The following is a 57,671-nucleotide window of genomic DNA, read 5'->3' on the forward strand; positions in this document are numbered from 1 at the left end:
AGTCATATTTTAATCACTCCTCAGTTAATATTTTATAAAAAAAGATCTTACATAGATAGACACGCTTTTTCTCGTGTCCACTATATAGGATCCATTTTATAGATGGTTACACTTTTTTTATTTTATATTTTGTAATATCTAAATATATTGAAAATATAGAATGTTTCTATTTGAATATATATTAATATAGAAATATTCTATATTTGTTGAAAATTGTCGATTGGTTTAGTAATATTATAAAAATAAATTCTAACAATTTTATAAATTAGCTAATACTATTTATTATAAATATAAATTTTATGTAATTACTAAAACATAGGAGGGCAATATGATATACAATAATATTTTAGAACTTATAGGAAAAACTCCATTACTTAAATTAAACAATATAGAAAATAATATATATTTAAAACTTGAAAAATACAATATAGGTGGAAGTATAAAAGATAGAGCAGTTTTAGGTATGATTGAAGACCTTATGGAAAAAGGAAAAATTAAAAAAGGAGATACAATAGTAGAAGCAACTAGTGGGAATACAGGAATTGCTTTATCTATGATTGGAAAAATAAAAGGGCTTAATATAATAATAGTTATGCCAAGTTCTATGAGTAAAGAGCGTAGAGATTTAATGAAAGCTTATGGAGCAGATATAGTACTTACAGGTGAAGGTGGAATGCAGGCATCAATAGATAAAGCATTAGAACTTGTAAATTCAAATGAGAATTATAAATCATTAAAACAATTTGAAAATGAAAGTAATCCTAATAAACACTACAAAACAACAGCTGTAGAAATATATGAAGATGTTAAGGATATAGATATATTTGTATGTGGTATAGGAACAGGTGGAACTATAAGTGGTGTTGCTAGATATTTAAAAGAAATGAATAAAAATATAAAAGTTATTGGTGTGGAGCCAGAAAGTTCTCCTTTAATATCAAAAGGTTATAGTGGAGCCCATAAAATACAAGGTATAGGAGCTAATTTTATACCTAAAAACTTAGATATGAGTGTTATAGATGAGATAGTAACTGTAAGTGATGAAGATGCAATAAACACTGTTAAATTAATAGGTGAAAAAGAAGGCGTGTTAGTAGGTATATCATCTGGAGCAAATGTATTTGCAAGTATTAAAATAGCAAAAGAAAATAAAGGTAAAAAAATAGTAACTATAGCTCCTGATGGAATAGAAAAGTATTTATCTATGAACATATTTTAGTTGAACTTTAAATATAAACTAAAAATTGGAGGATAATATGTTTAAACAGATAAATGATGACATTGAATATATACTTGAAAATGATCCAGCTGCAAGGTCTAAGATAGAAGTTTTTTTTCTTTATCCATCAGTTCATGCATTAATATCACATAGAATAGCACACTTTTTTTACAAACATAAAATGTTTTTTATAGCTAGATTAATATCACAAATAAATAGATTTATAACAGGTATAGAAATTCATCCAGGAGCAAAAATTGGTAGTGCGATATTAATAGACCATGGAATGGGTGTTGTTATAGGTGAAACTGCAGTTATTGGAAATCGAGTAACTATATATCATGGAACAACTTTAGGTGGAACAGGAAAAGAAACTGGGAAAAGACATCCAACAGTTGGTAATGACGTTATAATTGGTGCTGGAGCTAAGGTATTAGGCCCAATAACAATAGGTGATAATTCAAAGATTGGTGCAAATTCTGTAGTTTTAAAAAATGTACCTAAAAATAGTACAGTAGTTGGAATACCAGGTAAGATAATAAATAATAAATAAATTAAAAAGGATGATTCTAAATTTAAAATCATCCTTTTATCAATTTTTAAACTTAAAAAATAATGTACGTCGTAATATAAGTTTATAAACTAAAATCTAATATATTCTAGTTCATTAGAAATACTTATGTTGAAAATATATGAAAGAGAAATTTCATTTAAGAATTTTTCTTTTTCTTCATCATTTAATTTTATTAAATCAAGTCTTTGATGATATTCCATTACGAATGCTTTTAAATCAGGTATTTTATCAAACATATAATAGTTAAGACCATCATCTTCTATATTATATTTACCTTTTATTATTTCAAAGATTGTTCTACCACCAAATAAATCAGCTAAATATCTAGTATAAGCATGAGCAACTAATAAGTTTGGATCTATATTAGATATTTCATTTAATCTAGCAACAAAAACTTTTGTTGAATCACAAAGTTCTATAGAATCAAGGTTGTCACCCAATAGAAATTTTGAATCTTTTAATAAAGACTCTGCTCTAAAAATTTCAGGAATTATAAATTCTTTTAAAACTTCATTATCCTTGTGTTTTTCTAGATTTTCCTCTATTGCCTTGTAAACAAAATAAAGATTGTAGATATACTCTCCATAAGTTTGTGTAGTAGCATCTCCACTAACTAATCTTTTTATGAATCCTGTATTCTCAGCCATACTATGTAATTTTTTTGTGCTTTTTTGAATAGCTTTTAGGAAATTCATGTCCATAAAATCATCTTCTTTCTTTTAAATTTGTGATTATCTATTTAGTTAATTACCCCTTGAGCTTTAATTCTAAACTAAAAATTTAATTTTTGTATATATTTTTAATATATTTAAATAATAAATTCATAAGATTTAAGTGTATAATAAATTATATTAAAATTTAAAGATTAACTTTGATAATTAAAGATAGGTGATAAAATGAATGACTATAACCATATAAAATTAAAAGAATTAGAAACATGGAAAGAAAAAATGAGAAAAAAACCATCTATTATAAATAAAGTATCTAAAGAAACTCAAAATAAAATAAATTCCATATTACCTGAGAAATATCACAACATAATAACAACAGCTATAAAAAATATGACTAAAGTAGTTTTATTTGGATCTAAATATACTACAAAACCTCCAATAAAAAATCTTTCATTAGAAGAAAGAGATGAACTTGCTTATGAAAAAATTAGATTATATAAAAAAACAGCTATGTTAGAAGGAGCAGGAACTGGTGCTGGAGGAATTTTAATAGGGCTTGCTGATTTTCCATTGCTTCTTAGCATAAAGATAAAACTTCTTTATGAAATTGCTAGTATATATGGATTTGATACAAAAGATTATAAAGAAAGATTATATATATTAAACATTTTTCAATTAGCTTTTTCAAGTCAAAATCATGTAAATACTATATTTAAAAAAATGGAGAATTTTGATGAATTTAAAGATACTTTATCAGATAATATAAATGAATTTGATTGGAGAAGTTTTCAACAAGAATATAGAGATTACATAGATTTAGCAAAACTTCTCCAACAAGTTCCAGGTATAGGAGCTTTTGTGGGAGCTTATGTAAATCATAAGTTGGTAGATAAATTAGGTGAATATGCTATATATTCTTATCATATGAGATTATTAAATACAGGAAATTGTATAATAGAAAAAGAAAGTTGGATATCTAAAAAATATAAGCACATTATGAGTAAAAGAAATTTTAAATAAATTATATATTTACAATAAGTTTTAATTTATAACAGTAAATATCAAAAATATTGTAAATTTTAAGAAATTATGATACTGTGTATATACAAATAATTAATTTTGGAGGAGATTTAAAATATGGCTTTTTTTAATAAGTTAGCAGGATATGGATCAATAGACAATTCAGCAGGGGATAAAATAAAAGATTACTTAATTGATGGGGAAGAAATAATACAAGCATTTACATTTATAAGAGATTCCATAATATTAAGTAACTATGGTATATATTTAGTAGATGTTCAAGGTATTAGTGGAAAAAAAGTAGAAGTAAAATTTTTCCCTTCTAAGAATGTAAAAAGTATATCTTTTGAATCTGCATCTACATTTGATTTAGACGTAGATATAAAAATTGGTGTAGATGGGAATACAACTATAGGACAAAATGGGATACCATATAATGCACCTATTTCATTTAAAGTTCCAAGGGCTCAAGCTCAAGAAGCTAAAGAAATAGTTAAGCTTGTTAAAAAGCATTATTTATTTAAATAAAGTATTTATATATAAAGTATAAAAAGCACTTAATAAATTTATTAAGTGCTTTTTTGTTTATTTTACTCCAAATAAATCGTATTTCATTCCATATTCTATATTTATAAATTTATTTATGATAAGATGTTAATTAATAAAGGAAAATAATGTATTAATGTAAAAGTTATATTTATAAATTAATGTCAATAAGTATATAGTTGATATAAAATTTATTAAACTTTTTTATATGAATACAAGGGGAGGAAGTTTATGATAGAAGTAAACAACTTGTGTAAAGTCTTTACAAGAGTCGTAAAAGATGAGTCTTCAAAGAAAAAGAAAAGACTGACAAAGCTAAAAACTAAAAAAGAAGATTTTTTAGCAGTAAACAATGTTACTTTCAAAGCAAAAGAAGGAGAAATATTAGGTATATTGGGTCCAAATGGAGCAGGTAAAACTACATTACTTAGAATGCTTGGTGGAATTTTAACCCCCACATCAGGAAGCATAAATGTAGATGGATATGACTATTCACTTGATAAAAATGCAGCTAAAAAAGAAATTGGATATTTATCAGGAAATACAAAGCTTTATAATCGCCTTTCACCAAGAGAATTATTAACTACTTTTGCAAATTTATATGAAATGCCTAAAGAAGAAATTGAAAAATCTATAAAACAAGTAATAGATATAATGGATATGGAAAGTTTTATAGACAACAGAATAGAAAATTTATCTACAGGTCAAACTCAAAGAACTTCAATAGCAAGATGTTTGATTCATTCACCTAAAGTATACATATTTGATGAGCCAACACTGGGGCTAGATGTAATAAGTAGTAAATCTATAATAGATTTCATGAAAAATGAAAAAGAAAAAGGAAAAACTGTTTTATACTCAACTCACTATATGGAAGAAGCCGAAACTTTATGTGATAGAATAATGATGATTCACAAAGGTGAGGTAATAGCAATGGGAACTCCTAAAGAATTAAAAGAAAAAACTAATACTAACAATTTAAGAGATGTATTTATAACTCTTGCAAGTGAAAGAGGTGATTTATTTGAGGACTAAAATAGTAAAGCAGATATTTAAAAAGGAAATATTAGATATATTAAGAGATAAAAAGACTATATTTATGATGATAGTACTGCCTATACTTTTATACCCAATACTTATGGTAGGTATGACTCAAGTTATGATGATGTCGATGAATAGTATGGAAAAAGAAAATATAAATATAGCTTTTAATAAATTACCAGACAAAATACTTTCAAAAATTATAGATGATAGTAATAAATCTAGAAAAAAAGATAATAGTGAAGCTGGAGATTTTAAAATCGTAAAAACTACAGATTATAAAAAGGATTTAAATGATGGTAAAATAGCTGCATATATTGATATGACTGAAAAAAATGGAATTAAGGAGTTTAAAGTATATATAGACTCATCTGAAGAGTCAGCATCTATGGCACAAGATAAAATAGATGATGTATTAAAAGAATATAAAGAAGAATTAGTTAAAGAAAAAGTATCTGAAAGTGGATTAGATGTTAAAACTACTCTAGAACCTATTAGGTATAAAACTGTAGATGTAGCTAAAAATGAAGAATTAGCAGGTCATTTATTAGGGCAAATACTTCCTTTTGTATTAATAATAGGATTACTTATGGGTGCTATATATCCAGCAATAGATGTTATGGCAGGAGAAAAAGAAAGAGGTACATTAGAAACATTATTTACTCTTCCTATAACAAATCTAGAGTTAGTTATGGGTAAATATATGGCAGTATCTCTTTGTGCAGTAGCTTCGGCTATACTAAATATTTTATCTATATTTATAACTATAGCATTTTTATTAACTAGCCAAGGTATGGCAACTGAAATGGGAATGATTAATATAGATATATCTCAAATGATAATTCCAGGTATAATAACTTTAATATGTGTATGCTTATTTGCAATGGTAGTTTCAGCTGTAAGCATGTGTGTATGTTCACTTGCTAAAAGTTTTAAAGATGCTCAAAACTATATAACACCAGTAACTTTATTAGTTATGATACCTTCTTATGTATCTATGATACCTAATATAACATTAAATAGTTTTACAGCTACTATACCAGTAGTTAATATATCATTACTTATTAAAAGTGTTTTAACATTTAATAGTAATATAAGTTTAATAGCTTTGGTTTTAATATCAAATCTTGTATTTGTTATAATATCAGTTTTAATACTTTCTAAGATGTTTAATTCTGAAGAAATATTATTTGGAAGTAGTAAGAGTTTTTCATTACTAGAAAAAAGAAGTAATATCAAAAAAGGTACAATGCCTGGAATAGGGGATGGAATTACTTTATACGCTTTGGGTGTAGTGTTATTAATATATGTAGGAACTCTAATTCAAATTAAGTTTGGAATGACTGGATTAATGCTTACTCAAGTTATGATTATAGCACTACCTTTAATATTTGGATGGTATATTAAATGTGACTTTAAAAGAGTACTTAATATAAAAGCACCTAATATATCACAAGTACTAGGTGGCATAATTCTTTGGGTTGGAACTTTTATAATAGTTAACCTTGTAACACAATTAATACTTTATTTATTCCCACAAAATATGCAAATTGTTGAAAATTTAAATGATATTTTAAAAATAGATAATGGCTTCTTAAACCTATTAGCTATAGCAGTAATGCCAGCTATATGTGAGGAAATATTCTTTAGAGGATTTTTATTTACATCACTTAGCCATGATAAAGAAAAGAAAGCTCAAATATGGGCAGTAATATTTAGTGGTGTGATGTTTGGATTTATGCATATAGATTTTATAAGAGTTATACCTACAAGTATACTTGGTATTGCACTTGGATATTCAGTTTATAAGAGTAGATGTATATTTATACCTATGATAATGCACTTTTTAAATAATGCTATGGCAGTATTCTCACTTCATACTACAAAGCATGATGGTATAATGGTTAAAATATCTAATTTATTAACTGTAAACTTTAAAAATTTAGATATATTAAAACTAGGTTTATTAATAGTTATAAGTATAGTTTTAATATTAATAGGTTCGAAATTATTAGGAAAGAAAAAAACAGCATAAACATAATTTAAATAAAACCAGCTATAAACTATAAAGTTTAGGCTGGTTTTTTTACGCTTAAGGAAATTACACTCACTAAAAAATTGTGGATAATCTATGAAAATTAGTTATACCAATGCACTATGTTTTAAGCGTAAAAAAGATTTTGAGCAACGGACGAAGTCGTTGGCGACATGAGTGAAGCGAATTTTTATTATTAAAAATATTAATTGATATTATTGAAATTATAAATTTTACTTATGATTATTCAAGGAGTATAATGAATACATAAATAAAAAGAAAAAATTAACAATTTATTATAGATAAGCTCTTTACAAAAGGAGGAATTAATATGAAAGACATTACTGTAATAGGAGCAGGAGTAGTAGGATGTGCTATAGCTAGAGAATTATCAAGATATGATTTAGATATAGCTGTAATTGACAAAAATGAAGATGTAGCAGAAGGAATATCAAAAGCAAATAGTGGTATTATACATGGTGGATATAACGAAAAAAAAGGAACTTTAAAAGCTAAACTTAACTTAGAAGGAAATGAAATGATGGATGAGTTAGCTAGTAAGTTACAATTTCCTTTTAAAAGAAATGGTGCTTTAGTTTTAGCTTTTAGTGAAGATGAATTAAAAAGAGTAAAAGAACTTAAAACCAATGGAGAAGAAATTGGAGTTAAAGGTCTAGAAATTTTAAATAAAGAAGAAGTATTAAACTTAGAAAAAAATATAAACAAAGATGTAGTAGGAGCTTTATACGTAAAAAGTTCTGGTATAGTAAGTCCTTATGAAATGACTTTGGCATTTGGTGAAAATGCAGTTGAAAATGGTGTTGAATTTATATTAGGACAAGGTGTTATAGATATAAAAAAAGAAAATGAAATATATGAATTAAGCCTAGAAGGTGGAACTACTTTAAAAAGTAAAATGGTTATAAATGCAGCTGGTCTAGGTGGAGGATTTTTAAATAATTTAGTAAGTAAAGTAAAATACGAGATAAATCCTGTAAAAGGAGAGTATTGCTTATTTGATAAAGTAGCAGGTACATTATGCGAAAAAACTTTATTTCAAGTTCCAAGTGAACTAAGTAAAGGTGTTTTAGTTACACCAACAGTAGATGGAAATCTTTTAGTGGGTCCAAATGCAAAATCTAGTAAAAGTATAGAAACTTCAAGAGAAGGTATAGATGAAATATTAGATAAAAGTAAAAAAACTATAAAAGATATACCTGTAGATAGAGTTTTAAATACTTTTAGTGGATTAAGACCTAAAGTTAGTGGAGGAGATTTTATAATAGAAGAAGCTAAAGATGCTAAAAACTTTATAAATGTAATAGGAATAGACTCACCAGGATTAACAGCAGCACCTGCTATTGCTAAATATGTAGTTAATTTAGTTTCTACTAGTATTAATTTAAATGAAAAAGAAAACTTTAAAGAAACTAGAACTAAAATGATTAGAATGAGTGAATTAAGTATAGAAGAAAAAAATAAGTTAATAGCTAAAAAACCATCTTACGGAAAAATGGTATGTAAGTGTGAGTTTGTAACAGAAGGTGAGATTATAGATTCTATAAAAAGACCATTAGGAGCAACTACAATAGATGGTGTTAAAAGAAGAACTCGTGCTATGATGGGTGGATGCCAAGGTGGTGGATGTATTATACCTATAAGTATGATATTAAGTAAAGAACTAGGAATAGATATAAGTGAAGTAAATAAAAATTCTAAATCTTCTACAGTTGTTGGATTTAAGGAGGATTAATGACATGAGAGATTATGATTTAATTATAGTTGGTGGTGGAGCAGCAGGGATTTTATGTTCTATAGATGCTTATAAAAAAGGAATAGAAAATATTTTATTAATAGAAAAGGATCCTGTATTAGGTGGAGCTTTAAATCTAGGAAATTATAACATAGGAAAAGAAAAGAATATAACAGGAAAAGAGTACAAAATAACTTTATTAAAAGAACTAGATAAATGTAATATAGATATAAAATTAAATACTATGGTATTAAAAATAGAAGAAAATAATGAAGTACTTTGTACAAGTCCTACAAATGGAATAGAAAAGATAAAAGGTAAAAATATAATATTAGCAAATGGTGGTAAAGAAGGAGCAAGAAAAGCTGTAAATATGGTAGGAGATAGATGCTCTGGAATACTTACTGTTGGAATGACTAAGAAGATATTTAGCATGGATAATATGATACCAGGTAAAAATATTTTAATAGCTGGAAATTCAACTTTATATATGATAAAAGATGAATTAAAAAATAAAAATATAAATGTAGTAGGTATAATAGCTAAAGATAAAGATATTAATACTTATGGTCTAACTGATAAAATATATGATAACTACAGTATAGAAGCTATATATGGAGAGGGAAGAATAAGTAGTGTTAAGTTAGCTAAAGATGATAAAGAAGAAATAGTTAAGTGTGATACTTTAATATTTGCAAATCCTATGCTTTCAGATGGATTGGTAGCTATGAGAAGTGGTATTAAACTAAATCCAAAGACTACAGGACCAGAAGTTGATGATAAATTTATGACTTCAAGAAATAATATATACGCTTGTGGAAATGGAATATATATACATGAGTATATAGAAGATATAGAAAAAGAATGTAGTCAATTAATAGAAAATATATATTAAAATTTAATATAAATAATTAAGTTTTAAAGCCAATTTTAAGTTATCCACTTTTAGTTGGCTTTTTTAATTTGTTATAAAAAAATGATTATGGTATTATATATTAAATATATTTTTAAAGGAGATACATAAATGAAAATAAGAGGATTTGAATTAGTAAGCAAAGAAGAATTTGAAAAAGCAAATGCACATATAGCATATGAAGAGTTAACACTACCTAAAAGAGCAACTAAGTTTGCTGCTGGGTATGATATAAAAAGTACATTAAACTTTACATTACAACCAGGTGAAGATATAGTTATACCAACAGGATTTAAAGCTTATATGCAAGTTGGAGAAATGTTAGCATTATATCCAAGAAGTGGTATGGGATTTAAATACCAAATACAATTAGCAAATACAGTAGGTATAGGTGATGGAGATTACTATAACTGTGAATCTAATGAAGGGCATTACTTTATAAAATTAGTTAATAGAGGCAAAAAAGCTTGGGAAGTTAAAGTAGGAGATGGTATAGGACAAGCTATATTTATGCCAATACTTTTAGCTGATGGAGATGATTTTGAAACTGGCGAAGTAAGAAAAGGTGGATTTGGAAGTACTGATAAAAAATAATAAATTAAATGTCTCTAGGAAATTAAATATTTCTTAGGGACATTTTTTTGATTAAAAATAATTAATATTGATAATTATTTTCAAAAAGTGTTGACAATGTTAAAGTAATATAATAAAATTCTTATTGAAATTAATTATCAACACATAATGATAATTAATAAAAATTAAAAAAGGAGAATTTATATGCGATTAGTTTATTCATTAATATTTATAGTGGCTTTGTCACTAATTTTTACATCAAGCATAAAGAAACACTCTAAGATTTTTTATACAGTTGCTTCAATAATTGGAGGAGGAACAATAATCTATGAAATATATAGATTATTAACAAATGCAAAGTTACACGGATTTATAGGTGAATTTGAAAAAGCGTCTATGAAAGGGAACTTTTCAATAGCATTTTTCATATTAGTTATGTTTGCAGGAGCATTAAATCCTAAATGGAAGATAACTAAAAAGTTATTAAGTATAAGAGCAGAATCTGCAATATTAGGTTCTATACTTATATTCCCACATGTAATAATGTATTTAGTTCGTTTTATGGTGAAATTATTAAATCATAAACCTATAACAACACTTTACGTGGTTTATTTAATAGTTGGGTTAATAGCATTTATAATAATGATACCACTATTTAAAACATCACTTAAAAAGTATAGAAGTAAAATGAAATTTACAAAGTGGAAGAAATTGCAAAGATGGGCATATCCATTTTATTTATTAGTTTATATACATATAGTACTTTCGATTTTAAATAAAAAAGAAATTGATACATTAAGATTAAGTTTATATACAATACTATTTGGTAGTTATTTTATATTAAAGTCAATAAAAACTTTAAAAACAAATAAAAAGAAGTCTATAAGTAATATGTAAAAATTTATAAAAATAAAAAGATGTAATTTTGTAGATTTACAAGATTACATCTTTTTATTTTTATACAAAAGGATATTTAGAGATATAAGTCGAATTTTACAGAAAATAAATTAACATAAATTTGAGGAGGAGAAATTTTGAAGAAGCTTTTTATAATATTTGCCATGATAGGGACATTAGGGCTAGGGGGGTGTACAAATAAACAAGAAATCACTATAAATAAGGATATTGCAAACCCAAAAGAACAAATAAAAGAACGACTAACAGGAAACTCAATAGGAATTTATGATGTAAATAATTTAGAAAAAGGAAAATATGAAGTTAGTATTACTTCAGAAGTATATAATGATGGTAAGTTGAAAGAATCTAGTAATATATTAAGTAGTGAAATGGAGATAAAAAATAATAAAGATAATTTAAATATTGGTATTAATAAGACTGATAAAGATATTTTAACATTTGATATTAGCCAAAATAATAAAGATGAATTTATGGCTTCAACATCACAAGGACTAAATTTTTCTAAATTCAATAGAGAAAATATTGGAGTTACATGGAATATGCTTGAAAATGCTTCTGAAGGAGCGCATAAAATAGAGCTTGGAAAGAATTTGGCAATAGCATCTTTTAGTACAGGAAAAGATAGAGTTACACATGGAATAGCTTTAGGAAATGATTTTGTAAAACCAAGTGAAGCTAGTGGTGATATTTCAAATAATATGGTTGATGTTATTATATATTTAAAAATAAGTAAAATTTAAAATTTCAGATTAAAGAGGAAATAAAAGTAGTAGATAGTATCAGTAATTGATGTTATCTACTATTTTTGTATTGATTAAAATTATTAATTGTTATGTCAATATTATTTAATGAATATATATTTAATAAAAGAATTTTTAAAATATTGAAAAAATAATTAAGGGGGGATAGTTTGGATACTACGAAAAAATTAGAAGGCAAACTATGGAATAAAAACTTTTTTCTACTTTGGCAAGGTCAACTAGTATCAGTGCTAGGAGATGTTTTATACATTATGGCACTAGATTTTTGGATTTTAGAAATGACAGGTTCTAAATCACTTATGGGACTTTTAAGTGCAATAACAATGATGCCAAGGATAATTTTAGGACCTTTTGCAGGTGTATTTATAGATAAGTGGGATAGAAAAAAAGTAATTGTTTTAACTGATTTAATAAGAGGTATTGTTGTAACCTTTGTAGGAATAGCTGGGGTAATGGGATTTATTCAAGTTTGGATGGTTTTTGTTGTAGGAATTATTAATGGATTATGTTCAGCATTTTTCAATCCTGCAATAAATTCTAGTAAACCAGATATAGTACCAGAAGATAAGCTTATAAAAGCTAATTCTGTAACGAGTTTAGCACAAGCTGGAATAGATATGATAGGATATGCAGCAGGAGGAGTACTTTACGTATTAATAGGAGCTCCTTACATGTTTTTATTTAATGGGCTTTCATATTTATTTTCAGCTTTTACTGAAATGTTTATAACTATTCCAAAATTAAAAAGAGAAGAAAAAGAAATAACTTTTAAAGAAGATTTTAAGATAGGGCTTAATTTTATAAAAGATTTTAAAGTATATAAGAAAATGTTTATATGTTCTTCTATGATAAATTTTTTTGCAAATGCAGGTATGATACTATTAATTCCATATTTTAAAGAAACTGAATTTTTAGGAACAGAGAGATATGGCTTTGCTATGATGTTTTTATCTATGGGTATGGTTAGTGGAAGTATATTATTATCAATTAAAAATATAAAAAGAGAACAAAAATTTATGGTGTTTGTTTTTTCACTTTTAGGATGTACTTCATTATTTTTATTAAGTATGATTACTAATAGTTATATAGTTTTGGTTATGTGTTTATTTTTTAGTTTTTTCTTCAATGTAATTATGAATACTATTTTTTCAACTACTAGTACGATTATTGTACCAGCAAATATAAGAGGTAAGGTTATAGCTATAACTTCAACTATAAGTATGGGATTAGCACCAATTGGTCAATTGATAGCAGGAATTTTAGGAGATTTAATGCCAGTTAGGGTTGTATTAATTATGACTTTTTCTGCTTGTTTTATTGTAAGTTTATTTTATGTTAAGATAAAAAATTTAAAAAGATTTATAGAATATGATAGTGAACATGATAAATTAGAAGAACTTATGAAAATGTAGAAGTAGCTATGGGGGATATTATGGATAAGGTAAATATTAGAGAATGTAAATATGAAGATTTAATAAAAATTGAAAAGTTACAAAGAAAATGGGCAAATGAAGATATAACTTACGGTTTTGTTCCAGCAAAACTAAGTTACTTAGAATCAAAATTAGGTAAATATTTTTTAGTTGCTGAATTAGATAATAATATTATAGGGTTTGTTTATGGAACAATTCATGAAGCTAAAAATATGTCTATAATACCTAATGGGCAATTTTACATTGAAATAGATGATATTTACATCTTGGAAGAAAGTAGAAAAAAAGGGGTAGGAAGTATTTTACTAGATAAAATTTTAGAAGTTGCTAAGGAAAATGGGATTGAAAAATCTTTAATTTATTCAGCTACAAAAGATATGGATAATATAATTGGGTTTTATAAAAAACATAATTATAAAACATGGTACATTCAAATGTTTAAAGATTAAAAAATAGAGGATATAATCCTCTATTTTTCGTATATAAATTTAATTTAGTGATGTTATAAATTTTCATATAATAAAGGGGTAGATATTATGATTAAACTTATAGTGTATATTATTATATCAATAATTATTTTAAGTATGGCGTACTCAATTGGAATTAAAAAAAGATTAAACTTAATTTCACTATTAGATGAAAATAAACTAAAAAATAAAACTTATTCATTTGTCCATTTTCTATTAAATTTTCCAATATTATGATATATTATTATAGATAAATTAAAATATGTCTAAATAAATTCAACTAGGGGGGAATAGATTGAAGGACAAATTAAAAAGAATAATTAGGGAATTTATAACTAATCCGATAATATTAATTGTATATTGGGTTTTCTGTTATGAATTAACTACTTTGTGCATGTATGGAAGATTTAATAATAATATTTATATTATAATGGCATGTGTAGTATTTTTTATAACTATGATTATTTTTTATACAATAAGAGTGAGAAAAAGTAAAGAATGTAAATTTAAATTACTAAATTTGAAAATGTGGAAATATATTTCGCTTATAATCATTATTATAATAACTTCATTTTATGGAGTAAAAATCTATAAAAGTGCAACTAACTATGAGGGAAAACTTGCATGGGTTATAAAAAGATTACAAAGTGAAAGAAGTGTTAAATTTGAAAAAAATAATATCTATAAAGATGGAGTAAAGGGTATTTTTGAAGATATAAATAAAAAATATGAATTACCTAAAAAATTATATATATCAGATGATTTAAGCGTCAAATTTAAAAAAGATGGAACAATTACATACTTTGAAACCTTTATTTACGGTAAAGATAAGTATGGAAAAGAAGTAAATTATTTAATATATTATGATAAAGATAAATCAAAAGATATAAAACTTATATTAAATGGTGTTGTAAATGCTACTTATAGTAATGATAAATTGCTTGATCCTTTATTTGAAACAGTTGAGTGTATTTCTATAAAAAACACAGTTAGCAAATGGGATGCAAGTGAATTTGGATTACTTTATAAGGGTAAAAGAAACTGGGAAGGTAATAGAGAAGGAATTGTTTTAATTAATAAAAATGGAAATGAAGTACCTATAGAGTTAGCCGGAGATAAATTAGTTGGATATACAGTTTCAATATATGTCCCAGGAAAAGAGGATGAAATAACTCCTGTTAGATATAATTTATTAACTGATTCATATTGGTTTAAGTTTCAAAATACTAAAAAAGAAGATGAGTTAAAGGAAAATAAGAAGGAGTGGGATATTGTAACTGGAAATTCAAATATTAATGATGAATTTTATTTACATGATGGAGTTAGATATAAATTAAATGTAGAAGATAAGGCAACGGGTAGCTTTTTTTATTCATTACAACAAACTACTGATGGAGGTAGCAACTGGTTTGTTTTAAATGATGATCCGTTTAATGGACCTGTTGGAGAGGCTTCAGGAATATATTTTGTTGATGAAAATATAGGCTTTATAGGAGCATCTAGAAATGGTGGTTGTGAAGGAGAACTATATCGAACAGAAGATGGAGGAAAGTCTTTTAATAAGATAGAGTTTGAAAATAAATCAGTTAAGCTAGATAATAAAGATTCATTTAATCCCTTTGATTTTCCAAAGGTTCCTTATGAAAAAGATAAAGTGTTATATGTAAATGTAGAACAAGGAGCTGATGGAGACTATAATGGGAATAGTAGTTTACTTTATAAATCTAAGGATAAGGGTAAAACATGGGAATATGTAAAAGAAGTTAAAAGTAGTAATTAAAAATATTTTTATAAAAAAGGATTAAATTTATTATATAAATTATAAAAATTTTAATTAGATTTTTTAAAAAAATATATGTTAAATTGTCGATTTCAATTGCTTTTTGACAAAATATATTAATAGAAAAAATAAATACAAAAGTCAAAAAAGTATTTATTATATATAATAAAAAATTAATATAAATAACCCTATATGGTAGGTATAATGAAAAGCCGTATCTCAAGTAATTGATACGGTTTTTATTATATAGTTAAAATTAATATTGTACATTTTAAGTACTAAAATTATTATAGATTATATCTATACTAATTTTAGTACTTAAAATATTTACTTATGGAAAAAGTTGACAATCTAACTATCTACCTATACCATCTATATTGTAGAAACAAACATAATTATGTTTTAAGCAACAAAATAAAATTTTGTATACAAAATCTTTTTTAAATCTGAAACAAATCTTTAATTTTCAAATTTTTACCAGTAAGATAAATAAAAATTTACAATTTAAAAAGTATTAATTTGTTGGTTATACAATTAATATAAAAAAATTTACATTAAATTTTAATTTGGATTGTGAAATATTTATCTTGATTTTCATAATAAGAATTAAAAAAATATCAATCTGAAGTCTTAATTAATATTTATCTATGAATAAAGCTGATATTACTTAAGCACAAGGTTGATATCATAAAATGACTAAACAAAAACTTAACAAGGGAGATGGATTCAAATGATTAAAAAAAATATAGCAGCTTTAACAGTAGCAGGATTAACTCTTAGTTTTTTAGTACCTTCAGTAAGTTATGCAGATAGTCAAACAAAAGAAGATTTGCCACAAGCATATAATGTCAAATCAGATAAAGATTTAAAAGATGTTTTAAAGAATGTATCAGATGAATATAGTATAAAAAACAACTCTGATCAATACCAATTAGTAGATACACAAAAAGATGAATTAGGCTTTACTCACTATACTTTAAAGCCTAAAGCTAATGGATATTTTGCCGACGCAGCAGAAGTTAAAATACATACTGATAAGTCAGGTAAAGTTGTTTTTGTAAATGGGGATTTAGATCAAGGTAAATTGGAAGTTAAAAACCAAACTAAAATAGATAAAGATAAAGCTATTGAATTAGCTTTTAAAGCAATAGGAAAATCACGTGATGAAGTTAAAAATTTATCAGGAAAAGATGTTGTGCAAGAAGCTAAAATTGCTGTTGATGAACAAAGCAATAGAGCAATTTATAGTTTAGATATAGCATATACTGTACCAGAACCAGCTCATTGGAATATTAAAGTAGATGCAGAAAATGGAAATATAGTTGAAAAACAAAATATCATAGAAAATGCAACTCAAACAACAGGAACTGGAGTAGGTGCAAATGGACAAGTTAGATCACCTTTAAATATGACAGAAGATGGAGGTAAGTACTATTTAATAGATACTACTCATAAAGGTAAAATAGCTACTGCAGCGTTTGAAGGCTTTAAGGACGATGGTATAGCAGGAAGTGTTATCTCTAGTATAAAAAATCATTTTGATGCTGAAAAAGATAAAGCAGCTGTAGATGCTCACTACTTTGCAGATAAAGTTTATAAATATTATAAAGATGTTCATAATAGAGAAAGTTATGATGATAAAGGATCAGATATATACTCTTATGTGCATGTACCAAATCCAGATACAGGTGAAAGTTGGAGTAATGCTGCTTGGATTGGAACAGAGATGATTTATGGAGATGGTAACCAAGCTGATGAAAATTATTTCTCAGCAGCAGATGATGTTGTTGCTCATGAAATTACACATGGGGTTACATCAGCAACAGCTAATTTAGTTTATAAGTATCAACCAGGAGCTTTAAATGAGTCTTTCTCAGATGTATTTGGATATTTTGTAGATAGTGATGACTGGACAATGGGTGAAGATTTATACAAAACACCTAATAAAGCTATAAGAGATTTAAAAGATCCTAAAAAATATAATCAACCAGAACATATGAATGAATATAGAAATTATGGTATGGGATATGATAATGGAGGAGTTCACATAAATAGTGGTATTCCTAACAAAGCAGCATATAATACTATAACTAAATTAGGAAAAGAAAAAGCTGAAAAAATTTATTATAGAGCTCTTACTAAATACTTAACAAGACAATCAAATTTCTCAGATGCTAGCCATGCTTTAATTCAATCAGCAAAAGACCTTTATGGAGATAAAGAAGCCAATGATGTTCAAGCTGCATGGAATGAAGTCGGAGTAAAATAATTTAAAAGTTTAAAAATAAGTATTAGATAATTTAACCACAATAATTATAATTATATAATTATTGTGGTTAAATTTTATTTGTAATAAATTTATATATTCTTGTAAATATATTTTAATTATAATAAAATCTATCCTAAAGTAAAGTTTAAATTAAAGAAAAATAAAAAGGTAGTGAGTATAATGAAAAATTTATTTTCTATTGGGGAAGTTTCTAAAATAAAAGGGGTTACGATAAAAGCATTAAGATATTATCATAAAATGGGAATTTTAATTCCAAGATATATTGATAATGCAACAGGTTATAGATATTATTCTATAGACCAATTTATTCATATAGATATTATAAAAGGGTGTAGAGCATTAGGAACTAGCATAATGGAACTTCAAGAGATTTTTAAAAAATATAATACAGATGAATTACTACAATTTTTACAGAAAAAAAGATGTGAAGCACAAGATAAGATAATTAAAATGAATGAAATTATTAAACATATAGATAATTTAAATATGAGTGTTGAGAAGTCTAAAAGTATATTAAATAATAAAGAAATAACTATAAGTTTTTTTGAAAAAAGATATATAATTACAACACCATGTAAAGAGTCTGGAAGTTTAAATGAACTTATTTATTACTCTGATTTGGATAAAATTATAGAAAATGAAAATGTCGAAACTTTAATAGAAAGAGGAATTTTATATAATGTTGATTCTAAGGGAAATATAGAACCTAAATATGTGTTTAATGTGCTTAAAGATAATAGTATCAAATCAAAAGAATGTATAAAAGTATTACCAGAAGGTAATTATTTAACTCTAGCTTATACTAAGGAAAATGAACTAGAATGTAAAAGAAAGATATCTAATTACATAAAAGAAAATAATTTAAATGTTAAAAATTTTATTGAAATAGATTTATTAAATGATTTTTTCAATACAGAGTCTTATAGTTGTCAAATTCAAATGATGTTAAATTATGATGAATTAATTTAAGAATAAATAAGTTATAAATACCTTAAGTCTTTAATTAAAAACAAAGAAGAAGGCTATGTAGGTATTTTTTTTTACATATAGAAATAAAATAGTATATATATTATTTTTAGAAAATTAAAAACATACAAATAACTTATTTCATTAAGAGAGGAGGATATACATGAAAGAAAATAAAAGTAAATTAAAAATGATAATAGAATCTACAAATGGACTTAAAAAGTATTTTGTTGTAGCAGTAATAACCACTATATTAGGAATAATATTTAACTACCTTACTCCACAAGTAATAAGAATTACAGTGGATTCTATAATTGGAAATACACCATTTAATTTACCTAGTTACATGTTAAATACAATAGATAATTTAGGTGGAAGAGAATTCTTAAGACAAAATTTATACATACCAGCAATAGTAGGAGTAGTATTTTCAGTTTTATCTGGAATATGTAACTACTTTTATAAGGTGTATATGGCAAAAGCATCAGATGGTACTATAAAAAATTTAAGAGATAAATTATACAGTCATATAAGTAGACTTCCATTTAGTTGGCATATGAAAAATCCAACAGGAGATATAATTCAAAGATGCACATCTGATATGGAAGTAGTAAAAAGCTTTTTAGGAATCCAATTACTAGAATTTATAAGAATAATATTTCTAATAACAATATCCCTTACATTAATGTTTTCTATGAATGTAAAGCTATCCTTAATAGCAGTAGCTTTTATATTAATAGTAATTACTTATTCTGTAATATTTTATAGTCTTATACAAAAGAAGTTTAAGGTTGCAGATGAAGCAGAAGGTGAGCTATCAGCACTTGTACAAGAAAACTTTACAGGAGTAAGAGTTGTAAGAGCTTTTGGTAGACAGTCTTATGAAATTGAAAGATTTGATGAAAAAAATATAGGATTTTCAAGACTATGGATTAAGCTTGGTCACGTACTAAGTTTTTATTGGGGTATAGGCGATTTATTTTCAGGACTTCAAGTTATGTCTATAGTTGTATTTGGATGCTTTGAAACAGTTTCTGGGGCATTAACACTAGGAGAACTTTTAGCATTTATATTTTATAATTCTATGCTAGTTTGGCCAGTAAGATCTCTTGGAAGAATTATCTCAGAAATGGGTAAAGCAGGAGTATCTATAAATCGTATTAAAGAAATTTTAGATGCAGAGGAAGAAAAAGATAATGAAGATGCTATTACTCCAGATATAAATGGTGATATAGAATTTAAAAATGTAAAATTTGATTACTATGGGACTAAACCTGTACTTAAAGATGTTTCATTTAAAATAAAAAAAGGAAGTACCTTTGGTATTTTAGGAGGTACTGGTTCTGGAAAATCTACAATAGTACACTTACTAAATAGATTATATAATTTAGATGAAAATTGTGGAGAAATATTAATAAATGGAGTAAATATAAAAAATATAAAACTTGATTATTTAAGACATAACATAGGAGTAGTATTACAAGAGCCTTTCTTATTTTCAAAAACTATAAAACAAAATATAAATATAGCATCTAAAATAGATGAAATTGAAAACTTTGAATCTATAAAACACGTTTCTCAAGTTTCACATGTTCATGAGAATATACTAGGTTTTAGTAAAGGCTATGACACTATAGTAGGAGAAAGAGGAGTAACTTTATCTGGTGGACAAAAGCAAAGAGTAGCAATAGCTAGAACATTAATAAAAAATAGTCCAGTAATAGTATTTGACGACTCACTATCTGCAGTAGATACAGAAACAGATGCAAAGATTAGACAGGAATTAAAAAAACATGTAAAAGACAGTACTGTAATAATAATATCTCATCGTATAACTACACTTATGAGTTGTGATAATATTATAGTTTTAGATGATGGAAAAGTAATAGAAAGTGGCAATCACGAATCTTTAATAAAAACAAATGGATTATACAAAAAAGTTTACGATATGCAATCAAGTGTGGAAAGTGAACTAACAGACACCTTAAATGAAGATACAGGAGGTGAAAAATAATGAGTTTTGATGAAGAAGAATATAAAAGAAGCTTTTCTATAAATATATGGAAAAAGCTAAATCCATTTTTAAAACAATACAAATTACATTTTATATGTGCTATATTAGCAAACTTATTTGTTGCATTTGTAGACGTAATGTTTCCAATATTTCAAAAGTATGCAATAGATAATTTTATAACTCCTATGAGTACAAAAGGAATAAATAATTTTGTAATTGTATATATACTAGCCATAGTTTTACAAGTAATATTTGTAATAATATTTACAAGGCTTTCAATGTATTTAGAAATGAATATAGGCAAGGATTTAAAAAGAGCTACATTTATGCACTTGCAAAAACTTTCATTTTCATATTATAACACTACACCAGTAGGCTATATAATAGCTAGAGTAATGAGTGATACTAATAAAATTGGGTCGATGGTAGCATGGGGACTTGTTGATTTGTTTTGGTCTATTACTTATGTATTAGGAGTATTTATAGCAATGTTTATGCTAAATGCAAAATTAGCTATGTATGTAATAGCAATAGTACCATTTATAGCAATACTTACAGTTTATTTTCAAAATAAAATACTAAATGTAAATAGAGATGTAAGAAAAATAAACTCAAAAATAACGGGAGCATTTAATGAAGGAATAACAGGCTCTATTACTTCTAAAACACTTGTAATAGAAAATAAAAACCTAGAGGATTTTTCTAAAATAACAGATAAAATGTATAAAACAAGTATAAGAGCTACAAAATTAAATGCTATATATATGCCAATTATACTATTTTTTAGTTCACTAGCTGTGGCATTTGTTCTTGATAGAGGTGGTAACTTAGTTATAAACGATTTAATGGAAATAGGTACATTATCAGCATTTATATCTTATGCAATAAGTATATTTGAACCAATTCAACAATTAGCTAAAAATATATCAGAATTTATAGCTACTCAAGCAAATATAGAAAGAGTTTTTGGATTATTAGAAAGAACTCCGGATATAGTTGATAGTGAAGAAGTAATTAAAAAGTATGGAGATTCATTTAATCCTAAAAAAGAAAATTGGGAAGAAATTAAAGGTGATATAGAATTTAAAGATGTATATTTTAAATACCCTGACGGAGATGAATATATCTATGAAAACTTTAATCTTAAAATACCAGCAGGAACTACAATAGCTTTAGTTGGTGAAACAGGTTCAGGTAAAAGTACTTTGGTAAACTTAGCTTGTAGATTCTTTGAACCTACTAAAGGAAAAGTATTAATAGATGGAAAAGATTATAGAGAAAGATCTCAGTTATGGTTACACAATAATATTGGTTATGTTCTTCAAAATCCACATTTATTTTCAGGAACTATAAAAGAAAATATACGTTATGGAAAGCTTGATGCAACTGATGAAGAAGTAGAAAATGCAGCTAAAATAGTATCAGCTCATAAGATAATTATGAATATGGAAAAAGGTTATGATTCTCAGGTAGGAGAAGGTGGTTCTAATTTATCAACAGGAGAAAAGCAACTTATATCTTTTGCTAGAGCAGTTCTTGCAAATCCTAGGATATTTGTACTTGATGAAGCTACTTCATCTATAGATACTGAAACAGAACAAATTATTCAAAATGCTATTTCTCACTTACTTAAAGATAGAACATCTTTCTTAGTTGCTCATAGATTATCTACGATAAGAAAAGCAGATATTATATTGGTTGTTAGAGATGGTAAGATAGTAGAAAAGGGAAGTCATAAAGAATTATTAAAACAAAAGAAATATTATCACTCATTGTATGTTAAACAGTTTGAAGCAGAAGTAGGAGAAAATATATTTGGGAAAAAGTAAATTTTAATGTGCTGTCTATTTCATAGTCAGCACATTTTTTGTTGAAAGATAAAAAATTGTTTAAATTTTTATAAAATTAAAATAAAAGTATTTACTAAATTGAGAAATATTGTATAATAATTGTAGAAAAATAATTCAATATGGCAAATCTAGGGAAATCTAGAGACGCAAAGCTAAAGGGGCTAAGGTAATTATAACTATGCCAGCCAGTTGCCAAAGAATAGTTATTCTTTGTTTTTACATGATAAATTTATGGTCGTATATTAGTTTGGTCATGAAACTTTTATGATGTTTAATTTTGCTGGCAACTACCCTTTAGAGGGTAGTTTTTTTATTATAAAAATCAGGGTTTATTTTATAATTACAAAATTTAAAAATTAGGGAGAGTATTATGAAGAAAAAAATATCATCTGTATTGGCAGTATCTTTAATAGCAACAAACATATCACCAGTAATAAATGTATTTGCTGATGAAGTTATAACAGATAAGGCCAAACTAATAAAAAAAAGTGTGGCAAATCAAGTTAAAATTTCACCTTTTAATCTAAATAATTATAGTGAGTTTGAAAATTATAATGAAAAATATAGAGTTTCTAAAGATAAGATTAAATCAATTTCAAATAATGGGGGACAGTACTCATCTAGTTCTATAGATAAAGCTATAGACAATAACATGTCAACTCACTGGGAAACTGGAAAACAAAACACTGAGTCTTTTAAAAATGAAGTAGTAGTAGAGTTTAAAGATATAGAATCTATTGATAGGATAGCCTATGCTACTAGACAAGATGGAGCTAGAGGCAAAGGATTTCCGACTAGGTTTGAGATTTATGCATCTATAAGTGGTGAAGATGAAGATTTCAAGCTTATGGCAACAGGAAGTCATTCTGTAACAGGAAATATGCTTCAATTTAAATTTGATACTATTACAGCTAAAAAATTTAAATTTGTATTTAAAGAAGCCAATCAAGGATGGGCAAGTGCATCAGAGTTTTGGTTTTATAGGGAAGACAATATAATTAATAAAATGGATAAGTTATTTACAAATGAATCAAAAAAACAAATAAGTCCTGATTTTAACACTATAGAAAAGTTAGATGCATTTGATAGAGAAGCAAGCACTCATCCACTATATAATAATATAAAAGAAGATATCGATAATGCTAGAATAATTTTAGAAAATAAAGCTTTAGAATTCACACAATCAAAGGTATCAAAATTTAAATCATTTAATGATGAAAGATTAGTTAAATATGATGAATTATTTAAAATACCTATGAATAAAGTAACAAGTATAACTACAAATGGGGGGAATTATGCTTCTAATGTTATCCAAAGGGCTATGGATGGTGATGTAAATACTAACTGGCACTCAGGAAAACAAAATACTAGTAGCCATACAAACGAAGTAGTTATGACTTTAGATGAATTAACTACTATAGATAGAATTATGTACACAAGTTTAAACTCTAGAGGATTTGCTCAAAGTTTTGACATATATGCATCTAGAACTTCTAATGGAGATACTTTCGAGAAGATAACATCTGGTGAAGCTAATATAACAAAAGATACTTTAGAAATAAAGTTTAAGCCAACCAAACTTAGAAGAATTAAGTTTGTATTTAAGAAAGGTTATGAGAATTGGGCTTTAGCCTCTGAGTTTGGACTATATAAGCAAGATGAATTAAAGGAAAAGATAGATAGATTATTTGTAAATGAAGATACTAATGAAGTTAATCCAGAATTTGCTACTATCGCTGCAATAGAAGGATTAATGAAAGAAGTAAAGGGCCACCCATTTGAAAATGAGTATATAGAAAAGTTGGAGATTGCGAAAGAATTAGTTGATTATGGAAAAGTTCAAGCAGGTACTTCTAATGTATCTAAATTTACACCTTTTTATACAGAATATATAAAAGCATATGATGATGTATATAGAATTAAAGATATTTCTATAAGTAATAATGGAGGGCAATATGCAGGCTCTGCAATAAAATATGCGGTTGATGAAGATGTAAATACTCACTGGGAAACTGGAAAACCAAATAGTGACTCATTTAAAAATGAAGTAATATTAACTTTAGAAGAAGCTACTTTAATAAATCGATTAACTTATAAATCAAGAAATTCAGGAAAAGGATTTGCGAAAGAATTTAGCGTATATGTATCTCCAGTTAGTTCGGGGAACAACTTCCAAAAGATAAGTGAAGGTGGATATACAGTAACTAGTGATATTTTAGAGATACAATTTGACAAGACTAAAGCAAAAAGAGTTAAATTTGTATTTGATAATGCACATGATAATTGGGCATCAATTTCAGATATAAGATTATATAAAGAAGATAATGTATCTGATAAGATGAAAAGACTATTCACAAATGGATTAATGGATACTGTAAGTGAGGAATTTAATACAATAGAAAAGTTAAATACTTTATCAAATGAGGTTAAAGTTCATCCACTAAGACCTATATACGATAAAGAAATACAATTGGCTAAAGATATTTTAAACAATAATCTTCAAAATATAAAAACTGTAGTTGCCGAGCAACATGGAGATAGAAATAAACATACAAGCAAAAACTTGAAGTTTGGATTTGGTAATAACAATCAGCCAACAGGTGTAGTTGCTAGAGCAGGGGAAGAAGTAACTGTATATGTTGATGCAGATCCAAATAAGCCACTACCACAATTAATGTTTTCTCAACAAGAAGGAAGTTTTGCAAATTGGGGAAGAACTGTAAGTCTACATCCAGGAAAAAATGTAATAACTGTTCCAAAAGTTAACCAAAATGATGGTTGGTATAAGCATGATGTAACACCTGGAGGACCAGTTTATATAGTAAACCCATACACTGAAGAAGAACAAGGAAAAGCACCAGTAATAAGATTTGCAAGTGGATGTGATAGTTTCCCATTACTAGATAAAAACACAAATGAAACACAATTAATAGAATTTATAAAAGATTATAAGAATAGATTAGATGAAGATGCTAAAGAAAATCCAAATGTATTAGATAGAAAGATGATAGATACTTTTGAGTTTGTTTCTGATCATATGGTATTTACAGGTACAGTAACTGGAGCATATGATGCATATGTTACAAATGGTAAAAAACCATTAGATACAATAAAGATGTGGAATGATCATATGGACATGCTATTTAAGTACCAAGGCTTAGACGGAAAAAATGAAAAAAATGATATAAAATACACTAGAGAAAATATAAGATTAGCTCAGCCATTTGGGTACATGTATGCAGCAGGAGGACATATAGGTGTTCAAGGTGATGTGATGAGCAGTATGTTAACAAGTGTAGGTAGTTGGGGAGTAGACCATGAAATAGGACATAAAATGGATATAGGAGTAAGAACAATAGGAGAAGTAACAAATAACATGTTACCTCAACAATCTTCTTATTATTATAATAGTCCAAATAAAAGAATTCCTTTTGAAAGTCATACTTATAAAAATATAATAGGAACTGATAATAACGACTATTATGAAGGTGAATATTTTGAAAAGCTAGCAGTATTTTGGCAGTTAGAAATGATATATCCAGGATACTGGGCGAAATTAAATACCCAGTATAGAGAAAATAATGTAGTTTTAGATTCAAGTAATGAAGCATTAGATAAGCTAAATCAATTAGCTAAGTATTCAAGTATAGCTTTAGAATTAGATTTAAGTGAACATTTTGAAAGACATGGATTCTTTGTATCTGATGAGACAAAAGAATTAATAAGTAAATATCCAAAGCCTGATAAGAAAATTTGGTATTCTAACTATGATTATAAAGATTATAAAGGTGAAGGGTTTAAAGGAAATATTGATTTAAAAGTTAAAAACTCTAGTCAAGGAAACAACGTTAAATTAATATTTGAAATTAATAAAGAAGCTAAAAATGATTTATTAGGATATGAAATATTTAAAGGTGATAAGCTAATAGGATTTACATCGACTAATAGCTTTGTTGATACAAATTCTAATATAGGTGAAGCTATAGACTATACTATAGTTCCTTATGACAAAAAGTTAAATACAGGAAATGAAGTTAAAATAAATTCGTTAAAACCTAGTATAAATGTACAACAAAAAGAAATAAACGTAAAACTTAGAGAAAAATTTAATCCGCTATCAGTAGTAAAAGCATTTAGCTACAATGGTGAGGATATAAGTAATAAGATAAAAGTTAATGAAAGTGTAAATGTAAATGAAAAAGGTAATTATCCTGTAGAATATACAGTAGAAGACAATGGAGTAACCACTAAAGAAGTTATAAGTGTAAATGTAGTAAGTGATTATCACTATTTATCTGATAGTGATTGGAAATCTGTTCAAACTCAATATGGAACTCCAAGAAGAAATACTAATATAAAAGGTAGAGTAAATGGAGAAATAAAAGATTTTGATAAAGGATTTGGAATACATGCAAATGGAAAGATAACTTATGATTTATCAGATAAAGAATATGACAACTTTGAAGCATTACTAGGAGTTGATATGGGGATAACAGCTCAAAATAACTCTAGTATAACATTTAAAGTAGTTGGAGATGGGAAGACACTAGCTACAACAAAGGTATTAAAGCATGAAGATAATATGATAAGTATAAATGTTCCTGTAAAAGGTATAGATGAATTAGTTATAGAAGTAAGTGATGGTGGAAATGGAAATACTTCTGACCATACTGTAATAGCTAATCCTAAACTAACTACAAACAATGCTAAGCCAACTTTAAATGTTGAAGATAAAACTTACAAATTAGGGGATAAGTTAGACCTTAACGAAGGAGTTAAAGCAACTGATGCAGAAGATGGTGATTTGACTTCTAGTGTAGAAGTAGTATCAAACAACTTTGAAGAAGGAAAAGTTGGAAGATTTGAGGTTATATATGGAGTAACAGATAGTGATAATAACTATGTTGAAAAGAAATGGTATATAACAGTTTATGAAGATTATATAGTAGCAAAATCTAAGTATGGTTCATTTGAAAATCTAGATAAATATAATGAGGAGTTTAAAATACCAGTAGCATCAGTAAGTAATAATGCAGGAAACTATGGATCAAGTGTTGTAGGAAAAGTTATTGATGAAAATATAAATACACACTGGGAAACAAATAAACCAAATAGTGATTCATTTAAAAATGAAGTTATATTTGATTTAGGTAAAAATGCTGAAATAAGTAAAGTAGCTTTTGCTGCAAGAAGAGATGCTTCAGGTAAAGGATTTGCAAATAAATTTGAAATATATGTTTCAAATGAAGTACAAGGTAATGACTTTATATTAGCAGGTATTGGAGAATATAATACTAGGACAACAGATGTTGTGGAGTTTGATATAGCTAAAACTAATGCAAGAAGAGTTAAGTTTAAATTTGTAGAAGCTAATCAAGGTTGGGCAAGTTTAAGTGAAGTATCATTTTATAAAGAAGATGTTTTAGCAAATAAAATAAAAAATGAACTATTTAAAGATAATTCAAAAACTGATATAAGTGAAAACTATAATACTTTAGAAAAAGTAGAAGCTTTAAGAAATGAAGTTAAAAATCACCCAGCATATAAATTATTTGAAGAAGACTTATTAAGAGCTGAAAAGTTAATTAAAGATAAAGTACCTGTTATAAGCTTTGAAGATACTACTTATGTTAAATTAAATAGCGATTTTGACTTAATGAGTGGTGTAAGTGCTAGTGATCAAGAAGACAAAAATATAACAAGTAATATAATAGTTAATGATGGTGGTTTTAATACAGGTAAAGCTGGGGAATACACTATAACTTATACAGTAACAGACAGTGATAATAATACAGTATCTAAAACTAGAACTATAATTGTTTATAGTAAAGAAGAAAATATAAGCGATTTGAATTGGAAATCTGCAGTTTCTGGATGGAAATTTGTAAATAAAGACTCAGCTGTAAATACAAATAATAAGATAAAACTTAATGTTGGTGGGACTATAAAAGAGTTTGATAAAGGGTTAGGTGCTGCAACAAATGCAGAAATAGTTTATGACTTAAATGGTGAGTATAGCAACTTTACAACTTATGTTGGTACAGATAAAAACTATAATGACAATAGAACAAGTATAATATTTAAAATATTTGCAGATGGAAAAGAAGTATATACTTCAGATACTATAAGAAAAGATAGTGAAGCTGATTTTGTAAATATAAGTGTTAAAGGAGTTAAAGAACTTAGATTAGTTGCAGATGATTCAGGTAATGGAGGACTTGGAGATTTTGCTTCTTGGGGAAGTCCAAAACTTTATAAAACAAATTCAAAACCAGATCTTCAAATAGAAAAAGATATAGCGGTAAAATTAGGAGAATCAATAGATGATGTAGTAGGTAAATACCTTGCAACAGATGCAGAAGATGGAGATATAACTTCTAAAGTTTTAGTGACAGGACAAGATAAGGTTAACTTTAATAAAAGTGGTAAATACAAAATAACTTACTCAGTAACTGATTTAGATGGAAATAAAGTTGATAAAGTTAGAAATATTACTGTTGTAGATATGAATGACTTTAAATACTTAACTGATTATGACTGGAAAGTGGCTAATCAAAGTTATGGAAGTACTAAAAAAGACATATCAGCAAGTAATAATTCTTTAAGATTAACTAAAGAAGATGGAGGTATATCTACATATGAAAGAGGAATAGGTGCTCATGCAAATGCTACAATAACATATGACTTAACTGATAAGGATTATGATTTCTTTAGTTCATATGTAGGTGTAGATAGAGCCATGTATGGGACTGTTGGAAGCGTTAAATTTGAAGTTTATGTTGATGGTGAAAAGAGATTTAATAGTGGAGTAATGAATTCTAGAGATCCTCAAAAATATGTTGAATTAAGTATAGCAGGAGCTAAGGAGTTAAAGCTAGTTGTAAATGATGGTTCAAATGGAATAGGTTCAGACCATGCTACTTGGGGAGCTGCTAAACTTCACTTTGCAAATAATGAAAAAGTTAGCTATGAAGAATTAGAATCATTGGTATCAAAAGTTAATGAATATAACAAAGAATCATATACAGAGGAGTCATTTAAAGTATTTGAAGAAGTTTTAAACAAAGCTAATATTATGCTAAAAGATAAAATAAGCTCTCAAGAAGAAATAAATGAAATGATTAAAGAGCTAAACAAAGCGATTGAAAACTTAGAAGAAAATGTAGATTTAAGTGAAATAGTAAATATAAAAGATAAATATCTTAAAGCAAGTATAAAGAAAGAACTTAATCTATCAAGTGATACTATAACAGTTGGTGATATGCAAAAGCTTACTAGTTTAAATGTTCAAGGTGCTGAAAGTTTAAATGGATTACAGTATGCTAAGAACTTAGAATCATTAAATATAAAATATAATGAAATAAGTGATTTATCACCACTTAAAGATCTTAAAAAGTTAACGGATTTAAGAGCTAATCCTCAAATAATAACAGCAGGGTCAGTTGCTAAAAAAGATAATAAGGTAACAATAGATTATGATGTTTTAAATAGAAAAGGTGAAAAGCTATCACCAAACCTTGTAACAGTAAGAAATAATAAAACATTAGAAGATACCACTTTAGATTTAGCTGATTGCTTAGATGAAAATGGAGTAATATCTTTTGATACTACAAAGTTTGAGGGCACTGTATATAGTGTATATTTAGGATATGAAGATACTAATGATAATTATACATCACAAGTTTTGTTTATGTTTAATAATAATTAACTTTAAATGTAAGAAAGGGACTAAAACTTTTTAGTTTTAGTCCCTTTTATTATTTTACTTTTTAGGAGGGTTTCCACCGTTTACCATAAGGAAATTACAAGTTGCATATTTTATCGTTTTAAATTCTTTACTATCTTTATATTTATCAACATGTTCAGAAGCTATAGTAACTTTATCTATTTCACCAGTTTCATATAAGTTTACAGCTGCATTAATATCTTTTACTATTTTAAAATTAACTTTATCTAAGTTAACAGTTTTATTATCCCAGTAATTTTCATTTTTCTTTAAGCCATATTGATCTTCCATTTTCCAACTATCCATAACGAAAGGTCCATTAAAAGCTAATTTATCTTTATCAGTTCCATAATTGTCTCCATAAGTTTCAACCATGTTTTTATTTACAGGGAAGAATACAGGAAATGCCATAAGTTGATCAAAATAATTTACTGGTCTATTTAATTTTATTTCTAAAGTATAATCATCTATTGCTTTTACACCTACAGTACTTGAATCTGAATTTTTGCCTAAGTTAAAATCTTCAGCTCCTTGTATATCATACATAACATAAGCATACTCACAAGCAGTTTCAGGAGTTAAATTTCTTATAAATGAATATTCAAAGTCTTTAGCAGTTAAATGATCACCATTAGACCATTTAGCATCTTTTCTTATTTTAAAAGTCCAAGTTTTTGAATCACTTGATTTTTCCCAACTTTCAGCCATACCTGGAATTAATTCATTTTTACTGTCAACTCTTACCAATCCCTCCATAACGTTGTTTATAGCTTCAAAAGATGTAGAATCTGAAGCTTTAGCAGTATCCATAGAAGATATATCAGAACTAGAAGTAGTATTTACTTCTTTTTTACCATTACTTAACTTAGCCCATTTATATGAAGTTTGTGGACCAAATGAATAATTAACCACATCTTTTAAATATTCTTTTTCTAAATAAGCTCCACCTTTTTGGTATAAAGGAGTAATAAAAGCACTATCTAATAATATTTTTTCAGCCTTTGAATAACTTTCCCAGCTTTCATCTATTGTAGTAGATCCTTTTGCTTTTGTTATTAAATCTTTATATTCTGTATCTTTATATCCTACATTTATAGCATATCTTCCAACTTCAGGGTAATATATTTCTAAGAAAGTAAGTGGGTCTGGGTAATCAGCTCCCCAACCTGCAATTGATAATTGGAAATCTCCATTAGAACTTTTTTCAGTTTTTAATTTAGTAGGTAATTGTTGAATTTTCACAGTAACTCCTTCTAAAGCATCTTGAAGCTCTGCTTGAATAAATTCAGCTATTTTTCCACTTTGTTCTGTATCACTAGTTAAAAATTCAAATTCTACGGAATCAAAACCAATTTCTTTTTTTACTTTTTCCCAAACTTTTTTAGCTTCTTCATCATTATGAGAATAACCCATTTCTCCTGCTACATTTCTGTAATCTTCACCTTTTTCATTAAAAGCTAGATTATCAGGAACAAATTTATCAACAGGCTTTGACCCATCATTAAGTATTATATTTGTCATTTGTTCTTTGTCTATAGCTAAAGCTATAGCTTTTCTGGCATCTTCATTTTCAAGGACTTTAAAAGGATTAGCTTTTTTAGAAGACTTAGTTTCTTCATTTGTAGAACTACAACCCGTTAAAACTAAACTACATATAAACATAGTACTTAGAAATATTGACGCTTTTTTCTTTAATAACATAAAAACCCCCCAATAATATTAAAATTTACAATCATATAAATAATTCTTGTAAAATTTAACTTTTTCCTTTAGAAGATAAATAATTTCGTTTTACATATTAGTATATAAATATGTTTTATTATAGCTACTATGACATTTAAACAAAAAAAGCTAGTAATTTTACTAACTCTTTTTTAGTAATTATATTAATTTACATTTTAATTGCAGTTTTGTGATATATAAATTAACAAAATCTTTATTTTTAGTTGTATATCTTAATACCATATTAATATGAAAATCCTTATACTAATAATTATAAAAAAGTAGATAAGGAGAGTTATATATGTTAGCTATTAATTGTGAACCTGATTATTACAAAGAAGAAATGAATAAAGCAATTTATTGTTTAAAAATATATGATTATATATCAGCTAAAAAACATATACAAAATATTATTATAAAAGATTTCTCTAAGCCACAAGGGCATAACCTTTTAGGAATTATGTATGAGTTACAAGGTGATCTAAATTTAGCAAGAAGACATTATAGAGCATCATATTCATTAGATCCAACATTTAAAGCTGCTAGTAAAAATTTAGAAAGAATAAGCAATTTCTTTTATAATTCAGAAGATATTGATTATGGAGATAAAATTAACTTAAATTATAAAACAAATTACAATTTAGTTTATGATAAAAATAATATAGGGAGATTAGTTAAAGTATGATATATTAAAAACATTTAAAATAAGTAGAGTAAATATTTATTTTAAATGTTTTTTTATGCAAAAATACAAATATTGTATTTTAATATAATTACTTTTATAATTTAGTATAATAAATTACTAAAGGGGGGATAAAATGAGTTGTGAGAAAATAAAGGAGGATATATTTTCTATAAATTACAGTAAAAATAAATACACCAAAAAAGGTATTGTAAAAAATACATTGAAGGTAATTTGTATAATGTGTATAGCTACTATAGTAGCTTTATTTTTTAAGAAAATAGATTTAAATGAATCCAATATAATTTTAATTTTTTTATTAGGCGTATTATTTTCTTCTATTAAATCAGAAGGGTACTTATATGGAATATTAGCTTCAATAATAGGAGTATTATCATTTAATTTCTTTTTTACAGAACCTTATTATACATTTTTAGCTTATAGAGCTGATTATCCTATAACATTTATTATTATGCTTATATCATCTATAATAACAAGTACACTAACTTCAAAGATAAAAAAAGAAGTTATGTTATCTAATATGAGAGAACAAAGGATAATTATTTTATATAAAAATATAAAGAATTTATTAAAATCACGAAATAAAAATGAAATAGTAGATATATGTAATATAAGTTTGATGAATATATTAAACAAATCAATAGCTACTTCAATATCAGATTTGGATGGAAATTTGAATAATCAAGTAGTAAATATTTATAAAGATAAAGATGATAATAAATTATTTAAATCTACATTAGAGATAGAGGCATTTAAAAAAGCCTTTGATTTGGGTATGGAAACTGGTATAGATACTGACATTTACCAAGATACAAAAGTTTTTAATTATCCTATAAAAGGTCAAAAATCTATTTTAGGGGTAATAGGAGTAGCTTGTTCTGATGGGATAGCATTAGATGAAAATGAAAAAATTTTATTAGAATCAATAGCTACTCAAGTTGCTCTTGCGATTGAAAGAGAAGATTTATTTGAAAAAACAAGAATAGCAAATTTAAATGTTGAAACTGAAAGATTAAGAAGTAATTTACTAAGATCAATTTCTCATGATTTAAGAACTCCTATTACAGGGATAATAGGATCTTCTTCTGTAATCTTAGAAAATTATAAAGATATTGATGAAGAAATTAAAAAAGAACTTATAAATAATATTTATGACGATGCAAGTTGGCTTTCTAGGTCTATTGAAAATGTAATAAGCATAACTAGGGTAGATGAAGATAAATTAGAAATTAAGAAAAGCTTAGAAGTAGTAGAAGAAATAGTGGGAGAAGCTATACATAGAATAAAAAGGTTTTCGAATAAACGAAAGATAATTGTAGAACTTCCAGATGAAGTTATTATGGTAAATGTAGATGGATTATTAATAGAGCAAGTAATTATGAACTTAATTGATAATGCAATAAGACATACACCAGAAAACTTAGAAATAAAAGTAAAAGTTAGTAAAGTAGAAAATTATATACAATTTGAAGTAGAGGATCAAGGAAGTGGATTAAAGGAAGAAGATTTACCTCATATATTTGATAGATTTTATACAAAGAGTAAGGGAAAATCTTTGGAAAAACGAGGTATAGGTCTTGGACTAGCTATATGTAAATCCATTATTGAAGCACATAAGGGAGATATAAAAGCATTTAATAATAAAATGGGAGGAGCGACATTTAGATTTAAAATCCCATATATGAAGGAGTAGAATATGAGTTTAAAGCCGTTAATATTAATAATAGAAGATGAAAAACCAATTAGCAAGTTTATAAAAGTATCACTTGAGACACAGGGGTATGAATGTATAGAAACAGATAATGGAATTAATGCAGTATCTATAGTTTATTCTATGAATCCAGATATAATAATTTTGGATTTAGGATTACCAGATATTGATGGAATAGAAGTAATAAAGAGGGTTAGAGAAGTAAGTTGTGCAAAAATAATTGTAGTATCTGCAAGAGAACATGAAAGGGAGAAGGTATATGCTCTAGATAGTGGAGCTGATGATTATTTAACAAAACCATTTAGTGTACCAGAATTATTAGCGAGAATAAGAGTTTCTTTAAGAAATAAAAATAACTTATCTATAAATCAAAAAGAAAAAGATAATGTATTTGAAGTAAGAGGTTTAAAAGTAGACTTTGAAAAGTATGAGGTAACTGTTGATAAAAATAATATTCATTTAACTCCTATAGAATATAAAATTATGGAGTTGTTATGTCAAAATGCTGGTAAAGTTTTAACTCATAAATTTATAATAAGTAAAATTTGGGGTAATTATCTGGAAACTGAGACACAATCATCACTTAGAGTGTTTATGGCAAGTATAAGGCGTAAAATAGAGAAAGACCCTGCTCAGCCAGAATATATAAAAACAGAAATAGGTGTAGGATATAAACTTATAGCTGAATAAGATATTAATGAAATCTTTATGCATTTATAATTATCTTAACACAATCTTTATACCCTATTTAATATAATTAACATAAATAATAGGAAATAAATATTTATGTTAAGGAGTAAGAAAATGAAAAAGGATGATTTAGAGTATGTAATTATTGCGGGGTGTAGTAGATTTGGAGCTAACATAGCAAATGTATTATCTTTAAGTGGAAAAGATGTTATTATAATAGATTCAGATGAAGATTCATTTAGAAAACTTTCACAAGAATATAGCGGATTTAAACTTATAGGTGATGCAACTGATATAGATGTATTAATAAATGCAGGAATTAATAAAGCTACTATGCTAGTAGCAGCAACTAATGATGATGATGTAAATATTATGATATCTCAGATATCTAAGGTTATTTTTAATACTAAAAAAGTTATATCAAGACTATATGATGATGACAAGGAAGTTGTATATAAAGACTTTAATATAACACTTCTTAGACCTACTAGTTTAACTATTAATGAATTTGAAAGACTGCTTTGTATAAAAGAAAAAAGCAATAAAAATAATAATTCATTTAAATCAATAAAAAATGATAAAATAAGTAGTTTTATAAGAAAAGTAGGTGCATATTAATGAATATTTTAATTGTAGGTGGAAGAAAAAAAGCAGAGTTTTTATTAAAGTCATTATTAAACAAAAATCATAAAGTTACCTTTGTAAATAAAGATTATAAATACTGTAAAGAATTAAGTGAGATATATGAATGTAGTATTATTTGTGGTGATGGATGTAAAAATTATATTTTAGAAGAAGCTGGGGCTAAACATGCAGATATAATAATTGCAATGACTTCTAAGGATTCTAGTAATTTAGCTATTTGCCAATTAGCTAAAAAAATTTATAACATAGACAAAACATTTGCTACAGTTACAAATCCTAAAAATGTAGAAGTTTTTAAATCTTTAGGAATAAATGGAGCAATAAGTGCAACTTATATAGTATCTGATGTTATAGAACAAATGGCTACAATAAATGATATTTATGAATTTGTACCAATTGAAAATGGACAAATCAGACTACTAGATATAATAGTTAAAGATAATTCAAATTTATGTGGAAAATATATAAAGGATTTAAATTTATCAGATAAATCTATAATTGGGTGCATAATAAGAGGTAATAATAGTATTATTCCTAATGGAAATACACAAATAATGGTTAATGATAAACTTATAATATTATGTGATGCAAATGTTCAAAGAGAAGTATTAGACAAAGTTTTAGAAAGTGGTAAATCTTATGGAATGTAAAAGATTTAATCAATGGGGAAGTACTATTTATTATATAGGAATTTTTACATCAATATCTGGGTTTATATTATTATTACCACTAATAAGTATTATATTCTATATAGATGAATTAATTTATGCGCCTAGTTTTTTAATTCCAGCGTTTATTTCTATAGTTTTAGGATTAATTTTAGCAAAAAAATTTAAAGGATATAAAGAGAGAACTTTATCGGTTGGAGAAGATGCAGTAATTGTAGTAAGTGGATGGATATTAGCAACAGTATTTTCTGCAATACCATTTATTATCGGACAAAATTTAAATTTTACACAAGCATATTTTGAAGCTGTAAGTGGGTGGACAACAACTGGTCTATCAGTTATAGATGTAGAATCAGCTCCCCATATATTTTTAATTCATAGAAGTATAATGCAATTTTTTGGAGGAGTAGGAATTGTTTTAGTAATGCTATCAGCATTATCATCTACATTTGGAATGAAACTTTATAACTCAGAAGGACATACAGATAAACTTCTTCCAAATTTAATTAAATCTTCTAGAGTTATAATTTCTATATATTTAGGTTATGTGGTTTCTGGAACAATATTATATGTCATATTTGGTATGCCTATATTTGATGCAATAAATCATTCTATTGCAGCTTTATCCACTGGTGGATTTTCTGTAAGAGCTAATAGTATTGGATACTATGATAATGTTTTTATAGAATTGATAACTATTATATTAATGATATTAGGTACGACAAGTTTTGCAACTCATTTATTACTTGTTAAAGGTAAGTTTAAGGAAATTTTAAAATTAGGCGAAATAAGATTTATGTTTTTAGTTTTAGGAATCTTTATACCACTGATTACTTTTATTTCTTTAAAAGATTTGTATACAAGTTTGTATAAAGGGATTAGGGTTGGATTATTTGAGATTATATCGGCTTTATCAACTACAGGTTTTTCAACTGTAACATATAATAACTGGCCATCTTTTGCAATACTTATAATGATAGTGGCAATGCTTATAGGTGGGGGAGCAGGGTCTACATCTGGAGGGATAAAGCTTTATAGAGTTTATTTAATTATTAAAAAGTTAATATGGAATATAAAAGATAAGTTTTTGCCGAAACATCAAGTATATAGAAATTATGTATATAAGGCAGATGGTAAAATATTTATAAATAAATCAGATATTTTAGAAGTATATAACTATGCGTTTATATATTTAATGGTATTTATTTTAGGGGTATCGATTATGTTAGTATGTAATTACCCACTACAAGATGCAATGTTTGAATTTGCATCAGCTTTAGGAACAGTTGGATTATCAGTAGGGATAACATCATTAAATGCACCACCAATTATTTTATGGACAGAAATTATAGGAATGCTATTAGGTAGACTTGAGATTTGGGTTATATTAATAGCTATAGTTAAAGTTGTTAAAAATAATAGGAAGAATAAATAATAATTGAAACATTAAAAGTATATTTAATAAAAAAGCTGATATAACAAAAAGGTTATATCAGCTTTTTTATTTTTTCATTGATATTATATTTTTACTAAGTTCATTTATACTCTCTGTTAGACTTTGAAGTTTTCCTTCTATTCTTATCAGTAGGTACATACTGATTGCTATTGGAAATCCAACATTGGCTATTAGAGATTGAATTTCTGAGTTCATTTAAATTTCCTCCTTTAAGCTAGGTGGCTTCGGAGAAGTTTTGGTTATACAGCATCTTCCTTCACTGTAAAGCCTAAAAGTCAAGGTTTTAACGTTTCGTCAGATTGCTATATAACCTTCAACTTTACCCTTCGCCTTTGTATTTGAAAAGTTTAATTTGTTATGTAAGTGTCTTTGAAGCCTTTTGATAGGGCTTCGTTTTTTAGTTTTAGGGCATTGTTTTTATCATTAAATGCACCTATGGTTACTTTGTAAAGTGGAGCTTTGGGTGGTGTTTCTTTTTTGATAAAGTTAAGTAGGGTAGAAGCTATGGTTTTAGCTACTTTTTGTAGGTAGTCTTCTTTTTTACATAGATTTTCTATTTCTGGGTTAGATATAAAGTCTATTTCTATTATTATTGATGGCATTTTTGTGTTTTTTAGGACTGAGAACTTTTTTGATTCTTTTACTCCACGATTTGGTGTGTTTAAGTTTTTTGATAGATTTGAAGTTAGATTTTTACCTAGTGTGGAGATTTTGCTGTTTAGGTTATAAACCCAAGTTTCTGTGCCTTTTGCTGATGTGTTAGTGGATGAATTCATGTGAAGGCTTATAAAGTAGTCGCAGTTTTCTTTGTTGGCTTTATTAAATCTTTGTGAAAGCGTGTAATAGGTGTTGTTTTCACGAGTTGTTATTACTTTTTCGTTTGATTTCTCAAGGATTTCTTTTAATATTAGTCCTATTTTTAAGACTATATCACTTTCTTTAGTGTTATTTTTGCCAAGAGCTCCAGAGTCTTTGCCACCATGACCAAAGTCTAAGTAGAATTTCATAGGTTACCTCCTTTATTTTGTTTACTATATGGTATCAGAGGTTTCTTATTTAATATATCAAAGTACTTTAAGAATGATTTAAAAAGTTATACAATCATTTCCTAAATCTTAAGACTTGTTGTTTTAATATAAAAAACTGTACAAAAATGGTGTTTTTTATTTCTTGTACAGTTTAGATAGTAAATATATTATTTTAGAAAATTAACTAAAAAATCAGTTTTAATCCAATACAAAATTCCAGTGAAAATTAAATAAAACATACCTTCTATGGGAAAATATCTTAGTTTTATTTCTTTAATTCCAGATTTAATTTTCTTTACTAAATCATTGTAAAAATCAATATCCTTTATATCTTTAAAATCTAAACTTATACTCATTAAACTATCAATAAATATAGTTTTATAAAACTCTGGTAAATATATTTCATCTTCTCTTATTTCATATTTTATATTTTTTATCTTTAAATATTCCTCAATAATATTTATTACATCCGTTTTTTTAACATTATGTATTGAGTATATGTGTTTATTTTTTCTATATCCCCAAATAAATATTAATAAAAATACTATACTAAATATTATTATGCTACTAATACCTGTGTATCCTAGTTTATATCCTTCTATTAAATCTGAAAATGGACTATATGTTATAAATATAAACATTATTACTTGAGCATATCTAGGGTTAAACATTATTTTTACTCCACTTAATAAAATTACACTACATATAAGTAATGTTATTATCATTAAATTAAATTGTAACATTTTTTCCTCCTTTATAATATTCTGTCTTTTATATAACTAGTCCCTAAAGTAAAATTTAAAATGATATTGTTGTTTTTAGAATAACATAAAAATTCTGTAAATTAAAGGCTTTTTATGTAAATGTTTTCCTTATATAATTTAATTAACAATTTGAAAAATCCAAACTTTAAGAAATTAAAGGACAGAAAACTATAGGGGGTAAGTAGGAGACTATAATTACTAGTAAGTTACCAAAGGGGGACTATTTTATGGATTTAAAGAAAAAAGCAAGTAGAAGTATAGCTATAGCATTAGTTGGAGTATCTGTTATAACGCCTACTATAAATACAGTGAATACTGTGAATAATATGGAAATATTATAAGTAGGAAGTAGATGAGAATATGTTCACATATAAAACTTATGGAATATTTCTTATTACATTTGGTATTTTTCATATAATTAAATATTTATTATTAAACGATATGAAACCAAATTACATTTCTAGAATGTTTAATATAACTTCAATGGAAGACTATATAAAAACCCAAAACAACATAGTTTGTATGATTAGTATATTGTTAATATTTTCAGGAGTATTTTTTATTATAAAAGATAAGTTAACACCATTAGAAACTTTAATTCCATATATTGTTTTTATAATTCCATATATATACATATGGATAAAGAAGTACTATATAAAAATAAAAAATAAGGCTTAACTTAAGCCTTATTTTTTATTTTTGCCAAATTAATCATAGTATTTAACATTTTATATTTCACTCCAAAATAAACACATCTTAATCCATTTTTTACTTTTTTGTATTTAATTAACTGGTCTTAAAAATCATATGACAAGTGGTTAGATATGCAGATAAACATTATTACTTAACTAATTGTATTGCTAATAAAAATGTTTATATAGATTATAAACTAACTTAAATGGAGTGAATTTAGAATAGTATGTTATATGTTATTGCATATAGCTAGTAAAAATGACCTTAAAATTCATTTAGATAAATTTTAAGGTCATTAACTTTATTCTAAATATGTAAGTTTCTAAATTGAAATACTAAGACTAGTTATTTCAATTTGTAATTAAGATATTCATAAGCATCTTTTAACCATGGATGAATTACCTTAATTTCATTTTGTAATAAATAATCAATATAGTAAAGAGCTGAATGCTCTAAAGATTTATCCAAATTATATAATAACCCTTCTAAATAGGGTGGATTTCCACTTTGGTCCCATTTTACCTTATCTGAGACAAATAATAATAAATCTAGCTTAGAAGGCTCTTTTTTTAATGTAGTATGACATTCAATCGCTGATAAAATTGAAGTATCATTAATTTTAAAAATCTCTTGTGCAATTACTTTTGAGATTTTTTGATGTATGATTAAAGGTAGTTTTCTTTCCTCATCACAAATTTCAATTCCTAAAATATTTGCAACTTCTATTCTTTTATTATTTGGAATTACTGCACTTATATCATGGAGAAGCCCAGATATTTCTGCTAACTCTGGGTTAATAGAATATCTACATGAAATATCTTTTGCATAATTTGCAACTTCAATAGAATGAGATATAGTATCTAGGCAGTTATTTAACTTTAAAAACTCTGTCATACTTTTTTTTATATCATTTGTGATTTTAGGCACCTTTAAATTTATTGAATTTATGCTCATATATAAATTTCCCCCTAATAAACTTAAATTTACAATTTATAACTAATTATTAATTTAATTATATAATAACTTAATTTATTTAATATTTTTGTGTATATTTATATTTTTTATTAGACTTACAATTTTATTAAGATTATAATAAATTGGATGGCAATATTTTATAATGGGGGAGGTTAGAATGGAACAAGTAAAAAATAATAAACAAAAGAAACTTACTATTGGATTATTTATTGTGTACTTTCTAGTATTAACATGGATTATATTATTTAAAATGAATTTTTCATTTGAAGATTTAGTAAGTCCAAGAAGTATTAATTTGATACCGTTTGGTGATTCTACGATTGTCAATGATAGAATTGATATTAAAGAAATAATTTATAATATGATTGTATTTATTCCTTTTGGAATTTATGTATGTATGATAACTGATAAGTGGAGTGTTTTGAAAAAAATTCTATCTATAGCGGGGGTTAGTTTGTCATATGAAGTATTACAATTTATATTTGCAATAGGAGCATTTGATATAACAGATTTAATAGGCAATACATTTGGAGGCGTCGTTGGTATTGCAATTTATTATTTTATTAGCAAATTATTTAAATCAAATCAAAAAATGAATAAAGTACTTAATATAATTGCATTAATTTTAACTATATTAATCGTTTTGTTTTTAACAATTCTAATTGTAGTAAACTTATAATTTTAATTAGAGTAAATGACTAATCCCTAAAATATATTTATACTCTAAAGGTTTTAACTTTATTTTAAAATATCTGTTAAAAAAGCTCTTAGAATTCATTTGTTTGGATTTTAAGGGCATTAATTATATGGGAGAGAGGGGAATTTAAATGATAATAAATTTAGATAATAAATATATTATTAAACAAATATCTTTAGAACAAAGTGCCCAAATAGAAAAGTTATATAATTTATGTTCAGATTATCATATAATTTGTAGCGGTAGAGAAGCTAATGAACAAGATATAAAAGATCTATTTACTTATACAGATAAGAAAACAATTGAAGATTCTTTAACTTTAGGAATTTATGAATCAAGTGAACTTATCGGATTAATTGATATATTTAAAAACTATCCTAAGATTAATACATGGTCAATTGGTTTATTATTACTAGCACCGAATAAAAGGGGAAACAAGTTAGGTAGTCTAGTTCATAATGAGTTAAAAAAATATGCTTTAAGTATAGGGGTAGATTATTTTAGTATTGGTGTTCTTGAAGAAAATATTTTAGCTCATAAATTCTGGAAATCACTAGGATATAACAAAGTGAAAGAGTCAAATATTAAATTTGGAGAAAAAGAGCATATAGTATATGTTTATGAACTAAAATTAAGTGACTAGATTTATAATTGCAATCTGTAATTTTGGTAGATTGCTATATAAATTTCAACTTTAGCATTTGCCGTTTTGCATTACAAGTTTAGTTTGTTATGTAAGTGCCTTTGAAGCCCTTTGATAGGGCTTCATTTTTTAGTTTTAGGTGGTATTTTTTGTACAGTTTAGATAGTAAATATATTATTTTAGAAAATTATTAACCTTAATATTACATAATTCCTAGCTAGTTTTTAGAGTATAATATATTATTTTTATATTTCACTCCCAAATAAACACATCTTAATCCATTTTCAACTTTTTTTGTATTCAATTTTGTATAATTACAAACTAGTCTCAAAAATCAAATGACAAGTGGTTAGATATGCAGATAGATACTATTATTCAACTAATGGTAGTGCTACTAAAAATGTTCATATAGATTATAAACTAACTTGAATGGAGTGAATTTAGAAATGAGTAAGTATAAGGATTGGAAGATGATAGATTGGATTATAGTAGGATTTGTAGGTATATCGTTTATAGAAATACCTGAACATTTGTATACTCTTCCTACAATGGTAACTGTTTATGATTACCCATATAATATCCCTATAATTGTAGCCGGTGTATTTTTAATATATTGCTTTTTATCAGGAGTATATTGGATAAAAAATAAAAAAATAAATATGGTAGTTCATTATTGCTTATTAGCAACCATGTATATAACATTTGTTATGCTATATGTTATTGCCTATGAGTCGGGGATGTAAAATAAGTATTATACGTAAATTTGATAAATAAAATATCTAAATTTAGAAAATATACAATATGATAACATGGTTTTAAAAATTACTCATGATTGTTTTATTTAGGGGGTGATTACTTGAAGAAAATAACTAAATCATTTAAACGATTATTTTTATTATCAAATATTGTAATTATAATAATTTTAATCTGTATTGTTTTTTTACTTATTAAAAAAGATTATTTTCATATGACGCTATCACTTGGAAGTTTTGTAGTAATGTTATACTCGAAATTTCAATGGCAGAAAGCATATAAAGAATTTATTGAGAAATTTAACTAACTCATAAACCGAAAATTTAAGGATTGTTAAATTGAAATTAAAATTTATTAGATTTTTTATAGTTTATAGATTACTATTTGATATAAGGGGGGGAATTTATGAAAAAATTTATTAAAGAATCTGATTTAATTAGGTTAAGATTAACACAATATGAAGATTTAGAGTTTGTAATTGGTGCAGAAAATGAATCTGAAAATGCTCAGTATATAGGGAATTGGTCTAAAACTCAACATTTAGAATCACTTTCGAATTCTGATATATTACATCTGATAATTGAAGATAGTAAAACAGGAAAAGATATAGGTTACATAATCATGGCTGGATTAGACAATCCTAATCATAACATTGAATTTAAAAGATTTGTCATTTGTGACAAGGGCAAAGGTTTTGGAAAAGAGACGTTAAGATTAATTAAAGAATATTCATTTAATGAATTAAGAGCACATAGATTATGGTTAGATGTAAGATATAAAAACAAAAGAGCTCAAAATGTTTATAAATCTAAAGGTTTCAAAGAAGAAGGAATTCTTAGGGAGTGTATTCTTTATAAGGGAAATTATGAATCATTAATAGTAATGTCAATATTAGAAAATGAACAATAAATTTTATTTTAAAATATCTGTTAAAAAAGCTCTTAGAATTCATTTATTTGGATTTTAATGGCATTAATTATATGGGAGAGAAGCTAATGAACAAGATATAGTGGGAGTTTTATGTTTATAGCATCTTCTTTCACTGTAAAGCCTAAAGTGCAGGCTTTAATGTTTCGTCAGATTGCTATAAACATAAAACTTTTTCTTTGTTGTTTTTTCATTTTTATTTGTTTTTAGATAAGCCATATTTTTTATTAATACGACCTAGGGTAAATGTGTAATAAGATAAAACTAATATAAAACATGCACTAGCAATAGTTATAGGGAATGATTTGAAAAACATTAATAAGCTTAATGAAATAGATAAAACACTTGTTATTAAAAATAAAGAAACCATAGATTTTGTATATTTTTTTAAGCTTATAAATTTTTTATCAGATTTATTTTTATAAAAGTATCTTAGTTGTGATATAGCTAAGATTATACAAAATAGTCCATAAGCAAAAAACAGAAAAACAAGAAATTTCATAAAATCCTTCCTTAGATAAAATGTATTAATATTTGGCTATGTTATACAATTGTGTGATAAATGCTATATAAAAATAACTGCACTATAGTAATTTCAATATATATGACACAATTATAATTTTATACTGAATTGTCTAAATTTATTTTTCAATAAGATTTCATTAATTATACTTGTATAATCCTATTGTTTTGTATGAATCGCCCTCTAATGTTTCACTTGCCCCATAATAAATGCTATAATCATCTTCATTTCTCTCAACTATTGCATCTCCTTCTTTGAAATAAGGTACTTGAAATACATGATAATTAATATCTCTTATTATTCTTCTTGCATCAATAAGTGCAACAACGTCTCTATTATTTAATCCATATGAGCATAATGCACTAATTCTACTTATATCATTTTTAAATTTTTGATTCTTTGCTACTATATATATAGATGTCATAATATCTGTTATGCCATATAAATTATTATCATCATAAGCATCCCAACGACTGTTATTTTTATCGAATAAATCTTTATATCTATCATCTGCAATGACGCTAGTTAGTACTGCATAAGAATTATCAAATGCGTGTACCTGCTCTGAACTCATACTAGAGAATAGTTCTGACCTTAAGTCATAACGATCTTCTTTTGACATAGATAATTTTTCTTTTCCTGTTGTTTCTATTATATTTATTAATTCACTAGACATTTTGGAATTACTATTACTTATAATTATTTTATCTTCTTTACTATTATCAATATCTTTATCAACTTTAGAAATGATTTGTTCTTTAGTTGAACGACTATCTTCTTTAATAGTATCACAGCCGTTTAAAAGTAATAACGTCATCGCTAAACATGATATTATCTTCAGTTTTTTACTCATAATTTTCAGGTCTCCTTTTTCTATATTATAAACCTTATCGAATAATTTACTATATGAAAAATAGTTGCGTCAAAACTTCATAATTCTAAAACAATTCAATATATCTATTTCTAATACTATTAATCACACAATTGTATAACATAGTATGATGTTTAAACATAAAAATGATTTTAACATTTAAAGAGGAAGAAAGGTGAAACTTGGAGTAAGATTTAGATATTATGGAGTGAAATACGACTTTGTTACTAAGAGGGAGTTGTATTTACAATGAAATATCTTGTGAAATTTATTTATAGGAAGTTTTATATATTATAAAAGATAGGGAAATTTGGTATAATTAACCTAGAAATGAAGAAGGAAGTGAACATATGGCAACAATAGGATTTGAAGAAAAACTATGAGTAAGTGTCGATAAACGTAGAACGAATATGGATGCAGCAGAAGATAAATATGTTGTATTAGGATTGATATTTTTTTATTATACATAGTTTTACTATTAGGAGTAAAATAACATAAGGGGGAATGACATTGAGTAAAATTCATTTTGAAAAGCTTACTCCAACTAAAGATGTAGATTTAAAAACATATAAAGAAGCATTAGATTTCATATTTGAAGATGATGAAATAAAAAATATTGCTATTACAGGTTCTTACAGTGCAGGTAAAAGTAGTGTTATTGAATCGTACAAAAGTAAAAATAAAGATAAGAAGTTTTTACATATTTCGTTAGCAAATTTTGAAAGTAATAGGCAAAAAGATGGAGAAGAAAAGCAAGAAAATAGTGAAACTAAATCATACATTAAAGATAAAGAATCTGTATTAGAAGGTAAAATACTAAATCAATTACTTCATCAAATAGACCCATCTAAAATACCTCAAACTAATTTTAAAGTAAAGCGTACAGAGTCGGATATAAATATTATTAAAGTAGTTTTAATGATTACGATTTTTATAATTTCTACTTTACATATACTTTATTATTCAAAATGGAGTAAGTTTATAGCTAGTTTAAGCCAATTTTATGGTCTAAGGTTTTTATTAATTACAACAAAAAGTATAAGTTTATTTTTAAGTGGCATTTTTAGTATTACAATATTTGTTATAGCATTATTTAAACTTATAAAGTCACAAAAGAATAAGCTTATATTTAAAAAATTTAAACTAAATGGAAATGAAATAGAAATATTTGAAAATAGAGATGAATCTTATTTTGATAAATACTTAAATGAAGTAATATATATATTTGAAAATTGTAATGCAGATTGTATTGTTTTTGAAGATATAGATAGATTTAATATAAATGAAATTTTCCAAAGGTTAAGAGAAATAAATTCACTTGTTAACTCAAAAAGGATTATCAAAAATAATGAGGAACAACATAATGAAATTGAAAATAGTAGATTTGAGATTTTTAACAAATTCAAGAGAAAAATTAAAAATTTTAAAAGAGTTACACCTACTAAGGATCCATTAAGATTTTTTTATCTAGTAAGGGATGATATTTTTATATCTAAAGATAGAACAAAATTCTTTGACTTTATTATGCCTGTAGTACCTGTTATAGATAGTTCTAACTCGTATGATCAATTTATTTCTCATTTAGAAAAAGGTGGAGTTTATAACAAGTTTGATGAACACTTCTTACAAGGAATATCTTTATATGTTGATGATATGAGAATATTAAAAAATATATATAATGAATTCATAGTGTACTATAATAGAATTGGAACAACTGAACAAGATTATAATAAATTACTTGCAATGATTGTTTATAAAAATATATTTCCTCGTGATTTTAGTGATACACAAATTAATATAGGGTTTATATCAATATTATTTGAGGATAAAGATCGTCTTATAAAGGATACTATAGATAAAATAGATAACGAAATCCATGAACTAGAAAAGAATATTACCTTATGTGAAAACGAGCATTTAAAAAATGTCAATGAACTGAATAAAGTATATCCATACTCTTATGATAGAGGTGAAGAATATAATATCAGAAATAAAACAATTGAATTAAAGCAACAGGATAAACTTGACCAAATGAAAAATGAACTTAAGGAATTAGGTACAAGAAAAATAAAAATAAAAAATGAAAGAATCGCTAATTTAATTACAAGAGAAAATATAGATAGAGCCTTTGATATTAGTTATAAGAACTTTGTTAGTGATGTGAATGATTTTAAAGAAATTAAATCGAGTCAATATTTTGAATTGATAAAATATTTAGTTAGAAATGGATACATAGATGAAACGTATGAAGACTATATGACATACTTCTATGAAAATAGCTTAACAAGAAATGATAAAATATTTTTGCGTAGTGTTACAGATAAAAGAGCGAAAGAATGGACTTATAATCTAGATAATACTAAATTAGTATTATCTAGATTAAGAGAAATAGATTTTGAAGAAATAGAAACTTTAAACTTTAATTTATTTAAGTATCTTATTGACACACAAAGTAAGAATGAAAAATATCTAATCAAATTTATACAACAATTAAAAGACGAATCATTATTTAAATTTATGGAGGGATATTATACTTTTGATAATGATGTAACTAAATATATAAAAACAATGTATAAATATTGGGAGTCATTTATAGAAGACATTTATGAATGTAGTGAATTTAATTACGAACAAAAAAAGCAGCATATAATAGAAGTGCTATATCATTTTGAAAAAAGTGATATGTTAAAGATTAATAAAAATGAATTTTTAACATATACTATTTCATCTGATGATAAATTTTTAAATATACAATCACCTAATATTGAAACGATTGTAGAAAAATTTGTAGACTTAAAGATTAAATTTACTTCTATAAGATTTGAAGAATCTGACGAAGCATTATTTAAAGAAGTTTATAAAAATAAGTTATATGAGTTTAACTTTGAAAATATATCACTAATGTTAAAAAATATTTTCAAAGTAGATAATGAAAAGGATATAAAACATAAAAACTATTCTATAATTATAAAAGAAACAAGTTCTAAGCTTTTAGAATATGTAAATGAAAATATTCAAAGTTATATAAAAATAGTTATCGAAAATTGTGATGGAGAAATATACGATACACAAGAAGCAGCATTAAAATTAATAAATAATAAAGAGATAGAGCTTGCAGAAAGAAAAAAATATAATCAACTTCTAAAAACAAAGTTAAATATGCTTAATGAAATAGAAGATAAAGAATTATGGGACTTATTCTTGCAGAATAATAAAATAGAATATTCTTTAGACAATATACTTACTTATTATTTTGGTATGGATAGAAAGTTAAATGAAACTGTAGTAGGCTTTATTAACAGCGATATTTTTAAATTTGAATTTTCTAATGAATATATAGATGAAAAATTTGGTAAGGATAGTGGGATGGATATATTTAGGTCGATAGTTGGTAGTGAATCTATTAAAAAAGAAAATTATAGAAATATGCTAGAGAGATTTAACTTCGTATATCCAAAACCAATGGTTGAGGTAGAAGACTTGTCAGAAGAAAGAATTAAAATTTTAATAGAATTAGAAAAATTATCGGTTACATCAGAGAATATTGAATTCTTACGAAATAAAAATATCGGATTATTAGAATATTTTATAGAATTAAATATTGAAAAATACATAAATAAAATAGAAGAGTTGCCTCAACTCAATAAAGATGAATTAATAAGTTTATTATCATCTAATATAGAAGATCAATTTAAGAAAGAATTAATATCTAATTTCAATGGAGTTATTTCTATATCAGGGATAGCTTGTTCTAATGATGTTAAAAACTTTATAATTAGCAATAAATTTGATGAATCAGACCTTTCTTATTTGATAAAAAATTATGAAAAATTTAGTATATCAACTAAAGAAAAGATAAAAGATTTATGCATAGAGCATATAGATAATATTATAAGAGATAAGATTAAGCTACATTATGATTTACTTATAAATTTAATGGCTAAAAATTCAATTGAAGAGGATATAAGATTGAAAATTTTAATTGATAATGCAGAAAACATATCAAAACCACAATTTAGAGATATGATAGAAGTTACGAATTTAACTGAGTATAAAAAAGTATTTAATAATGGAAGACCAAAACTTGAAGTAAATGATATTAATAGACAATTTTTAAATGAATGTATAGCTAAAAAGTGGATATCAGGTTTTTGTGAAGAAAATGACATGTTTAAAATTAGTCGTAAAAGAATGAAGTATACCTTGGCTAATTAACTATTTTAAGAATAATCCATAAGGGTAAAAGAAAAGCTAGTCTGTATTGACTAGCTTTTCTTTTTGTATCAATTTACTGTATAATCATATTACAAAACTACAAAGGGAAGTTTTGAAAAGGTAGCTATAACTTACATATAAAAAAAATATGAGCATTTAACATTTTAGGTTATTATGTGTATACTTTGAAGTTATTACAGGAGTTTTAACATTTGCTTTTGCATAACTATATAAAGACACTATATAAAAAATATATGAAATGTAATATAATAGACACAAATGACTATACAGTATGATAACACAAAAAAGGAAACAAGCTTATGAATAAAATATTTTGTCCAGAATGTAATGAAAAAACTACATATCATATTATAAATCAAATTATAAATGAATATAAAGAATATAAAGTAGATGTAATACAGCATATTGCAGTATGTGATAAATGTAGTGAAAAAATATATGTATCTGAACTTGAAAATGAAAATTTAAAAAGGCTATATAAAAAATATAGAAACATAGCAGGAATTATATCCCCAAAAGAAATTATAAATTTTAGAGAAAAATATAGTATATCTCAAAGAGAATTAGTAGCCATACTTGATTGGGGAAAAATGACGATAAACAGATACGAAAGAGGTAGTTTACCAAATCAAATTCATAGTAATACACTAGAACTTATAATACGAGATGAAAGATACTTCAAGGAAAAAATAGAAGAAGCCTATAAAAATAATAGAATAAACGAAAAAACACACTTAAAATTACAAAATTATTTAAGCTCTAAAATATAATGACAGAAAAATTAAAAAAGATTAAAAGAGATATAAATAAAAAAATTATATAGAAATCTCCTTCTAATCATTGGAAGGAGATTTTTTAAGAATAGGAGGATAAATTATGTTTTTCATAATGGGGGTTAGTCAAAATCAAAAAAAACTAGACTACAAACAACTTAACATTTGCAAATGCTGCGGCAAATATTCAAACATTGAAGTATACATGACTTACTGGTACTTCATGTTCTTCTTTATTCCTATTATAAAATGGAACAAAGAATACTACGTCAAAACTACCTGCTGTAACAAAATAGCTAAAATAGACGAAGAAATCGGCAAAAAAATTGAAAAAGGACAAGCTATAAGCATTGATACAGAAAGCCTAGACTTTGGTTGTTATGAAAACAGTGTAAAAGTTTGCTCTGTATGTGGATACCAAACTACAGAAGACTTTACTTATTGTCCAAAGTGTTCTAATAAATTATAAAAATAAAAAAGTAAAGGAACAGAATACTATACAATACCATTTACATAATTGGATAAAAAATGGAACGTCATTAATTTGCGTTCCATTTTTATATGCATTGATTCCAGCGTCCTAATACCTTCTTTTTAAAAGATGATAACTGTATAAAAAATGTATCAAAATTTGAAAATATTAAAATTGAGAATAATTAGAATATATAGAATATGCTCTGATATTATGGTAAAATATGTAATAAAAGGGTTAAGGCAGATTATTTATAAGTGGGTAAGAAGGGAATAGAAATGATATCTATATACAATAAAGTTAGTGACTATATAATAGTGTTAAATCGTATGGGGGAAATAATTTTTTGTAATGAAAGCTTTTTAAAGCGATTAAATTATAATCATGAAGAAATATTAAACTTAAATATAGGTAAAATAATAAGCAAAAATAATAATATTAATAAAGAGCTAAAAGAATTTGGAGAAATAAATAAAACTTTAGAATTTTATTCAAAGTCAAATGAACTAGTCAAAATCAATTCAAGTATAATCATAGAAAACTTTAACAGTAATAAAAGTATTTTTATTATAGGTAAAGAAGTACAGTCAAAACAATATACGATGGAAATATTAGAGGATCTTTTAGATAATATTAATGTTTGTGCATTTGTTAAAGATGCTGATGGAAAGTATTTATACGTAAATAAGCCTTTTACTGAAATGCTAGACAAAAAAAGAGAAGATATTATTGGAAGTTATAGCAGTGATAATTGGGAATATAATACTTATAATGAATTTGAAAAAAATAATAGAGAAGTTTTTGAAAGTAAAAGTCCAAAGATATTTAATGAGAAATTGGTATATGATGATAATATTCATTGGTATGAAAGCTACAAAGCTCCAATATTTGATGAAAATAAAAAACCTAAATATATTGTAGCAAAATCTAAAAATATTGATTTATCAAAAATCACAGCAGAAGAGTTATATAAAAACTATAATAGAGTAACAATTGAAAATGACTTTAGTTGCAGTAGTAACAAGAGTGTGGATTTAAATGAAATATTAAAAAATATTGGAGAACATATACTTGATTATACAAAAGCAGATGGTATTTCTATGTTACTTTATGATAGTGATAAAGAAGGTTTAATACCTTCCATAAAATTAAAAAATTCTAATACACATCTTGAAAATGTAGAATTTATTCCACTAAAAAAATTCGATGTATATTTAGATAAATATAAAAGTTATTTTAACTGTATATTTAAAAAAGATAAAATAGATAATTTATCAAGCATAGATTATATATGTATAGATGAATTGGATTATTGTGGTAATTATATAATAGATTTATATGATGAATTTATTGGAATGATATGTTTAAGTTATAGTAAGGGGAATGCTCCTAAATTTAATAGCGACGAGTATATGAAATATATATGTAATAAAATAGCGATGATAATTAACAATATCAGACTTTCAAATGAGGTATCTATTGAAAATAAAAAGCGTAAACATACAGAAAAAGAGTTAGAAAGATATTTAAATATTTCAGTTGATTTAGTATCTATAGTAGGAAAGGATAAACATTTTAAAAGATTAAGTCCTAATTGGTGTGATGTTTTAGGATGGACAGAAGAAGAATTATTATCAATGTCAATTGTAGATATTATTCACCCTAAAGATTTAGAAAACTTTAGAAAGAAAAATAAATTAGATGCTAGAGAATGTAAAATTACTAGAAATATTATTCGATACAGGCATAAGAATGGAAAATATATTTATCTTGAATGGAGTAGTGAATATATAGGGGATGAAGAAATATATGTTACAACGGCAAGAGATATTACAAGAAATCTAGAAATAGAAAAAGAAAAAAGAACGTTAGAAGAAGCGGTCAAGGTAGAAGTTGTAAAAAATGAATTCTTTTCAAATATATCTCATGAATTTAGAACGCCAATAAATATTATACTGGGGACTATGCAAGTGATTAATAAAAATATAGAGAAAAATAATATACAAATAAATGATTTAAAGAAACATACTAACTATATAAAACAAAACTCATACAGATTATTAAAGTTAGTAAATAATCTAATAGATATAAGCAAAATGGATATAGGAATGTATGAGCTTAGATGTTCTAATCAAAATATTATAAATATTATTGAAGATATAACACTATCTGTAGCAGATTATACAAAAAATAATAAAATAAATCTTATATTTGATACAAATGATGAAGAAGTTATTACATATTGTGATCCAGATAAAATAGAAAGAATAATGTTAAATCTTTTGTCTAATGCGATAAAATATACACCAGAGAATGGTTTTATAAAAGTTAAAATTAGCTCTACACAAGATGAAATAATAGTTTCTGTAAAAGACAGTGGAGTAGGGATACCAAAGGATAAACTAGATGTTATATTTGATAGATTTGGGCAAGTAGATGATTCGCTTAATAGAAAATGTGAAGGTAGTGGCATTGGACTATCACTAGTGAAAAACTTAGTAGAAATGCATGGGGGAGAAATATATGTAAATAGTGAAGTTAATAAAGGCTCAGAATTTGTATTTAGTATTCCAATTAAGATAAAAAAAGAAGATAATGTATATGATATTGATAGAAAATTTAAGCATGTAGAACGATGTGATATAGAATTTTCAGATATATATAGTATATAAACTCAAACTCTTACGTATTAGAAAATTAATTTGTCCAATATTTTTATGTAATTATATGCCATAAAAAGTGTATAATGAAAATATACAATTTTTAACAATTGTATTATATTTTTCAAAAATACATATAAAAGGAGAAGTCAGGTGGCAGATTTAAGTTTAAATAAGAGTTTTACATTTTATGATGAAGTAGAAGTTCCAGAAACTATAGTTCCATTTATTTCATCAAATGAGAAGATATGTTTTGCGGTAAAAACATTAAGAGACGTAGCAGTATTCACAGATAAAAGAATATTAGTAGTAGACAAGCAAGGTATATCAGGAAAGAAAAAAGAATACTATACAATACCATTTAAAAATATAGTAACTTATGCAATAGAAACAGCAGGTAAATTTGATTTAGATTCAGAAATAAAGTTAGTTCTATCAGGAGGATTATGCATAGAGCTTAACTTTATAAAAGATGATGATATGGATGAGCTACTTTTTAAAGTATATAACTTAATCAACAAATATATAATTGGATAAAAAAATGGAACGCCATTAATTTGCGTTCCTTTCTTATGCATTGATTTCATAGATTTAGAATTATATAAAAAACTAAAGATAAATTAAGGGAGATATATAAATTTCAATTATTATAAGGGGTAAATTTATGAGAGAATATATAATAACTAATAAACTAGAACAATTTATAGAAAACTACCAACAAATAAAAGAGGTTAAAGGCGCATGGAGTATGGGGATGATACAATATAGCTGTGCTTTATCTCTAACAATTAAAAATCAACATGCAAATAAAGAAAAGATAGAAGAAAATCTAAAAATAATAAAAGACAACACAGGAATTTTTTAAAACTTTAGGGGTTATAGCATATACTATACAGCTACATTATTATCAACTAAAACTAATGCTGAAAATGATTTTAGAGAAATCTTAGATATATATAAACAATTAAAAGGAAAGAGTTTTTGGAATGATACTTATCTACCATTTGTAGCAATAATATTATATGAAAATAAAAATAAAATAGATATAGATACCTGTATGGATAACATGAAGTATGTATATGAGTTTATGAAAAAGCATCATCCATTTTTAACTTCAAGTGATGATTATTGTAGAATAGCACTTATAGCTATAAACTCAAAAGATATAGACAAAGATTTACAGTACATAGAAAAGTGTTATGAAAATCTTAAATCAAATGGATTTTATCCATCAAATAATCTTCAAGCCTTATCTCATATAATGTGTTTTGATAAATATAGAAATGATGAAAGCATAGATAAAATTATAAGACTTAAAGACTTAATGGCTAAAGAAAATTGCAAGCTAGATAGCTACGGATATCCTTTAATAGGAGCTATATCATTATTAGATTGCAATGAAGATACATTAGTAAGTCAAATAAAGAGAGTATCAGATAGTCTAAAGGAAGTAAAAGGGTTTGGTAATTGGACATTAGGAAAAAATAATAGAAATATGATAAGCTCGGCTATAGTAGCATCGGCTTATGCAGATTCTTTAAAAGAAGAAAGTAACGTAGATACTATAAGTAATAATATATTTTTAGATATAATTATAGCAATAGAAATAGCTTGTATGGTTGCAACTATGGCTGCGGTTTCAGCAACAGCTGTATCAAATAGCTAATTGACGTAATTATATATAAGAAAAACACCCCTAAGAGTTATAGTCTAACACAAGGGGTGTTTTTTCAAATATATATTCATCAACAATTTCATTATTCTCTAAATCAACAAGCATTACAGAAACTAAAATATTTAAATTAACAGGGTTTTTCTTTATAAATTTTTTAAAAGCATCTTCATTATTAGTAGCAATAGTAAATTTAGAAATATTAAACTCATCATAACAAGCTAGATATCCATAAACATCCATTAAATAACGATTAGCCATAGCTCCTATATTTTCATGGATAGGAATAAATCTAATCCTCCAAATATAATTATCTTTAGTAGCTATAATATTACCTAAAAAAGTTTTCTTAGATAATTTCATATTAAATCCTTCTTTAAGAATTCTAGGAGTTATAATACTAATAAATCTATCTTCACATTGTTCTTTATAAATATTGAAATTTGTTTTATCTATAAGATTGGCGTTATAAAAGGAAGGCTCAAGATTTAAATAACAAGACTTTTCTAAAAGATCATTAAAATCTACTTCAAGTACGAAAGCTAAAGCTCTTAAAACTTCTTCAGATGGTTTTTTTCTTTCGCCCGATTCAATCCTACTTATTTCAGCATTACTAACACCAGATTTTTCAGCCAAAGCCCTTTGAGACAATTTACGCTCAAGCCTTAAAGTTTTTAAGTATTCTCCTATCATATATCAAACCCTCATTTCTAAAATACATAAATAAGTAATTACGTATTAATATATAAAAATTACTGATATCAGTAATTGTATTATACCTAAAGTGGTGATTATATTCAACGATTTGACAAAAAAAGGTATTCCTATTGACTGAATAATCACCAAGATGATAATATAATGTTACCAACTGGTAACAAAAATTAATAAACTTGTTTAATAAAAAATCAGTAAAGAAACTAATTAAGGAGATAGGGGAAATGGAGTTAAACGTTGAGTATTTTAGGGAAGTATTAATTAGAAAGGATATCACAAATAGGGAATTTGCAAGGATGGCTGGAATTTGCCACACTAGTGTTACTAAAATATTAAATAAAAATATGAAAGCAGGAATGAAAACTTGTAAAGCCATAAGGGGAGCTTTAAAAGATGAACCTATAAATAAATTATTCATATAAAGTGTTACCATAGGTAACAAAAAGTTAAAAGGGGGATAAAATATGAAATTTATTACTAAAGTGGTAACAGGGGAAGTAAGATTTAATTATGTAAATACAACTGAAGCTAGAGTAAACGATTTAGACTCAGAGCCAAAGTTTGGTTTAACTATACTTATACCAAAAGAAAATAGTGAAACTATGGGAAAAATTTATACAGGTATGTCTAATGCTACAAAAAATGGACTTAATATATGGGGTGGACAAGTTCCAGAGGATTTAATAACTTGTTTAAAAGATGGAGATCTACTAGACAGACCAGAATACAAAAATCACTTCTATATAAATACTAATTCTAAATACAAACCTCAAGTAGTTAATCGAGAATTAAAAGAAATTATAAATCCAGAAGAACTATATAGCGGCTGCTATGGAAGAGTAAGTATAAACTTTTATCCATATAACCACCTAGAAAGTGGTAATTGTGGTATTGCTGCTGGACTTTTAAATATCCAAAAGCTAAGAGATGGGCAAAGAATAAGTAACAGAAGTAGTGCAGCAGATGATTTTGACATAGTAGAAGATGATGGGATTTTAATATAATGACAACTATATCAATTGACATAGAAACTTATTCAAAAATAGACCTTACCAAAAGTGGGGTCTATAAATATATTGAAGAAGACTTTGAAATACTACTTATTGCTTATGCTTATAATGATGA

47 protein-coding genes, 1 pseudogene and 2 riboswitches (1 of these 50 running past the window's edge) are annotated in these 57,671 nt (G+C 25.7%); of the genes and pseudogenes, 39 read left to right on the plus strand and 9 right to left on the minus strand.

Annotated elements, in window-relative coordinates; genetic code table 11:
- Nucleotides 1-328: 328 nt before the first annotated feature.
- Together cysK and epsC are read left to right on the plus strand one after the other, a co-directional pair.
- The gene (gene cysK / locus ABFX13_RS09550; protein ID WP_346045360.1) at nucleotides 329-1,219 is read left to right on the plus strand and encodes a cysteine synthase A; all 891 of its coding nucleotides are present in this window, start codon (nucleotides 329-331) and stop codon (nucleotides 1,217-1,219) included.
- A gap of 37 nt (nucleotides 1,220-1,256) precedes the next feature.
- Nucleotides 1,257-1,772, plus strand: a complete 516-nt coding sequence (gene epsC / locus ABFX13_RS09555) for a serine O-acetyltransferase EpsC (protein ID WP_346045362.1) — start codon at nucleotides 1,257-1,259, stop codon at nucleotides 1,770-1,772.
- Between the two features lie 89 nt (nucleotides 1,773-1,861).
- On the opposite strand, the gene ABFX13_RS09560 is transcribed toward epsC, so the two are convergent.
- Nucleotides 1,862-2,494 (minus strand): biliverdin-producing heme oxygenase, encoded by a 633-nt coding sequence (locus ABFX13_RS09560; RefSeq protein WP_243207757.1) that lies wholly within the window; start codon nucleotides 2,492-2,494, stop codon nucleotides 1,862-1,864.
- 195 nt (nucleotides 2,495-2,689) lie between these two features.
- Here ABFX13_RS09560 and ABFX13_RS09565 point away from each other — a divergent pair, with 195 nt between their 5' ends.
- From ABFX13_RS09565 to ABFX13_RS09645, 17 genes are all read left to right on the plus strand, one after another.
- A complete protein-coding gene (locus ABFX13_RS09565) occupies nucleotides 2,690-3,484 on the plus strand; it encodes an EcsC family protein (protein ID WP_346045365.1) in 795 nt (264 codons plus the stop codon).
- Between the two features lie 117 nt (nucleotides 3,485-3,601).
- Nucleotides 3,602-4,012 (plus strand): PH domain-containing protein, encoded by a 411-nt coding sequence (locus ABFX13_RS09570; RefSeq protein WP_346045367.1) that lies wholly within the window; start codon nucleotides 3,602-3,604, stop codon nucleotides 4,010-4,012.
- Between the two features lie 249 nt (nucleotides 4,013-4,261).
- Complete coding sequence (locus tag ABFX13_RS09575; RefSeq protein WP_346045370.1) at nucleotides 4,262-5,065, plus strand: ABC transporter ATP-binding protein; 804 nt, start codon at nucleotides 4,262-4,264, stop codon at nucleotides 5,063-5,065.
- A complete protein-coding gene (locus ABFX13_RS09580) occupies nucleotides 5,055-7,106 on the plus strand; it encodes an ABC transporter permease subunit/CPBP intramembrane protease (protein WP_346045373.1) in 2,052 nt (683 codons plus the stop codon). Before ABFX13_RS09575 ends, ABFX13_RS09580 begins: the two co-directional genes overlap by 11 nt.
- 331 nt (nucleotides 7,107-7,437) lie before the next feature.
- Nucleotides 7,438-8,859: an NAD(P)/FAD-dependent oxidoreductase gene (locus ABFX13_RS09585; RefSeq protein WP_346045375.1), complete on the plus strand. Its 1,422-nt coding sequence runs from the start codon at nucleotides 7,438-7,440 to the stop codon at nucleotides 8,857-8,859.
- Nucleotides 8,860-8,863: 4 nt separating this feature from the next.
- Complete coding sequence (locus ABFX13_RS09590) at nucleotides 8,864-9,754, plus strand: FAD-dependent oxidoreductase (RefSeq protein ID WP_346045378.1); 891 nt, start codon at nucleotides 8,864-8,866, stop codon at nucleotides 9,752-9,754.
- A 129-nt stretch (nucleotides 9,755-9,883) separates the two neighbouring features.
- Complete coding sequence (locus tag ABFX13_RS09595) at nucleotides 9,884-10,366, plus strand: dCTP deaminase/dUTPase family protein (protein WP_346045380.1); 483 nt, start codon at nucleotides 9,884-9,886, stop codon at nucleotides 10,364-10,366.
- A gap of 183 nt (nucleotides 10,367-10,549) precedes the next feature.
- Entirely contained in the window at nucleotides 10,550-11,242 is a 693-nt protein-coding gene (locus ABFX13_RS09600; protein ID WP_346045382.1) for a ferric reductase-like transmembrane domain-containing protein, read from the plus strand.
- A gap of 137 nt (nucleotides 11,243-11,379) precedes the next feature.
- Entirely contained in the window at nucleotides 11,380-12,003 is a 624-nt protein-coding gene (locus ABFX13_RS09605; RefSeq protein ID WP_346045384.1) for a hypothetical protein, read from the plus strand.
- Nucleotides 12,004-12,173: 170 nt separating this feature from the next.
- Nucleotides 12,174-13,436, plus strand: coding sequence for an MFS transporter (locus ABFX13_RS09610; RefSeq protein ID WP_346045387.1), 1,263 nt, complete (start codon nucleotides 12,174-12,176; stop codon nucleotides 13,434-13,436).
- A 20-nt stretch (nucleotides 13,437-13,456) separates the two neighbouring features.
- Entirely contained in the window at nucleotides 13,457-13,906 is a 450-nt protein-coding gene (locus tag ABFX13_RS09615) for a GNAT family N-acetyltransferase (RefSeq protein ID WP_346045389.1), read from the plus strand.
- Nucleotides 13,907-14,219: 313 nt separating this feature from the next.
- On the plus strand, nucleotides 14,220-15,704 hold the full coding sequence (locus ABFX13_RS09620) for a WD40/YVTN/BNR-like repeat-containing protein (RefSeq protein ID WP_346045391.1): 1,485 nt from the start codon (nucleotides 14,220-14,222) through the stop codon (nucleotides 15,702-15,704).
- A 730-nt stretch (nucleotides 15,705-16,434) separates the two neighbouring features.
- Nucleotides 16,435-17,973, plus strand: a complete 1,539-nt coding sequence (locus ABFX13_RS09625) for a M4 family metallopeptidase (RefSeq protein WP_346045393.1) — start codon at nucleotides 16,435-16,437, stop codon at nucleotides 17,971-17,973.
- A 180-nt stretch (nucleotides 17,974-18,153) separates the two neighbouring features.
- On the plus strand, nucleotides 18,154-18,963 hold the full coding sequence (locus tag ABFX13_RS09630) for a MerR family transcriptional regulator (protein ID WP_346045395.1): 810 nt from the start codon (nucleotides 18,154-18,156) through the stop codon (nucleotides 18,961-18,963).
- Between the two features lie 160 nt (nucleotides 18,964-19,123).
- Complete coding sequence (locus ABFX13_RS09635; RefSeq protein ID WP_346045397.1) at nucleotides 19,124-20,974, plus strand: ABC transporter ATP-binding protein; 1,851 nt, start codon at nucleotides 19,124-19,126, stop codon at nucleotides 20,972-20,974.
- Nucleotides 20,974-22,803, plus strand: coding sequence for an ABC transporter ATP-binding protein (locus ABFX13_RS09640; RefSeq protein ID WP_346045399.1), 1,830 nt, complete (start codon nucleotides 20,974-20,976; stop codon nucleotides 22,801-22,803). The genes ABFX13_RS09635 and ABFX13_RS09640 overlap by 1 nt, the downstream gene beginning before the upstream one ends.
- A gap of 132 nt (nucleotides 22,804-22,935) precedes the next feature.
- Nucleotides 22,936-23,021, plus strand: a riboswitch (cyclic di-GMP riboswitch).
- 173 nt (nucleotides 23,022-23,194) lie between these two features.
- A complete protein-coding gene (locus tag ABFX13_RS09645) occupies nucleotides 23,195-30,532 on the plus strand; it encodes an NPCBM/NEW2 domain-containing protein (protein ID WP_346045403.1) in 7,338 nt (2,445 codons plus the stop codon).
- Between the two features lie 54 nt (nucleotides 30,533-30,586).
- Here ABFX13_RS09645 and ABFX13_RS09650 read toward each other — a convergent pair whose 3' ends face one another.
- Nucleotides 30,587-32,251 carry an ABC transporter substrate-binding protein gene (locus ABFX13_RS09650; RefSeq protein WP_346045405.1) on the minus strand — a complete coding sequence of 555 codons (1,665 nt, stop codon included), beginning with the start codon at nucleotides 32,249-32,251 and terminating at the stop codon, nucleotides 30,587-30,589.
- Nucleotides 32,252-32,573: 322 nt separating this feature from the next.
- Between ABFX13_RS09650 and ABFX13_RS09655 the strand changes: the two genes are divergently transcribed.
- The 6 genes from ABFX13_RS09655 (at nucleotide 32,574) to ABFX13_RS09680 (ending at nucleotide 38,124) form a co-directional block, all read left to right on the plus strand.
- Complete coding sequence (locus tag ABFX13_RS09655) at nucleotides 32,574-32,957, plus strand: tetratricopeptide repeat protein (RefSeq protein WP_346045407.1); 384 nt, start codon at nucleotides 32,574-32,576, stop codon at nucleotides 32,955-32,957.
- Between the two features lie 133 nt (nucleotides 32,958-33,090).
- Complete coding sequence (locus ABFX13_RS09660) at nucleotides 33,091-34,668, plus strand: ATP-binding protein (RefSeq protein WP_346045409.1); 1,578 nt, start codon at nucleotides 33,091-33,093, stop codon at nucleotides 34,666-34,668.
- Nucleotides 34,669-34,671: 3 nt separating this feature from the next.
- Nucleotides 34,672-35,376, plus strand: coding sequence for a response regulator (locus ABFX13_RS09665; protein WP_147544785.1), 705 nt, complete (start codon nucleotides 34,672-34,674; stop codon nucleotides 35,374-35,376).
- A 114-nt stretch (nucleotides 35,377-35,490) separates the two neighbouring features.
- Nucleotides 35,491-35,994, plus strand: coding sequence for a potassium channel family protein (locus tag ABFX13_RS09670; protein ID WP_346045412.1), 504 nt, complete (start codon nucleotides 35,491-35,493; stop codon nucleotides 35,992-35,994).
- Entirely contained in the window at nucleotides 35,994-36,671 is a 678-nt protein-coding gene (locus tag ABFX13_RS09675) for a potassium channel family protein (protein WP_346045414.1), read from the plus strand. The genes ABFX13_RS09670 and ABFX13_RS09675 overlap by 1 nt, the downstream gene beginning before the upstream one ends.
- On the plus strand, nucleotides 36,661-38,124 hold the full coding sequence (locus ABFX13_RS09680) for a TrkH family potassium uptake protein (RefSeq protein ID WP_346045416.1): 1,464 nt from the start codon (nucleotides 36,661-36,663) through the stop codon (nucleotides 38,122-38,124). The genes ABFX13_RS09675 and ABFX13_RS09680 overlap by 11 nt, the downstream gene beginning before the upstream one ends.
- Nucleotides 38,125-38,190: 66 nt before the next feature.
- Here the strand turns inward: ABFX13_RS09680 and ABFX13_RS09685 are convergent, their stop codons facing one another.
- From ABFX13_RS09685 to ABFX13_RS09695, 3 genes are all read right to left on the minus strand, one after another.
- Entirely contained in the window at nucleotides 38,191-38,340 is a 150-nt protein-coding gene (locus ABFX13_RS09685; RefSeq protein WP_147544777.1) for a YvrJ family protein, read from the minus strand.
- A 152-nt stretch (nucleotides 38,341-38,492) separates the two neighbouring features.
- On the minus strand, nucleotides 38,493-39,152 hold the full coding sequence (locus ABFX13_RS09690) for an N-acetylmuramoyl-L-alanine amidase family protein (RefSeq protein ID WP_346045418.1): 660 nt from the start codon (nucleotides 39,150-39,152) through the stop codon (nucleotides 38,493-38,495).
- Between the two features lie 188 nt (nucleotides 39,153-39,340).
- Nucleotides 39,341-39,916: a hypothetical protein gene (locus ABFX13_RS09695; RefSeq protein WP_346045420.1), complete on the minus strand. Its 576-nt coding sequence runs from the start codon at nucleotides 39,914-39,916 to the stop codon at nucleotides 39,341-39,343.
- Between the two features lie 148 nt (nucleotides 39,917-40,064).
- Nucleotides 40,065-40,151: riboswitch (cyclic di-GMP riboswitch) on the plus strand.
- 227 nt (nucleotides 40,152-40,378) lie between these two features.
- Between ABFX13_RS09695 and ABFX13_RS09700 the strand changes: the two genes are divergently transcribed.
- Entirely contained in the window at nucleotides 40,379-40,615 is a 237-nt protein-coding gene (locus tag ABFX13_RS09700) for a hypothetical protein (RefSeq protein ID WP_346045422.1), read from the plus strand.
- A gap of 360 nt (nucleotides 40,616-40,975) precedes the next feature.
- Here ABFX13_RS09700 and ABFX13_RS09705 read toward each other — a convergent pair whose 3' ends face one another.
- Nucleotides 40,976-41,584 carry an HD domain-containing protein gene (locus ABFX13_RS09705; protein ID WP_346045424.1) on the minus strand — a complete coding sequence of 203 codons (609 nt, stop codon included), beginning with the start codon at nucleotides 41,582-41,584 and terminating at the stop codon, nucleotides 40,976-40,978.
- Nucleotides 41,585-41,762: 178 nt separating this feature from the next.
- Between ABFX13_RS09705 and ABFX13_RS09710 the strand changes: the two genes are divergently transcribed.
- From ABFX13_RS09710 to ABFX13_RS09725, 4 genes are all read left to right on the plus strand, one after another.
- Complete coding sequence (locus ABFX13_RS09710; protein WP_346045426.1) at nucleotides 41,763-42,284, plus strand: VanZ family protein; 522 nt, start codon at nucleotides 41,763-41,765, stop codon at nucleotides 42,282-42,284.
- Between the two features lie 148 nt (nucleotides 42,285-42,432).
- Nucleotides 42,433-42,945, plus strand: a complete 513-nt coding sequence (locus ABFX13_RS09715) for a GNAT family N-acetyltransferase (RefSeq protein ID WP_346045428.1) — start codon at nucleotides 42,433-42,435, stop codon at nucleotides 42,943-42,945.
- Between the two features lie 446 nt (nucleotides 42,946-43,391).
- On the plus strand, nucleotides 43,392-43,688 hold the full coding sequence (locus tag ABFX13_RS09720; RefSeq protein WP_346045431.1) for a hypothetical protein: 297 nt from the start codon (nucleotides 43,392-43,394) through the stop codon (nucleotides 43,686-43,688).
- A gap of 415 nt (nucleotides 43,689-44,103) precedes the next feature.
- On the plus strand, nucleotides 44,104-44,607 hold the full coding sequence (locus ABFX13_RS09725) for a GNAT family N-acetyltransferase (protein WP_346045433.1): 504 nt from the start codon (nucleotides 44,104-44,106) through the stop codon (nucleotides 44,605-44,607).
- Between the two features lie 214 nt (nucleotides 44,608-44,821).
- On the opposite strand, the gene ABFX13_RS09730 is transcribed toward ABFX13_RS09725, so the two are convergent.
- Both ABFX13_RS09730 and ABFX13_RS09735 read right to left on the minus strand, forming a co-directional pair.
- On the minus strand, nucleotides 44,822-45,127 hold the full coding sequence (locus ABFX13_RS09730) for a hypothetical protein (RefSeq protein WP_346045435.1): 306 nt from the start codon (nucleotides 45,125-45,127) through the stop codon (nucleotides 44,822-44,824).
- Between the two features lie 160 nt (nucleotides 45,128-45,287).
- The gene (locus tag ABFX13_RS09735) at nucleotides 45,288-46,001 is read right to left on the minus strand and encodes a hypothetical protein (RefSeq protein ID WP_346045437.1); all 714 of its coding nucleotides are present in this window, start codon (nucleotides 45,999-46,001) and stop codon (nucleotides 45,288-45,290) included.
- Between the two features lie 528 nt (nucleotides 46,002-46,529).
- Between ABFX13_RS09735 and ABFX13_RS09740 the strand changes: the two genes are divergently transcribed.
- From ABFX13_RS09740 to ABFX13_RS09765, 6 genes and pseudogenes are all read left to right on the plus strand, one after another.
- Entirely contained in the window at nucleotides 46,530-50,234 is a 3,705-nt protein-coding gene (locus tag ABFX13_RS09740; protein WP_346045439.1) for a YobI family P-loop NTPase, read from the plus strand.
- Nucleotides 50,235-50,554: 320 nt separating this feature from the next.
- Nucleotides 50,555-51,025 (plus strand): type II TA system antitoxin MqsA family protein, encoded by a 471-nt coding sequence (locus ABFX13_RS09745; RefSeq protein ID WP_346045441.1) that lies wholly within the window; start codon nucleotides 50,555-50,557, stop codon nucleotides 51,023-51,025.
- 118 nt (nucleotides 51,026-51,143) lie between these two features.
- A complete protein-coding gene (locus ABFX13_RS09750) occupies nucleotides 51,144-51,497 on the plus strand; it encodes a zinc ribbon domain-containing protein (RefSeq protein WP_346045547.1) in 354 nt (117 codons plus the stop codon).
- A 260-nt stretch (nucleotides 51,498-51,757) separates the two neighbouring features.
- On the plus strand, nucleotides 51,758-54,172 hold the full coding sequence (locus ABFX13_RS09755; RefSeq protein ID WP_346045443.1) for an ATP-binding protein: 2,415 nt from the start codon (nucleotides 51,758-51,760) through the stop codon (nucleotides 54,170-54,172).
- Between the two features lie 141 nt (nucleotides 54,173-54,313).
- Nucleotides 54,314-54,697: a PH domain-containing protein gene (locus ABFX13_RS09760; protein ID WP_346045445.1), complete on the plus strand. Its 384-nt coding sequence runs from the start codon at nucleotides 54,314-54,316 to the stop codon at nucleotides 54,695-54,697.
- Between the two features lie 127 nt (nucleotides 54,698-54,824).
- A pseudogene (locus tag ABFX13_RS09765) lies at nucleotides 54,825-55,826 on the plus strand (DUF4003 family protein).
- 30 nt (nucleotides 55,827-55,856) lie between these two features.
- Here ABFX13_RS09765 and ABFX13_RS09770 read toward each other — a convergent pair.
- Nucleotides 55,857-56,525 (minus strand): helix-turn-helix domain-containing protein, encoded by a 669-nt coding sequence (locus ABFX13_RS09770; RefSeq protein WP_346045447.1) that lies wholly within the window; start codon nucleotides 56,523-56,525, stop codon nucleotides 55,857-55,859.
- A 245-nt stretch (nucleotides 56,526-56,770) separates the two neighbouring features.
- Between ABFX13_RS09770 and ABFX13_RS09775 the strand changes: the two genes are divergently transcribed.
- The 3 genes in view from ABFX13_RS09775 to ABFX13_RS09785 are tightly spaced (at most 42 nt apart) and all read left to right on the plus strand, a layout consistent with a single transcriptional unit that may run on beyond the window.
- Nucleotides 56,771-56,968: an XRE family transcriptional regulator gene (locus tag ABFX13_RS09775; RefSeq protein ID WP_147544752.1), complete on the plus strand. Its 198-nt coding sequence runs from the start codon at nucleotides 56,771-56,773 to the stop codon at nucleotides 56,966-56,968.
- Between the two features lie 42 nt (nucleotides 56,969-57,010).
- The gene (locus ABFX13_RS09780) at nucleotides 57,011-57,550 is read left to right on the plus strand and encodes a DUF2815 family protein (RefSeq protein ID WP_346045450.1); all 540 of its coding nucleotides are present in this window, start codon (nucleotides 57,011-57,013) and stop codon (nucleotides 57,548-57,550) included.
- On the plus strand, nucleotides 57,550-57,671 hold the 5' portion of the coding sequence (locus ABFX13_RS09785; RefSeq protein ID WP_346045452.1) for a DNA polymerase. Its footprint extends 1,858 nt past the window's final position; the window shows 122 of its 1,980 coding nt (coding positions 1-122); it begins with the start codon at nucleotides 57,550-57,552; its stop codon lies off the right edge, out of view. Before ABFX13_RS09780 ends, ABFX13_RS09785 begins: the two co-directional genes overlap by 1 nt.

It is taken from the genome of Paraclostridium tenue, assembly GCF_039521565.1.
GTDB lineage: Bacteria > Bacillota > Clostridia > Peptostreptococcales > Peptostreptococcaceae > Paraclostridium > Paraclostridium tenue.

What these genes read in the sequence shown, in the direction of transcription:
- ABFX13_RS09650 (WP_346045405.1), bottom strand. Translation starts at nt 32,251, where the DNA reads ATGTTATTAAAGAAAAAAGCGTCAATATTTCTAAGTACTATGTTTATA.
- ABFX13_RS09590 (WP_346045378.1), top strand. Translation starts at nt 8,864, where the DNA reads ATGAGAGATTATGATTTAATTATAGTTGGTGGTGGAGCAGCAGGGATT.
- ABFX13_RS09670 (WP_346045412.1), top strand. Translation starts at nt 35,491, where the DNA reads ATGAAAAAGGATGATTTAGAGTATGTAATTATTGCGGGGTGTAGTAGA.
- ABFX13_RS09570 (WP_346045367.1), top strand. Translation starts at nt 3,602, where the DNA reads ATGGCTTTTTTTAATAAGTTAGCAGGATATGGATCAATAGACAATTCA.
- ABFX13_RS09635 (WP_346045397.1), top strand. Translation starts at nt 19,124, where the DNA reads ATGAAAGAAAATAAAAGTAAATTAAAAATGATAATAGAATCTACAAAT.
- ABFX13_RS09675 (WP_346045414.1), top strand. Translation starts at nt 35,994, where the DNA reads ATGAATATTTTAATTGTAGGTGGAAGAAAAAAAGCAGAGTTTTTATTA.
- ABFX13_RS09615 (WP_346045389.1), top strand. Translation starts at nt 13,457, where the DNA reads ATGGATAAGGTAAATATTAGAGAATGTAAATATGAAGATTTAATAAAA.
- ABFX13_RS09560 (WP_243207757.1), bottom strand. Translation starts at nt 2,494, where the DNA reads ATGGACATGAATTTCCTAAAAGCTATTCAAAAAAGCACAAAAAAATTA.
- ABFX13_RS09750 (WP_346045547.1), top strand. Translation starts at nt 51,144, where the DNA reads ATGGGGGTTAGTCAAAATCAAAAAAAACTAGACTACAAACAACTTAAC.
- ABFX13_RS09770 (WP_346045447.1), bottom strand. Translation starts at nt 56,525, where the DNA reads ATGATAGGAGAATACTTAAAAACTTTAAGGCTTGAGCGTAAATTGTCT.
- ABFX13_RS09780 (WP_346045450.1), top strand. Translation starts at nt 57,011, where the DNA reads ATGAAATTTATTACTAAAGTGGTAACAGGGGAAGTAAGATTTAATTAT.
- ABFX13_RS09720 (WP_346045431.1), top strand. Translation starts at nt 43,392, where the DNA reads ATGAGTAAGTATAAGGATTGGAAGATGATAGATTGGATTATAGTAGGA.
- ABFX13_RS09660 (WP_346045409.1), top strand. Translation starts at nt 33,091, where the DNA reads ATGAGTTGTGAGAAAATAAAGGAGGATATATTTTCTATAAATTACAGT.
- ABFX13_RS09655 (WP_346045407.1), top strand. Translation starts at nt 32,574, where the DNA reads ATGTTAGCTATTAATTGTGAACCTGATTATTACAAAGAAGAAATGAAT.
- cysK (WP_346045360.1), top strand. Translation starts at nt 329, where the DNA reads ATGATATACAATAATATTTTAGAACTTATAGGAAAAACTCCATTACTT.
- ABFX13_RS09625 (WP_346045393.1), top strand. Translation starts at nt 16,435, where the DNA reads ATGATTAAAAAAAATATAGCAGCTTTAACAGTAGCAGGATTAACTCTT.
- ABFX13_RS09600 (WP_346045382.1), top strand. Translation starts at nt 10,550, where the DNA reads ATGCGATTAGTTTATTCATTAATATTTATAGTGGCTTTGTCACTAATT.
- ABFX13_RS09565 (WP_346045365.1), top strand. Translation starts at nt 2,690, where the DNA reads ATGAATGACTATAACCATATAAAATTAAAAGAATTAGAAACATGGAAA.
- ABFX13_RS09645 (WP_346045403.1), top strand. Translation starts at nt 23,195, where the DNA reads ATGAAGAAAAAAATATCATCTGTATTGGCAGTATCTTTAATAGCAACA.
- ABFX13_RS09715 (WP_346045428.1), top strand. Translation starts at nt 42,433, where the DNA reads ATGATAATAAATTTAGATAATAAATATATTATTAAACAAATATCTTTA.
- ABFX13_RS09575 (WP_346045370.1), top strand. Translation starts at nt 4,262, where the DNA reads ATGATAGAAGTAAACAACTTGTGTAAAGTCTTTACAAGAGTCGTAAAA.
- ABFX13_RS09695 (WP_346045420.1), bottom strand. Translation starts at nt 39,916, where the DNA reads ATGTTACAATTTAATTTAATGATAATAACATTACTTATATGTAGTGTA.
- ABFX13_RS09595 (WP_346045380.1), top strand. Translation starts at nt 9,884, where the DNA reads ATGAAAATAAGAGGATTTGAATTAGTAAGCAAAGAAGAATTTGAAAAA.
- ABFX13_RS09745 (WP_346045441.1), top strand. Translation starts at nt 50,555, where the DNA reads ATGAATAAAATATTTTGTCCAGAATGTAATGAAAAAACTACATATCAT.
- ABFX13_RS09680 (WP_346045416.1), top strand. Translation starts at nt 36,661, where the DNA reads ATGGAATGTAAAAGATTTAATCAATGGGGAAGTACTATTTATTATATA.
- ABFX13_RS09775 (WP_147544752.1), top strand. Translation starts at nt 56,771, where the DNA reads ATGGAGTTAAACGTTGAGTATTTTAGGGAAGTATTAATTAGAAAGGAT.
- ABFX13_RS09700 (WP_346045422.1), top strand. Translation starts at nt 40,379, where the DNA reads ATGAAACCAAATTACATTTCTAGAATGTTTAATATAACTTCAATGGAA.
- ABFX13_RS09725 (WP_346045433.1), top strand. Translation starts at nt 44,104, where the DNA reads ATGAAAAAATTTATTAAAGAATCTGATTTAATTAGGTTAAGATTAACA.
- ABFX13_RS09640 (WP_346045399.1), top strand. Translation starts at nt 20,974, where the DNA reads ATGAGTTTTGATGAAGAAGAATATAAAAGAAGCTTTTCTATAAATATA.
- epsC (WP_346045362.1), top strand. Translation starts at nt 1,257, where the DNA reads ATGTTTAAACAGATAAATGATGACATTGAATATATACTTGAAAATGAT.
- ABFX13_RS09585 (WP_346045375.1), top strand. Translation starts at nt 7,438, where the DNA reads ATGAAAGACATTACTGTAATAGGAGCAGGAGTAGTAGGATGTGCTATA.
- ABFX13_RS09665 (WP_147544785.1), top strand. Translation starts at nt 34,672, where the DNA reads ATGAGTTTAAAGCCGTTAATATTAATAATAGAAGATGAAAAACCAATT.
- ABFX13_RS09630 (WP_346045395.1), top strand. Translation starts at nt 18,154, where the DNA reads ATGAAAAATTTATTTTCTATTGGGGAAGTTTCTAAAATAAAAGGGGTT.
- ABFX13_RS09690 (WP_346045418.1), bottom strand. Translation starts at nt 39,152, where the DNA reads ATGAAATTCTACTTAGACTTTGGTCATGGTGGCAAAGACTCTGGAGCT.
- ABFX13_RS09705 (WP_346045424.1), bottom strand. Translation starts at nt 41,584, where the DNA reads ATGAGCATAAATTCAATAAATTTAAAGGTGCCTAAAATCACAAATGAT.
- ABFX13_RS09735 (WP_346045437.1), bottom strand. Translation starts at nt 46,001, where the DNA reads ATGAGTAAAAAACTGAAGATAATATCATGTTTAGCGATGACGTTATTA.
- ABFX13_RS09685 (WP_147544777.1), bottom strand. Translation starts at nt 38,340, where the DNA reads ATGAACTCAGAAATTCAATCTCTAATAGCCAATGTTGGATTTCCAATA.
- ABFX13_RS09730 (WP_346045435.1), bottom strand. Translation starts at nt 45,127, where the DNA reads ATGAAATTTCTTGTTTTTCTGTTTTTTGCTTATGGACTATTTTGTATA.
- ABFX13_RS09710 (WP_346045426.1), top strand. Translation starts at nt 41,763, where the DNA reads ATGGAACAAGTAAAAAATAATAAACAAAAGAAACTTACTATTGGATTA.